This is a genomic window from Orientia tsutsugamushi, from assembly GCF_900327275.1.
GTDB classification, from domain to species: Bacteria; Pseudomonadota; Alphaproteobacteria; order Rickettsiales; family Rickettsiaceae; genus Orientia; species Orientia tsutsugamushi.
Map to the genome: position 1 here is coordinate 115,343 of NZ_LS398548.1, position 57,671 is coordinate 173,013.

The 57,671-nt window shown below is 30.8% G+C and carries 50 protein-coding genes and 18 pseudogenes (2 of these 68 running past the window's edge); 46 read left to right on the forward strand and 22 right to left on the reverse strand.

Annotation, left to right across the window (positions count from 1 at the left end):
• The 3 genes and pseudogenes from DK405_RS00575 to DK405_RS00585 all read left to right on the forward strand — a co-directional run.
• A pseudogene (locus DK405_RS00575) lies at positions 1–179 on the forward strand (TraE/TraK family type IV conjugative transfer system protein) (it extends 374 nt beyond the left edge of the window).
• Positions 176–394 (forward strand): hypothetical protein, encoded by a 219-nt coding sequence (locus tag DK405_RS00580; RefSeq protein WP_064612933.1) that lies wholly within the window; start codon positions 176–178, stop codon positions 392–394. Before DK405_RS00575 ends, DK405_RS00580 begins: the two are co-directional and overlap by 4 nt.
• Before the next feature lie 7 nt (positions 395–401).
• Positions 402–1,223, forward strand: a pseudogene (locus DK405_RS00585) (IS5 family transposase).
• A 715-nt stretch (positions 1,224–1,938) separates the two neighbouring features.
• Here DK405_RS00585 and DK405_RS00595 read toward each other — a convergent pair.
• The 3 genes from DK405_RS00595 to DK405_RS00600 all read right to left on the reverse strand — a co-directional run bounded on the left by DK405_RS00595 (position 1,939) and on the right by DK405_RS00600 (position 4,412).
• Positions 1,939–3,633, reverse strand: coding sequence for a tetratricopeptide repeat protein (locus tag DK405_RS00595; protein ID WP_064612727.1), 1,695 nt, complete (start codon positions 3,631–3,633; stop codon positions 1,939–1,941).
• A gap of 96 nt (positions 3,634–3,729) precedes the next feature.
• A complete protein-coding gene (locus DK405_RS12670; protein ID WP_155367724.1) occupies positions 3,730–3,873 on the reverse strand; it encodes a hypothetical protein in 144 nt (47 codons plus the stop codon).
• Positions 3,874–3,956: 83 nt separating this feature from the next.
• Positions 3,957–4,412 (reverse strand): conjugal transfer protein TraD, encoded by a 456-nt coding sequence (locus DK405_RS00600; RefSeq protein WP_045915087.1) that lies wholly within the window; start codon positions 4,410–4,412, stop codon positions 3,957–3,959.
• 297 nt (positions 4,413–4,709) lie between these two features.
• Here DK405_RS00600 and DK405_RS00605 point away from each other — a divergent pair.
• Positions 4,710–5,381, forward strand: a pseudogene (locus tag DK405_RS00605) (MobA/MobL family protein); the annotation flags it as partial.
• 550 nt (positions 5,382–5,931) lie between these two features.
• A pseudogene (locus DK405_RS00610) lies at positions 5,932–6,186 on the forward strand (conjugal transfer protein TraD); the annotation flags it as partial.
• 67 nt (positions 6,187–6,253) lie between these two features.
• Here DK405_RS00610 and DK405_RS00615 read toward each other — a convergent pair.
• The 5 genes and pseudogenes from DK405_RS00615 to DK405_RS00635 all read right to left on the reverse strand — a co-directional run bounded on the left by DK405_RS00615 (position 6,254) and on the right by DK405_RS00635 (position 10,131).
• Positions 6,254–7,228, reverse strand: coding sequence for an Rpn family recombination-promoting nuclease/putative transposase (locus DK405_RS00615; RefSeq protein ID WP_064612726.1), 975 nt, complete (start codon positions 7,226–7,228; stop codon positions 6,254–6,256).
• 121 nt (positions 7,229–7,349) lie between these two features.
• A pseudogene (locus DK405_RS00620) lies at positions 7,350–7,926 on the reverse strand (HD domain-containing protein).
• 100 nt (positions 7,927–8,026) lie between these two features.
• Positions 8,027–8,884, reverse strand: coding sequence for a sensor histidine kinase (locus DK405_RS13495; RefSeq protein WP_064612725.1), 858 nt, complete (start codon positions 8,882–8,884; stop codon positions 8,027–8,029).
• Positions 8,859–9,635, reverse strand: coding sequence for an ATP-binding protein (locus DK405_RS13500; RefSeq protein ID WP_064612724.1), 777 nt, complete (start codon positions 9,633–9,635; stop codon positions 8,859–8,861). The genes DK405_RS13495 and DK405_RS13500 overlap by 26 nt, the downstream gene beginning before the upstream one ends.
• 355 nt (positions 9,636–9,990) lie before the next feature.
• Positions 9,991–10,131, reverse strand: a complete 141-nt coding sequence (locus tag DK405_RS00635) for a hypothetical protein (protein WP_012461033.1) — start codon at positions 10,129–10,131, stop codon at positions 9,991–9,993.
• Between the two features lie 195 nt (positions 10,132–10,326).
• Here DK405_RS00635 and DK405_RS00640 point away from each other — a divergent pair, with 195 nt between their 5' ends.
• Together DK405_RS00640 and DK405_RS00645 are read left to right on the forward strand one after the other, a co-directional pair.
• Positions 10,327–12,195 carry a hypothetical protein gene (locus DK405_RS00640; RefSeq protein WP_045913037.1) on the forward strand — a complete coding sequence of 623 codons (1,869 nt, stop codon included), beginning with the start codon at positions 10,327–10,329 and terminating at the stop codon, positions 12,193–12,195.
• Between the two features lie 468 nt (positions 12,196–12,663).
• Positions 12,664–13,473: pseudogene (locus tag DK405_RS00645) on the forward strand (DNA adenine methylase).
• 3 nt (positions 13,474–13,476) lie between these two features.
• Here the strand turns inward: DK405_RS00645 and DK405_RS00650 are convergent.
• From DK405_RS00650 to DK405_RS00670, 5 genes and pseudogenes are all read right to left on the reverse strand, one after another.
• Positions 13,477–14,025, reverse strand: coding sequence for a hypothetical protein (locus DK405_RS00650; protein ID WP_045912774.1), 549 nt, complete (start codon positions 14,023–14,025; stop codon positions 13,477–13,479).
• Positions 14,026–14,127: 102 nt separating this feature from the next.
• Complete coding sequence (locus DK405_RS00655; RefSeq protein WP_109510532.1) at positions 14,128–14,772, reverse strand: ankyrin repeat domain-containing protein; 645 nt, start codon at positions 14,770–14,772, stop codon at positions 14,128–14,130.
• A gap of 11 nt (positions 14,773–14,783) precedes the next feature.
• Positions 14,784–15,359 (reverse strand): HD domain-containing protein, encoded by a 576-nt coding sequence (locus tag DK405_RS00660; protein WP_109510533.1) that lies wholly within the window; start codon positions 15,357–15,359, stop codon positions 14,784–14,786.
• Between the two features lie 235 nt (positions 15,360–15,594).
• A pseudogene (locus tag DK405_RS00665) lies at positions 15,595–17,031 on the reverse strand (replicative DNA helicase).
• Positions 17,032–17,039: 8 nt separating this feature from the next.
• Positions 17,040–18,752 carry a DnaA N-terminal domain-containing protein gene (locus DK405_RS00670; RefSeq protein WP_109510534.1) on the reverse strand — a complete coding sequence of 571 codons (1,713 nt, stop codon included), beginning with the start codon at positions 18,750–18,752 and terminating at the stop codon, positions 17,040–17,042.
• Positions 18,753–18,907: 155 nt separating this feature from the next.
• Here DK405_RS00670 and DK405_RS13505 point away from each other — a divergent pair.
• The 5 genes and pseudogenes from DK405_RS13505 to DK405_RS00695 all read left to right on the forward strand — a co-directional run.
• Positions 18,908–19,945, forward strand: a pseudogene (locus DK405_RS13505) (conjugal transfer protein TraN); the annotation flags it as partial.
• A 224-nt stretch (positions 19,946–20,169) separates the two neighbouring features.
• Entirely contained in the window at positions 20,170–21,138 is a 969-nt protein-coding gene (locus DK405_RS00680) for an IS110-like element ISOt5 family transposase (RefSeq protein ID WP_012460827.1), read from the forward strand.
• A gap of 304 nt (positions 21,139–21,442) precedes the next feature.
• Positions 21,443–22,339, forward strand: a complete 897-nt coding sequence (locus DK405_RS00685; RefSeq protein ID WP_064612577.1) for a tetratricopeptide repeat protein — start codon at positions 21,443–21,445, stop codon at positions 22,337–22,339.
• Between the two features lie 109 nt (positions 22,340–22,448).
• Positions 22,449–23,009: a Panacea domain-containing protein gene (locus tag DK405_RS00690; RefSeq protein WP_064612575.1), complete on the forward strand. Its 561-nt coding sequence runs from the start codon at positions 22,449–22,451 to the stop codon at positions 23,007–23,009.
• Positions 23,010–23,011: 2 nt separating this feature from the next.
• Positions 23,012–23,263, forward strand: coding sequence for a conjugal transfer protein TraF (locus DK405_RS00695; protein WP_231967535.1), 252 nt, complete (start codon positions 23,012–23,014; stop codon positions 23,261–23,263).
• Between the two features lie 5 nt (positions 23,264–23,268).
• On the opposite strand, the pseudogene DK405_RS00700 reads toward DK405_RS00695, so the two are convergent.
• Both DK405_RS00700 and DK405_RS00705 read right to left on the reverse strand, forming a co-directional pair.
• A pseudogene (locus DK405_RS00700) lies at positions 23,269–23,754 on the reverse strand (Rpn family recombination-promoting nuclease/putative transposase); the annotation flags it as partial.
• Positions 23,755–23,805: 51 nt separating this feature from the next.
• Positions 23,806–24,618 (reverse strand): annotated as a pseudogene (locus DK405_RS00705) (toprim domain-containing protein); the annotation flags it as partial.
• A gap of 58 nt (positions 24,619–24,676) precedes the next feature.
• Between DK405_RS00705 and DK405_RS00710 the strand changes: the two are divergent.
• A protein-coding gene (locus DK405_RS00710; RefSeq protein ID WP_109510535.1) for an IS5 family transposase occupies positions 24,677–25,500 on the forward strand; the annotation gives its coding sequence in 2 pieces (ribosomal slippage) (positions 24,677–25,064 and positions 25,064–25,500; 825 coding nt in all).
• A 20-nt stretch (positions 25,501–25,520) separates the two neighbouring features.
• Positions 25,521–25,727, forward strand: coding sequence for a hypothetical protein (locus tag DK405_RS13510; protein WP_064612569.1), 207 nt, complete (start codon positions 25,521–25,523; stop codon positions 25,725–25,727).
• Here DK405_RS13510 and DK405_RS13515 read toward each other — a convergent pair.
• Complete coding sequence (locus DK405_RS13515; protein ID WP_064612567.1) at positions 25,703–25,930, reverse strand: hypothetical protein; 228 nt, start codon at positions 25,928–25,930, stop codon at positions 25,703–25,705. The genes DK405_RS13510 and DK405_RS13515 overlap by 25 nt on opposite strands.
• The gene (locus DK405_RS12675) at positions 25,917–26,078 is read right to left on the reverse strand and encodes a hypothetical protein (protein ID WP_162562996.1); all 162 of its coding nucleotides are present in this window, start codon (positions 26,076–26,078) and stop codon (positions 25,917–25,919) included. Before DK405_RS12675 ends, DK405_RS13515 begins: the two co-directional genes overlap by 14 nt.
• Before the next feature lie 413 nt (positions 26,079–26,491).
• On the opposite strand from DK405_RS12675, the gene DK405_RS00725 reads away from it, so the two are divergent.
• Genes DK405_RS00725 through DK405_RS00735 form a run of 3 tightly spaced genes read left to right on the forward strand, consistent with a single transcriptional unit; the run spans position 26,492 to position 28,342 of the window.
• A complete protein-coding gene (locus tag DK405_RS00725) occupies positions 26,492–27,064 on the forward strand; it encodes an HD domain-containing protein (protein ID WP_064612564.1) in 573 nt (190 codons plus the stop codon).
• A gap of 37 nt (positions 27,065–27,101) precedes the next feature.
• Positions 27,102–27,746 carry an ankyrin repeat domain-containing protein gene (locus DK405_RS00730; RefSeq protein ID WP_064612562.1) on the forward strand — a complete coding sequence of 215 codons (645 nt, stop codon included), beginning with the start codon at positions 27,102–27,104 and terminating at the stop codon, positions 27,744–27,746.
• 47 nt (positions 27,747–27,793) lie between these two features.
• Positions 27,794–28,342, forward strand: a complete 549-nt coding sequence (locus DK405_RS00735) for a hypothetical protein (protein WP_109510536.1) — start codon at positions 27,794–27,796, stop codon at positions 28,340–28,342.
• Between the two features lie 3 nt (positions 28,343–28,345).
• Here DK405_RS00735 and DK405_RS00740 read toward each other — a convergent pair.
• Positions 28,346–29,078, reverse strand: a pseudogene (locus DK405_RS00740) (DNA adenine methylase).
• Positions 29,079–29,603: 525 nt separating this feature from the next.
• On the opposite strand from DK405_RS00740, the gene DK405_RS00745 reads away from it, so the two are divergent.
• The 6 genes from DK405_RS00745 to DK405_RS00765 all read left to right on the forward strand — a co-directional run bounded on the left by DK405_RS00745 (position 29,604) and on the right by DK405_RS00765 (position 34,026).
• On the forward strand, positions 29,604–30,320 hold the full coding sequence (locus DK405_RS00745; protein WP_064612944.1) for a hypothetical protein: 717 nt from the start codon (positions 29,604–29,606) through the stop codon (positions 30,318–30,320).
• 350 nt (positions 30,321–30,670) lie between these two features.
• Positions 30,671–31,399 carry a sensor histidine kinase gene (locus DK405_RS13520; protein WP_109510537.1) on the forward strand — a complete coding sequence of 243 codons (729 nt, stop codon included), beginning with the start codon at positions 30,671–30,673 and terminating at the stop codon, positions 31,397–31,399.
• A 21-nt stretch (positions 31,400–31,420) separates the two neighbouring features.
• On the forward strand, positions 31,421–31,717 hold the full coding sequence (locus tag DK405_RS13525) for a hypothetical protein (protein WP_231967537.1): 297 nt from the start codon (positions 31,421–31,423) through the stop codon (positions 31,715–31,717).
• A 180-nt stretch (positions 31,718–31,897) separates the two neighbouring features.
• Positions 31,898–32,278 (forward strand): ATP-binding protein, encoded by a 381-nt coding sequence (locus DK405_RS13530; RefSeq protein ID WP_231967538.1) that lies wholly within the window; start codon positions 31,898–31,900, stop codon positions 32,276–32,278.
• A 100-nt stretch (positions 32,279–32,378) separates the two neighbouring features.
• Positions 32,379–32,954, forward strand: coding sequence for an HD domain-containing protein (locus DK405_RS00760; RefSeq protein ID WP_109510538.1), 576 nt, complete (start codon positions 32,379–32,381; stop codon positions 32,952–32,954).
• Positions 32,955–33,075: 121 nt separating this feature from the next.
• Positions 33,076–34,026, forward strand: a complete 951-nt coding sequence (locus tag DK405_RS00765) for an Rpn family recombination-promoting nuclease/putative transposase (RefSeq protein WP_109510539.1) — start codon at positions 33,076–33,078, stop codon at positions 34,024–34,026.
• 67 nt (positions 34,027–34,093) lie between these two features.
• Here DK405_RS00765 and DK405_RS00770 read toward each other — a convergent pair whose 3' ends face one another.
• Complete coding sequence (locus DK405_RS00770) at positions 34,094–34,540, reverse strand: conjugal transfer protein TraD (protein WP_109510540.1); 447 nt, start codon at positions 34,538–34,540, stop codon at positions 34,094–34,096.
• A 304-nt stretch (positions 34,541–34,844) separates the two neighbouring features.
• Between DK405_RS00770 and DK405_RS15980 the strand changes: the two are divergent.
• From DK405_RS15980 to DK405_RS00785, 5 genes and pseudogenes are all read left to right on the forward strand, one after another.
• Positions 34,845–36,365: pseudogene (locus DK405_RS15980) on the forward strand (AAA family ATPase); the annotation flags it as partial.
• Positions 36,366–36,608: 243 nt separating this feature from the next.
• Positions 36,609–37,271, forward strand: a pseudogene (locus DK405_RS15985) (conjugal transfer protein TraA); the annotation flags it as partial.
• 118 nt (positions 37,272–37,389) lie between these two features.
• Entirely contained in the window at positions 37,390–38,901 is a 1,512-nt protein-coding gene (locus DK405_RS15555) for a toprim domain-containing protein (RefSeq protein ID WP_410522025.1), read from the forward strand.
• Positions 38,902–38,914: 13 nt separating this feature from the next.
• Positions 38,915–39,466 (forward strand): hypothetical protein, encoded by a 552-nt coding sequence (locus tag DK405_RS15560; RefSeq protein WP_064613227.1) that lies wholly within the window; start codon positions 38,915–38,917, stop codon positions 39,464–39,466.
• Positions 39,467–39,517: 51 nt separating this feature from the next.
• On the forward strand, positions 39,518–40,525 hold the full coding sequence (locus tag DK405_RS00785) for an Rpn family recombination-promoting nuclease/putative transposase (RefSeq protein ID WP_064613225.1): 1,008 nt from the start codon (positions 39,518–39,520) through the stop codon (positions 40,523–40,525).
• A gap of 9 nt (positions 40,526–40,534) precedes the next feature.
• On the opposite strand, the pseudogene DK405_RS00790 reads toward DK405_RS00785, so the two are convergent.
• Positions 40,535–40,825, reverse strand: a pseudogene (locus tag DK405_RS00790) (type IV secretion system DNA-binding domain-containing protein); the annotation flags it as partial.
• Between the two features lie 377 nt (positions 40,826–41,202).
• Positions 41,203–41,540, reverse strand: a pseudogene (locus DK405_RS15990) (IS982 family transposase); the annotation flags it as partial.
• Between the two features lie 418 nt (positions 41,541–41,958).
• On the opposite strand from DK405_RS15990, the gene DK405_RS00800 reads away from it, so the two are divergent.
• The 16 genes and pseudogenes from DK405_RS00800 to DK405_RS00875 all read left to right on the forward strand — a co-directional run bounded on the left by DK405_RS00800 (position 41,959) and on the right by DK405_RS00875 (position 54,764).
• Positions 41,959–42,264, forward strand: a complete 306-nt coding sequence (locus DK405_RS00800; protein WP_269459353.1) for an RNA-dependent RNA polymerase family protein — start codon at positions 41,959–41,961, stop codon at positions 42,262–42,264.
• A gap of 488 nt (positions 42,265–42,752) precedes the next feature.
• A complete protein-coding gene (locus DK405_RS00805) occupies positions 42,753–43,952 on the forward strand; it encodes a tyrosine-type recombinase/integrase (protein ID WP_081420677.1) in 1,200 nt (399 codons plus the stop codon).
• 120 nt (positions 43,953–44,072) lie between these two features.
• Positions 44,073–44,408, forward strand: a complete 336-nt coding sequence (locus DK405_RS00810) for a hypothetical protein (protein ID WP_012460929.1) — start codon at positions 44,073–44,075, stop codon at positions 44,406–44,408.
• Positions 44,408–44,961 (forward strand): annotated as a pseudogene (locus DK405_RS00815) (TraE/TraK family type IV conjugative transfer system protein). The gene DK405_RS00810 and the pseudogene DK405_RS00815 overlap by 1 nt, the downstream one beginning before the upstream one ends.
• Complete coding sequence (locus DK405_RS00820; protein WP_064613219.1) at positions 44,958–45,434, forward strand: hypothetical protein; 477 nt, start codon at positions 44,958–44,960, stop codon at positions 45,432–45,434. Before DK405_RS00815 ends, DK405_RS00820 begins: the two are co-directional and overlap by 4 nt.
• A gap of 144 nt (positions 45,435–45,578) precedes the next feature.
• Positions 45,579–45,912: pseudogene (locus tag DK405_RS00825) on the forward strand (hypothetical protein).
• A gap of 38 nt (positions 45,913–45,950) precedes the next feature.
• Positions 45,951–46,535, forward strand: coding sequence for a hypothetical protein (locus DK405_RS13540; RefSeq protein WP_064613217.1), 585 nt, complete (start codon positions 45,951–45,953; stop codon positions 46,533–46,535).
• A 190-nt stretch (positions 46,536–46,725) separates the two neighbouring features.
• Positions 46,726–47,277: a TraB/VirB10 family protein gene (locus DK405_RS00840; protein ID WP_109510543.1), complete on the forward strand. Its 552-nt coding sequence runs from the start codon at positions 46,726–46,728 to the stop codon at positions 47,275–47,277.
• Positions 47,277–47,606, forward strand: a complete 330-nt coding sequence (locus tag DK405_RS00845) for a conjugal transfer protein (RefSeq protein WP_109510544.1) — start codon at positions 47,277–47,279, stop codon at positions 47,604–47,606. Before DK405_RS00840 ends, DK405_RS00845 begins: the two co-directional genes overlap by 1 nt.
• Positions 47,587–50,080, forward strand: a pseudogene (locus DK405_RS00850) (TraC family protein). The gene DK405_RS00845 and the pseudogene DK405_RS00850 overlap by 20 nt, the downstream one beginning before the upstream one ends.
• Positions 50,077–50,736: a type-F conjugative transfer system protein TraW gene (traW, locus tag DK405_RS00855; RefSeq protein WP_109510545.1), complete on the forward strand. Its 660-nt coding sequence runs from the start codon at positions 50,077–50,079 to the stop codon at positions 50,734–50,736. Before DK405_RS00850 ends, traW begins: the two are co-directional and overlap by 4 nt.
• A gap of 90 nt (positions 50,737–50,826) precedes the next feature.
• Positions 50,827–51,000 carry a hypothetical protein gene (locus tag DK405_RS12965; RefSeq protein ID WP_174190469.1) on the forward strand — a complete coding sequence of 58 codons (174 nt, stop codon included), beginning with the start codon at positions 50,827–50,829 and terminating at the stop codon, positions 50,998–51,000.
• On the forward strand, positions 51,001–51,978 hold the full coding sequence (traU, locus tag DK405_RS00860) for a conjugal transfer pilus assembly protein TraU (RefSeq protein WP_174197559.1): 978 nt from the start codon (positions 51,001–51,003) through the stop codon (positions 51,976–51,978). It begins immediately after the preceding gene.
• A 22-nt stretch (positions 51,979–52,000) separates the two neighbouring features.
• Positions 52,001–52,384, forward strand: a complete 384-nt coding sequence (gene trbC, locus DK405_RS00865; protein WP_064612696.1) for a type-F conjugative transfer system pilin assembly protein TrbC — start codon at positions 52,001–52,003, stop codon at positions 52,382–52,384.
• Positions 52,381–54,075 carry a conjugal transfer protein TraN gene (traN, locus tag DK405_RS00870; RefSeq protein WP_109510546.1) on the forward strand — a complete coding sequence of 565 codons (1,695 nt, stop codon included), beginning with the start codon at positions 52,381–52,383 and terminating at the stop codon, positions 54,073–54,075. Before trbC ends, traN begins: the two co-directional genes overlap by 4 nt.
• Positions 54,076–54,233: 158 nt before the next feature.
• Complete coding sequence (locus DK405_RS00875; protein WP_109510547.1) at positions 54,234–54,764, forward strand: ankyrin repeat domain-containing protein; 531 nt, start codon at positions 54,234–54,236, stop codon at positions 54,762–54,764.
• Positions 54,765–54,801: 37 nt separating this feature from the next.
• Here the strand turns inward: DK405_RS00875 and DK405_RS00880 are convergent, their stop codons facing one another.
• Positions 54,802–55,770, reverse strand: a complete 969-nt coding sequence (locus tag DK405_RS00880) for an IS110-like element ISOt5 family transposase (RefSeq protein ID WP_012460827.1) — start codon at positions 55,768–55,770, stop codon at positions 54,802–54,804.
• A 149-nt stretch (positions 55,771–55,919) separates the two neighbouring features.
• On the opposite strand from DK405_RS00880, the gene DK405_RS00885 reads away from it, so the two are divergent.
• The gene (locus tag DK405_RS00885; RefSeq protein WP_162562997.1) at positions 55,920–56,810 is read left to right on the forward strand and encodes an ankyrin repeat domain-containing protein; all 891 of its coding nucleotides are present in this window, start codon (positions 55,920–55,922) and stop codon (positions 56,808–56,810) included.
• 212 nt (positions 56,811–57,022) lie between these two features.
• Positions 57,023–57,671, forward strand: the 5' portion of a protein-coding gene (locus DK405_RS00890; protein ID WP_410522048.1) for a conjugal transfer protein TraF. 50 nt of this gene lie beyond the right edge of the window; 649 of the gene's 699 nt are visible here — the first part of the coding sequence; the start codon lies at positions 57,023–57,025; the stop codon falls past the right edge of the window.

The following is a 57,671-nucleotide window of genomic DNA, read 5'->3' on the forward strand; positions in this document are numbered from 1 at the left end:
TTTTCCGAAGAATGTTGAAGTGATAAATGAATGGAGTATTAATTAGTGGCACGCTTCGTTATTGGTTTAGCGATAGTAAACATATAGCTGTCGATAAGACTTACTTTCTGACTTACAAGCGAACTCCTAATTACCTTTTATTGTTGACTGGTGTTAAAGAGAATGGAATAAAAAAATGAGTATTAGAGTTTTGAGATTTATGATAGGGCTTATTGCTTTGGTAAACGTTAATAATATATATGCAGTAGAATATGAGTTAGAAGCTGACAATTTACTAAAGCTTGAGATTTCTGATAGTGGGCAAACAAGAATTAATCTTAAAGATGAAAAAATTAATAGACTTCTTTCGAAACTAGAGAATGATGTAGAATGGTGTTATAAAAATCTAATTTGAAGTAATAATGAAATTAGATCAGATTAAAGAGTTAAAGGATGAAAAATTTCATCGATTAACAGGAGTAAGGAAGAGGACATTTTCAAAGATGGTGGATATTTTGAGGAAAGCTGATGGTCTTAAGAAATCAAAAGGTGGACGTAAAAATAAGCTCAATTTGGAGGAACAGTTGCTGATGGTGTTAGAATACCTTAGAGAATACCGTACTTATTTCCATATAGGTCAGAACTATGGAATTAGTGAAAGTTCAGCATATAAAGCTGTAAAATGGGTAGAAGACACCCTAGTTAAACACCAAAACTTTGCTCTTCCAGGCCGTAAAGCTTTAATGAAGAGTGATATGAATTATGAAGTAGTCTTGATTGATGCTACTGAGAGTCCTATAGAAAGACCTAAAAAAACAAAAATTCTATTATTCAGGAAAGAAGAAAAGGCATACACTAAAAACTCAAATAGTGGTAGATAAGAAAACGCGCAAGTAATATGTACAGATTTTTCTAACGGTAAAAAACATGACTTTAGATTATTTAAGAAATCCAAAATTCTTATCCATCCTAAGGTAAAAGTGATTACTGATACAGGATATCAAGGCATACAAAAAATTCACAATAATTCTGAATTACCAAAGAAAAAAAGCAAGAAAAATCCTTTAACTAAAAATGATAAAAAGAATAATCATAGGTTAGCAGGAGCAAGAGTTGTGAATGAAAACGTTATTGGTATACTAAAACGCTTCAAAATTATTGCTGACAAATATCGAAATAGACGTAAAAGATTCTCTCTTAGATTTAATTTGATCTCTGGCATTTATAATTTTGAACTACTTTAACCAGTTTCGAAATAGGTCTAATGAAAAAGTAATTAGTATGACATATTCTATAGGTTTTCTGAAAAAATGTGCTGAACATATAAGGAAAGAGCGAAAATTAGTTTTGAATCAGTATCAAAACGTTTTGTGATAGGAAAGAATACAGTGTTTGTATTGCATTAAAACATATTGCGTTAAAAAACAGAAACAGAGCTTTAACAAAAATCTTTATTGATAAACTAAAAGAAGACGTGAGACAAGATAGTAACGCATATCAATATGAAAGAGCTGAACGACTATGAGTAAGTAAGTTAGGTATACAAAAAGCTTAAAGAGATTAAATATTACATATAAGAAAAACTTTAAAACATCTAAAGTCAAAAAAGAAGAGAGATTAAAATTTCAGAATAAGATAAAACGATACAAAGACAAAGAAAAAATTATTTTCTTGATGGATAAGAGAGGTTTTGTTCATAGTACAATTAGAACTCACAGATATGTAGCAAAAGGCATGAGATGTTACTGATGTTATGATTCATCAGTCAAAGAGAACTAATGTTAAGCAGCACTAGTAGATAAATTTCTGCTAACTGTATCAATTTTTGACTGCAATGTTAATCCGCTATTTTAAACTAGACCTCTTTCGAAACTGGTTAAGGTAGTTCAAAATTATTGCTGATAAATATCGAAATAGACGTAAAAGATTCGGTCTTAGATTTAATTTGATCTCTGGCATTTATAATTTTGATACGTTAACCAGTTTCGAAAGAGGTCTATTATAGTAAGCCTCTGAAAAATCTGGTTGATACTTAATAGCCAAATCAAAATTCTCTATTGCCTCTTGATATTGTTCTAGTATACATAAAGCAGATCCTTTATTATTGTAAGAGCCTGCGTAATTTGTGCTGTATCGAATAGCTTGATCATAATTGTCAATTGCTTCTAGTAGCTTTCCAAGATTTTTCAAAGCATTTCCTTTAGCATGATAAGCTTCTACCAAATCTGGTTGATACTTAATAGCTATATCATAATTTTTAATCGCCTCTTGATGGTGCCCTAATTCATTCAAAGTAATTCCTTTATTAACATAAGCTTCTATCAAATCTGGTTTATACTTAATAGCTATATCATAATTTTCAATTGCCTCTTGATTGCGCCCTAATTCAGCTAAAGAAACTCCTTTATTATAATAAGCTTCTGCATAATTAAGTTTATACTTAATAGCTAAATCAAAATTTTCTATTGCTTTTTGATATTGTCCTGATTTACATAAACAAACTCCTTTATTAACATAAGCTTTTGAATAATTAGGTTTGTACTTAATAGCTAAATCAAAATTTTCTATTGCTTCTTGAAATTGTCCTAATTCATCTAAACAATTTCCTTTATTATAATAAGCTTCTGCATCATTAGGATTATACTTAATAGCTAAATCAAAATTTTCTATTGCTTTTTGATATTGTCCTGATTCACATAAACAAACTCCTTTATTAACATAAGCTTTTGAATAATTAGGTTTGTACTTAATAGCTAAATCAAAATTTTCTATTGTTTCTTGAAATTGTCCTAATTTATCTAAACAATTTCCTTTATTATAATAAGCTTCTGCATGATTAGGATTATACTTAATAGCTAAATCGTAGTTTTCTATTGCTTCTTGAAATTGTCCTAATTCAGCTAAAGAAACTCCTTTATTAACATAAGCATTTGCATAATCAGGTTTATACTTAATAGCTAAATCGTAGTTTTCTATTGCTTCTTGATGTTGTCCTAATTTACCTAAACAAACTCCTTTATTATAATAAGCATCTGCATAATCAGGTTTATACTTAATAGCTAAATCAAAATTTTCTATTGCTTCTTGAAATTGTCCTAATTCATCTAAACAATTTCCTTTATTATAATAAGCTTCTGCATCATTAGGATTATACTTAATAGCTAAATCAAAATTTTCTATTGCTTTTTGATATTGTCCTGATTCACATAAACAAACTCCTTTATTAACATAAGCTTTTGAATAATTAGGTTTGTACTTAATAGCTACATCATAATTTTTTATTGCCTCTTGATGGTGTCCAAGTTCGCATAAAGAAACTCCTCTATTAATATAAATACCTAGATTAGTTGAATCATATTGAATAGCTTGATCATAATTTTTAATTGCTTCTTGATATTGGCCTAATTTGTCTAAAGATATTCCTTTATGATAATAAGCTTCTGCATCATTTGGATTGTATCGAATAGCTGTATCATAATTCTTTATTGCCTCTTGATATTGTCCTAGTTCGTATAAAGAAATTCCTTTAGCATAATAAGCTTCTATACAATCTGGATTACACTTAATAGCTACATCATAATTTTTAATTGCTTTTTGATATTTTCCCAACTTAAGAAATGAATTTCCTTTATTACAAAATTTGTCTGCTAGCATATCTTTACCCTAAAATTAAATACTGTTATATGAGCAGATTATTTTGATGCAACAGATGTAACTGTATTAATAATACTGTCATATATTTCATATGATTTATAAAAATTCCCCTTTAAATTTTTGATTAGCTGTGATAATTGCTAAATCAAATGTGCTGTTACAAATTTTCTTTTTTACAGCCTTATTTTTAATACTATCAGAGATTTCATCAAAATTCTTTATTTTTTTTATTATTACCATCAGTTATGTTATTCTAAAATTCTTACTCTATATTTTCTATCAGTACTAATATTGCTAGCTGTGCATATAGTTTGAACTATTATCTAAGATACAAGCTCAAGTTTATACTGAACATTGAGAAGGCCATTCTTTAAGGCCTCAATATCCTTAACATGGCCGCACCATTCTTGACGAAAACTGTTCCATTTTAAGCCATGAAGGCGAATGTGGCGCTTAGTGTTTTCATCTGGTTCAGAGGTGAATTTTAAAATCACAGCCGCTTTATTTTGCTGTTCTTTATCAAAAATATCTTTACCTATTGTAGTCCAATGATCCTGAACATTTGGATGTTGTGTTAAAGTTTCTTTTAGTGAAACAATTGCACCAAATAAAGTATTTGCTGATAAGTGATCAAGCTTAGCTTTAGCAACTAATCCACCCATTTCGATAAGACGTCGAGTACGCATTTTACGTTCTTTAATTTTAAGGTTAACCTCATCCATGATTAGCCTAGCCTTTTTTTGTTGAAGAGTAATTTTTTGCTGCATAAGATTTGCCATGTTAGTAATTCAGAAAGATAAAAAAATCAGGCAAGAATATATCAAAATAAAATTCCAGTAAAGAAAAAAAACCGCGCCTACCAAACCAACATCAAATAATTATAGTCAAAAAAACGTGAATTCAAGGTTAGAAGCTTCATTGAAAAATAAGCTTACTACGCAATACGTAAACTTGAAAGTTTACTGTTAAAAAATGAGTACTCATTAACCGATTGAATGTTAAAAAAAAAGAAGTTTGTGCTAGCAAAATCAAAAAAACCATGCTAACTTAAAACTCAGGTGAGAATTGGTATTGAGATGGCGATACAGTTTACAAGGATTGAATTTTTAAGTAGAAGTACAGGAGGTGATAGTTGTCGTAAGGCAGCGTATAATGCAAGAACTATTGTTGAAAACGAGAAGACAGGTATAAAGTATAACTTCTCTCGTAAGAAAGATAATGTATATCATACAGTGCTGATACCGGATTATGTAAATCAAGACTTCAAGAATATTCAAACATTAATGAATGAGGTAGAACGAACAGAAACAAGAGAAAATAGTAAGTTGTTGAAGGATATAGTAATAGCATTGCCAGACGAGAAGGAGCTAAATTTAGAGCATAGAATAGAACTAACTCATCGAATAGTTGATGCAATGGAATGGGTGCAAAATGGTCTTGGAGTACAGATAGACATTCATAAGCCTCAAATAGGAGATAAAAACTGGCATACACATATATTGCTTACTATGAGAAGATTTAGAAAAGATGGAACTGGTTTAGGAGATAGAGCAGTAGATTTAAACCCAAAAATCATAACAGTTAATGGCAAAAAGGTTGTTATTAAAGATTCCGAGATGATTCATGAAAGAGTAAAAGAAATAATTAATGCATTTTTCGCTAAATTAGGCTTACCATATAGAGTTAAGGATACCAGCAAAGTGCCGGAAAAGCATATTGGACCTCCTAGAATTAGGAGTTTAATTAATAGGCATCTTTCGAAACTAGTTAAAGTAGTTCAAAATTATAACAAATTAAATCTAAGACCGAATCTTTTAGGTTTATTTCGATATTTATCAGCAATAATCTTGAACTACTTTAACCAGTTTCGAAAGAAGTCTAATAAAGGAATTGCTTTGAATGAATTGGGGCGACATCAAGAAGCAATTGAAAGTTGTAACCTGGCTATTAAATATGATTCTGATAATGTGTACGCATACCAGTTAGCAAATGAACTTGCACAAAAAATTAAAAAAAGCAATCTCCGCATCATAACTGATTAATTTTTAGAATCAAGGTACAGAGTTACATGTTCATAAGTTAAGAATGTTTTATTATTCTAGATTATAGACTATAGTCATTTACAATGAGGTTTGAGCATAAAAAAAGCGACAATAGTATCATAAGATTTACTAACAGGATATTTTATACGCAAACTTCATTGTAAATGACTATATATCAAAAAATATTCCTAAATATTAAGAGATATAGTCTTAAATCTTAGAGTTCAAAAAATAATGCTACTTTTTTTTGAACCAGCTATCTTTACATCCAAATGTTCAGAATCATTGGACTATAATCGGTAAAGATATTTTTGATAAAGAACAGCAAAATAAAGCTGCTGTGATTTTAAAATTTTCCTCTGAACCAGATGAAAACACTAAGCACTACATTCGCCTTCATAGCTTAAAATGGAATAGCTTTCGTCAAGAATGGTGCGGTCATGTTAAGGACATTGAGGCCTTAAAGAATGCCCTTCTCAATGTTCAGTATAGTATAGAACTTGTAGTGTGATATAAAGCATCTAATAGAAGTAGCATACAACACATCAAAAGTAAGATTTTGTGTTGTATATTTCTTATTATTTTACACTATTTTTTAAATTTAATACTTCTTGTATTGATAAATCCGTATATTCAGCAATTGTCTCAACTGATAATTCAGATTTCAATAATTTTATTGCAAAATCTTTTTTTGCTTCAGCTTTACCTTCAGCTTTACCTTTAGCCTCACCGAGCTTTATGCCTTCGGCTTTACCTTCAGCTTTGCCTTTAATCTCACCTAGCTTTATACCTTCAGCTTTACCTTCAGCTTTAGCGCGTTCGAGTTTATAATCTTCGACTGCTTTATTATCCCATATACGCTTTAACTCTTGTTCATAGGTTATTAGTTCATCTTCGCTCCAGTTAAACTGATCTAATGCCTCATACGCTCTTTTTATTATTAAATCTTCACCTATTATTTTATGATATCCATCTAATGTTGTTTCCTTTGCATGTTTAAAAAAATAGCACCACTTCTCTGTTATATTATTCAACTCTTCCACTCTATTTTTTTTAAATTTTGGTAATTCTATAAAGGTAAATGAAAAGTCCTTTAGATCATGCTCATATGTCTTTTTATCCAATATTACATGCCTTGATATATAGTCTTCTTTATTTGGAAACAATTTATAATCTGCTATAGCTATAAATATAACCTCCTTTAGGTCTGAGTATTTTCCTTCCTTCCCTCTATTTGGTTGCCTACCATATGCTTTTGCGGCATAATACTGAGCTCTTTTTTCAAATCCTTGTGTAGGATCTACTTGCATTTCTATTATATATTGCGCACCGTTTTTATCTTTACACAAAACATCTACTATTGATTCTTTTTTAGACGCTATGTCTGCATCTAATATCGTTCCTAAAAACTCTACTTCTATTATTTTTCTATTCCCTTCAAACAACAATATATCGTTCAGAAAATGTATTAGTATGTCCTTGTTTTTTTCTGATCCAAATATCTTTTTAAATGCTACATCATTCTTTGGATCTAAAAATCTTGATAAATGCATATATTTTTCATATTTTCTATTCTTTTTAAATTATACAATAAAATAACCTACATGAACATTCTCTTATTGAATTTTAATTTCTGCAATTCACTACATTAACCACCTATTAAACTTTAGTTTATTAGGTAGCATACAGCTTACAGTATTTATTTAGCTCTATAGCAATTTCTTGTAATTTAAGATATTCAGCAAGAGGTATAAATTCTTGCTGCGTTTCTAGTATGATTTCTTGTCTTTTTTCATAAGGTTTTATTGATACAGTCTGAATATTATGGAATCGGTCGAAAAGCTTAATTAATAATAGTTCTGTTTTATTTTGTCTATAAAATGTTTGAATCATTTCTCTAGAACTGATTTTTTTTATTATCCTTAATCCTGGTGAGATCTGAAACCTGTTCTGCAATATTATGACTAAATTCTTGACCTATTTTTTCTTTAGTTAGTGTTGTGTCTTCGATGGTATCATGTAGTATTGCTGTAATAATCGTATCTGTTTCAAAGCTGTAGTCTGATACCATATAAGCTACTTCTAATGGATGTGTGTAGTATAGTTCTCCTGTATCTCTCTTTTGCTGACCATGATATTTTTGGGCATAAAATATTGCTTTTTCAACTTTATCAAGATCAATTTCAGTATTAAATCTTACGTTGGTTTCAAACAGCTTATTTAGTAAGCTCTCGCTATAAAAGTTTATCATTTTTCATCTCTAAATAATCTTTAATAAATTATACAATAAATTAAACTTTTTATATACTTCAATCTTAGATAAAAACTGCGAAAGAAGCGAATTAATTTGATTAAAAAAGTTGTACTGGAATATTGCAAGTAATGGTTGTAAACTTGTCTTTTTCGCTTTCTATTTCCATTTCTCCATTAAGTTGATTGACAAGGTAATTTACAAACCATAATCCTGATTCAAGCATTAGCGGATAGTCTCGTACCAAGTCAAAATGAGCTAATTTAGCTTTTATATTCCCTAATTTTTCTTTTGAAATGCCGCTTCCTGTATCGTGTATTCTAAATTGTAGTATGTTATCGCTTTTTATATAATTTTTTACAGTAAACAAATGAACTGTAATTATAACCTTGCAGCTGTGATTAAATCTAATGACGCTCCCTATTAATTGACTTAATATAGCTTGTAAGTGATCACTATTTCCAATCACAATATCCTTCATTTTGTACTGAAAAATGTAATTGATTTTTATATCTTTCTCTTTTGCAATGTCTTCTAGTCGCCTAACGGCATCCTTTACTAGCTTTTGTATGCTAAATTTTTTTAAACATAAATTTTCATGCTCAATTTCGCTTCTAAGCGTGTAAACTACATCATTACAGTACTCTTGGAGATTTGCTGATCGATTTAATATTGTTTTCAGCTTATCTTTATTTTCCGAATCATTTAACATGATCTCGCTTGCAAGCCTTACAATTTCACTCGTTGCAATATTAAATCTATATTTAATCTCCTGTATTAAATCTGTACAATATTCTTTCAATGATTCAGCTACCTCGACCTGATACTTCGCTTTTCTTAGCTTTGTTATTATTTCCATATATTCATCGATATTCTCACTCTCTCCATTCACTAACGTAATTGGTATTGGAGGAATTTGTACCATCCATTTGTTAATTGTTTTCTTCTTTTCTTTCATAGCATTCTCCTAAAGAATAATTCAAACTAGTTATTGGCACTTCAAATGAAAAAGTTATGTAATTATTTTCCTCTTTTGCTCTTAGTCTTCCTTTTAGCTGATCTGTAAGATGTTTTATAAATGCTAATCCTTCTCCTAGTTCTTGATACATTACCAAATTCGTATTCTCTAGTTCAGCATTTATTCTTTCTAATTTTTCTTTAGAAGTGCTTAGTCCTATGTTTTGTACTGTAAATTGTAATATTTCTGAATACTGATTGAGGTTAATAGTAATCTTGCTATTTTTGCTGCTATTTATAATAGCACTACCAATTAACTGACTTATTACTGCTTTTATTCGAAAACTGTCTCCAATCAGAATCGGCTTTATGTCATTTTGAACATTTAGATTTATATTCTCATTCTCAAAATTTTTCCTCATTCTGATAACAGAATTATTTATTAGCAATTCTATGTTAAATGTTTCAATCCTTACATTCGTTGATGCTATATATTGTCTAAATAAAAAAATCATTCCATTTAGAGAAGCTATTATATTTACTTTTTTTCTGTCGTAGTTATTTACTATTAGCCTAAAATATTGTATCCACTCTATGCAATTTATGCTTACTTGCTCAGATTCCTCTAGCTGAAAGTATAGTTTTTGCATTTCACTATCTATCTGTTTTATTGTTGTGCTATTAATTCCCTCTGTGGATAATTTTTCGGTTAATTTATTGATTTTATTTTGACCTTCGTCTTCAATAGGCATAGAATTCTCCTGCTGTTTTAAGTGTTAAAATAGTTATGCTAGAGATTAAAAAATAAATTTCAGGTTTATACGCTTTTAATCTCTAACTAAATATTATCTAAATCTTGAATCTCAGATAATATCAGGTACACAGTATCATTTAGATTTTTATCAGTACATGACTTTTTGTCATAATTATGAAAAATTTTTCATCTTTTTTAAAGTAGATGCGAAATTGTCGCATTGTTATTTACATCTAAAAAAACAAAATATCCTTCAAAATTAGATATACAATTGATCCTGAGTTATAAAAAAAGACTTTGATAATTTAGTATATTAACTGAAAAAGTTCTGAACTTATCTTATTGCTCTTAATTTAAACATCAGGTTCGAGCACGTCTTTAAAACGACCCATAATATCACAAATATAAAAATCAAGTGCTGTATTAACTAAGTCAAAATCTTTTTTCTCTATCGAATTAAGATCTTCTTTTATTTCAAGCTGCCCTTGAGCCAATAGTAGTTGTTTGATAATTGCTTTTCTTTGTTCAGAATTAATGCAATGATAATTTTGAAATATAACAATTTCATTAAAAGTTATTGATTATTATTGATTAACAGTATATAGTTTTACTAGCGATTATTCATTTAATATGTAATAACTGATATTACAGTGTTAACTATTTAGATTATTAATTTTAAGGGTGAAGTTATGTATGAAGATATACCTGAAACGGATATAAATAAATTATATGATGAGTTTATCAATCATAGTTATGAAATAAATTTAGTACAACATTTTGAATCTATTAATAGATCATGTAATAATGATAATATAGACATAGGCATCGGGTGTGACGGTTATACAGCATTGCTTGGATATATACATCTTATTAAGTGTTATAAAGTTTTATTTGGTAATAACTGTATAAAACTTAAAGATATTACTTATCATCTTGAAGAAATATTGAAAAGCGCATTTTATATAACTCTTTTTGACAATACATATAATAATTTTAAAAGCTGGTGCTATAAAGCACGCAAAGATGATTTTAGACATTTTTTTGAAAATATATACAATGAAAATACATACCTTGAAAAACTATGCGATGATGGTTCTGATCTCTTTTTGAAAGAGCAAATTTCTTCAATGCTGATATATATTCAAAGGTTAGAAATGACCAAAAAAATGAATGATTTACTGTTTAGAGGAGAAACTTATATACCATGCATTACTAGGAATAAGGATGATAATATTCTACATTATAATATTATGAAATATTATCGCGATAATAATGAAGGCATTCACTATGGAATTTTATATAATGCAAGTACAAAGGTGGAGTATACACATTATCTTATCGCTAAATTGAACGGTATAAACGACTATGACGAACTTGTGAAAATAAATTGTACCATGGAGAATGGTGTAGCACGTTCTACAGGACTACACCATATAATTTCTGGCTCAATATATGATGCAATGAAACAAAAAATGTTTTATAAGTTAGCTAATGAAGAAGTAATACTATCAGACCCTAAACCAGCAAATAAAAAAGCAGTACGTGGAACGAGGTATGGTAATTGCACAACACAAACTGTTAGAGAAGTATTGAGAGATAATCTTCCAGATCAAATGTTCAGAGAGTTATATGATTTTATTACTTTAGTTCCATATTCCAGTAAATTAGAGATGTTAGAAAGAGTTATAGGTAAGTCATCAAATATAGAATATTGCACTGAATTTCCTATTTTAGAACCACTTACTGCAGATGAAGTCAAAGAAAAATTTCGTTGCGTATTTCAACGTAAGGTAAATGATATTTTAGAAATTGAACCTACGACTTTAATTGATAACTTAGAATTAATTAAAGTTGACAATCTAAATACTAATATCGCATTAGCATTATGCAGTGAAGGACGAGAATTTTTAGCAGAATCTAAAGCTAGATATTTGATCAATGCAGGCGTTATAAAACCAAATTCTAAAAAATCTCAAGCAATGGTAGATAAAGACTTATCATGTTGGCTTAGAGTATCACATTTTATTGAAGAATACAGTTTCTATACTATGGGATATAATCTTATTGCTAAAAAATGTTTGCTTATGGATGTACTTATAAACGAGTCGCTGTTAGATACAACACCTAAAGATGGAAATAACAAATCTAATACTAAAACAAATTGGGACTCTATAAATGCAGAAGATAAAAAATATATAGTACAGAAACTATTTTCTAGTACCATGAAAGATTCTGACTTTTATTTAACTAAAGAAATACTTTTAGTTATTAAGGAAGTATTACTTCAATCTGTTGAACATACTCTGAAAGATGATTTCTTAGATAATTCTCCATTACCTTTAGATATTAAAGATGAAATTGTTAATTCCTGCCGCAAATCTTGTCTTCAAAATCATAAAATAGATTTACCTGTCAGGGCTCAAATAGCTGGAGATAATTACTCTTCGAAAAACGCATTGAAGAATTTAAAGTTGGACATAGAAACTGAGATAATACCGAAAGGGCATGTTGCAAAAATAAAGCATGAGTTAGAGTTGGAACTTCGACAAAAATATTAAGAAATTGCTTTTGAAAGTTTATATTTAGGTACAAAATTTAAGCTATATGGAGTGGAGAATTTTTTTTGTTTATTGTTATTCTTATAACTAATAATCATAGCATTACTTTTGCTATTTGAAGTAGTAATTAAAGTGTAGCTAGAGATTCATTTGTACCTTTACTAACAGATTCTGAAGTTTTAATGAAATAACCTCTAGCTAAATATTATCTAAATCTTGAATCTCAGATAATATCAGGTATACAATATCATTTAGATTTTTAGCAGTACATGACTTTTTGTCATAATTATGAAAAATTTTTTCATCTTTTTTAAAGTGAATGCGAAATTATCACATTGTATCTCTAGCTACAAAAATATCATTCAAAAAAGATTTATAAAGAAAGTTCTGTAGCAGTTATTATTACTGGCTTTAAGGCTTATTTTCTGCTATAATTCATAGCAGAGATTTAATTAATCAAAAATTCTTGTGTCAATAGCAATTTCTAATGAACTAAAGCCTTTTCTCCATTGAGTTGGAGGCAAAAGGAGAATTGTTAATAAATTAATAGAGCATCTTCCTTCAGGGCCATACTATAATTACTATGAACCATTCCTTGGAGGTGGGGCTTTATTTTTTCAAGTTAGGCATCTTTTTAAACAATGTTTTTTGTCTGACATCAATCTTGATTTAATTACTAGCTATAATGCTGTTAAAAATAATCCTAATGAGGTCAATAGATTACTGAGTTTATATCACAAACATCATTCGAAGGATTATTATTATAAAGTTAAAAACAAATATAGTAATAATCCGAATGAAATTACCGCAAAATTTATATATCTTAATAAATATTCTTTTAGAGGAATTTATAGAGTCTACAAAAATGGACAATCTGCTCAAACATTTTCTGGTGAATGCTACATTAAACTCCATATTGCATCTAGAATAAACCAATGCAGCCGCCTTCTACATGGTGTATCAATTTATGCTACAGATTTTTCATTTATAGAGCCTCAACAAAATGATTTTGTTTATTTTGATCCTCCTTATCATAAATCTGGAGAACGGTTCTATACTAGACTTCCATTTGATGAAAAAGATCAAATTAGATTACGGGATTTTGTCAAAGAATTAACAAATAAAGGTGTTAAGATTATGATCTCAAATAATAATACTGCCTTTATTAGAGACTTATACAAAGATTTTAATATCAATACCGTTACAGTCGTATACTCAATCAATGAACAACGCAATCCTGTTAATGAACTAATCATTACTAACTATAAAACTTGCTAGTTATTAAATGTGAACCCGCAATCCAAATCGTATATGAATAGGAAGTGGTCTATAGTTAGCAATTGTGCTACATTCAATGTCTAAATATGTATCTCTTGATAAGTTTATTGTTGTACCAACTCCGTCTAAATATGTATCTCTTGATAAGTTTATTGTTGTACCAACTCCTAAGTCTATACCAGTACCGCTATCACCATTGAAAACTGATACTAGGCCACCTGTAACAAAAATTGATGCTTTGTTACCTTCAATTATATTATAATAATAATTTCCTTGAACAAAGTTATCTCTACAGTTGTGATGACACATAAATCCTAATCTTACATCCATTCTGTGCCGATCTAATCTATAACCAACTCCAGCTTCTAATGTGTCGTAGTTAGTAGCAATACCAGTTGAAAATTTTATATAGAATTGTGAAGTATCAATACTATCTTTGAAAGCATTGAAGTTTACATTATTATTCGCTGTACATATCGATGGTGAAGATAATACAACGAATGCTAACATAACTGCATAACACGGTTGTAAAGGTGATTTCAAAATACTCATAGCAGTTCTATCTAATTACAATATTTTTATGAAGCTTAATATTAATTGTATTCTGCGTCAACTTTCTTTATTAGCATTAACATATTAGCTATCTGTTAAAACCTAATACCATGGGACTGATTGTTCCGTTAGAAAGTTGAATACATCTGCATTACCGCTTTTAGCAGCGTAATCTATAGGAGTCATGCCGTTATCATCTTTTGCATCAATATCAGCACCATAATCAATCAAAAGCTGTATAACATCTATGATTTCATTACGAACAGCGATATGTAGTAGTGTTTCTCCTTCATCATATTTTTTATTAATACCAGTAGAATTATGTTTTAGCATAATTGCTAAAGGTTCTATACATCTGCATTCAACAGCATCAGATAAAGGTGTATTACCTTGATTATTTTCGATATTTACATCAGCATTATATTTTAGCAGTAATGCTATATGATCATTGCAATAGATAGGATATTTTTCGAAAAATTCATAATATACTTGAATTGTGTCAACAACAAGATGTAAAGCAGTGTGCCCATCATTATCTTGTGCGTTTACGTTAGCTCCATTGCTTAGTAAAATCTCGGCAATAGGTAGATTCTTATATTTTAAAGCCACAGATAAAGCAGTAGTGCCATCTTTATATTTTGAATTGACAAGTGTACTATCCTTATTAATAAGCTGCTTCACTTTTTTAATATCACCATCTTGAATAGCGCTATGTAAGGTATACTTAGTCTTAGATTTTAATATCATATATTTAATCCTTAGCTAGCATGAAGTTTACAATATTCACTTAAGCGTTCTCCAATCTCTGGTAGTTTAAGGTATTCAGCAAGAGCTATAAATTCTTGCTGAGTTTCAAATATTATTTCTTGCCTTTTGTGAGGATGTTTGATGAATATAGTTGTAATATTATGGAATCTATCAAAAAGCTTGATCAGTAATAGTTCTGTTTTATTTTGGCTGCGTAATATTTGTATCATTTCCATAGCACTGATTTTCTTATTATCCCTAACTCTGGTAAGGTCTGAAACCTGTTCTGCAATATTAGCACCAAATTCGTACCTTATTCTTTCTTTAGTTAGTTTTGTGTCTTCAAGTGTATCATGTAGTATTGCAGTAATAATTGTATCTGTTTCAAAGCTGTAGTCTGATACCATGTAGGCTACTTCTAATGGATGTGTGTAGTATAGTTCTCCAGTATCTCTCTTTTGCTGGCCATGATATTTTTTAGCATATTTTATTGCTCTTTCAACTTTATCAAGATCAATGTTGGTGTTAAATCTTATGTTGGTTCTGAACAGCTTATTTATTAAGCTCTCACTATAAAAATCTATCATTTTCCACCTCTAAATAGTTATTAATAAATTATACCATAATTTAAACTTTTTGTATACTCCAATCCCAGATAAAAACTGGAAAAGAAGCAAATTAAATTATAATTTTTTTGAATTCAGTTATCACGATGCCAAAAACCAATCTTGAGTTGCATATCTCTGGTGTTAATGAGTAAAATTTTGCTGTAATTTTTTTTTGGACAAGCATTTTTTCATCTTATGCATAATCTAGCGTTTATTAACATTGCTGAGAGTTTTTAACAATATTGCCAAATTTAGAATACCTAATATTATAGTGCAACTTCACTGTACCAACTGGCTCATTACGGTGTTTAGCAACAATTATTTCAGCAGTGTTATAACATTTATTTTGTCTAGCTTTCCATTCTGTGTATTCTGGAGTACCTCGATCTGGTTCTGATCTAGACAAGTAATATTCGTCACGATATATAAGCATTACAATATCGGCGTCCTGTTCAATTGAGCCTGATTCTCTTAGATCTGAAAGAATAGGCTTTTTATCTGACCTTTGTTCTACAGCTCTAGACAATTGAGATAACGCAATGATTGAAATATTGAGCTCTTTAGCAAGAGCTTTTAAGCTCTGAGTAATTTCAGAAATCTCCTGTACTCGATTATACTGACTTCCTCTGGAATCAATTTTTATTAGCTGTAAATAATCAATAAATAATATTGCTAAATTATGAGTACGTTTAAGTCTACGAGCTCGAGATCTAATTGCAGATATCGAGATTGCTGGAGCATCATCTATAAAAAAATTCCACTTTTGTATTTCGTCTTGTACAGTCTTTAACTTATCAACATCTTGTTCACCTATTTTACCGTTAAATAATGCAGAGCTATTAATTTCTGATTCTATAGAAAGAATTCGAGTAGAGATTTGCTGAGATGACATTTCTAAAGAAAAGAATCCAACTGATGGCACTACATTATCTTTAGTATTTTTTTTAGTAAGAAAATATTTACAAGCATTTATTGCTAAGTTAACTCCTAAAGCAGTTTTACCCATTGATGGCCTGCCAGCTAATATTATTAGGTCAGAATTTTTAAATCCTCCAAGCTTTGAATCAAGGTCAAGTAGTCCACTACTAATACCGTTAATAGAGTTTTTATTTTTAATAGCAGATGAAATTGATGTCCATGATTCTTCAATTGAAGTTTGTAATTTTGTAAATCCTTTACTTAAAGTTCATCTTGAACCTAGATCATATAATTGAGATTCAGCAGTTTCGATCTGACTTATAGCTAAATCTGCTAAAGTAGAAGAATATGCATTTGTTACTATTTTTTCTCCAATTTCAATTAAATAACGCCGCAGCGCGAGATCATATACTATTTTGCCGTATTCATTAACATTAACTATACTTAATGCTAAAGTTGTAAGTTTAGCTAGATAATCTACTCCACCTATTTCCTCAAATGCGAGTTCATTGCCTAGCATATTTTTGAGCGAAATTACAGTAGCACTAATTCCTTTACTAATAATGAGATTAATTGACTTGTATATTTTACCATGTAATGGTTCATAAAAATGTTCCGGCAGTAAAAATTCGTTAATGTTATATAGCGCACGATTGTTAATCAGAATTGCCCCAAGTATCATTTGCTCTGCCTGAATATTACTTGGAGCAATCTTTGCAAGATCTTTTTCCATATCACCCTTTAAATTTTATTAAAATTACTAAACTTAACTAACTCAAAAGAAAATCCTTGAGCTTTAAAAGAGGACTCAAGATCTTTCAGATAGTTCTCTCTGATGTAACTGTCTTCAAATTCTGTTTTTTCTTTAATGAATATTTTTTTGTTAACACTATCTTCATTTATAACTTCTAATTTGCTAAACCATGACTTATCGATAGCTTGACCATAACTTTTAATCAAAGATTCTCGTACTTTGTACCAAATCGAGTTGGAGCCTAGCTCTTTACTAAGTTCTGAAAGGTAATCTTCGTCACTTATTTGTTGCTGTAAAATTGTTGTTTTTTGATACTCCGTTGTGCTATTTGTAACTTGTTTTGATTCATCAAATGGTATAACTTGTAACAGCTCAATATCGTTGCCATGTACAGCTCGTATCTCCTGTAATATCTTGAATTTAATATGATCTGACAGTGTAATATTCTTAATCAACTTGATGTAATATTTGTTTTTAACCGCTGCTACAAAATCACAAGATGTTAAAATTTGATAAGCCATATCTGCTTCAAAGACTCCAGCTATTTTACGCTTCAACTGAGCCTTCATACTACGATCTGTACCAGATTCAATGTTTGCTAGATACTGTTCTTTAAATCTTCCTACATCATTAAAAAAATTTCCACTATTAGCCTGATCAGTAGTTAGTAATTCATTTGCTAAGGCTTTTGCCATATAGTTTAGCACTGCTATCTTATTTACAAAATGACGGTTTGGATATTTATTTGATAACTTCAACAGTAATTGATTTATGAAGTATATGTTGAAGCTTCTACTAGACATACGTTGTAGTATAATTGCATCTTCTGGTGTTAGTGGATAATAATCTGCTAGTCTTTTTCTTTTGGGATAGCATTCATTCTTTTCAACCTCTGAATTCTTAGTAATAGCTGGAGTTGCTAACTCACTATTTTGCTCATAATCCTTGTTTGATGGCTTGTCATTACTAACATCACTAAGCTCATAGAAATTCAAATTCTGTTGTTGCTGTTGATTTTCTTTTTCATTTTCTACTAACTCAATTTCTATAAAATCATCAGATTCCGTATATTTAAACTTCAAATTTTGCTGTTGATCTTCATTTTTATTTTGATCATTCTCTATTAACTTATCTTCAGTAGATCTAGATCTATTATTATTTTTTTTATTATTATTATATCTATATATGTAGCTGCAATTTTTTGCAGGTTCACCTGCAAATTCTTGCAAATTGATGTGAAAATTTTTTTGTTGCAGAAGGACAATTTTTTCTTCTTTTTTTTCTTTTTCAGTGAAACGCTGAAAATTTTTTAGAAGTTTTACACAAAGAACATTACGTACCTTGAGATTGCCTTTAATTATTGTTCTATTTTCAACTTTAATAAAACCTGCATTTCTTAATTCAACCAAACATTGTCTAACTCTGCGGTAACGAAGGTTTAACTCTTTTTCAAAAAAGTAATAACTTTCCTGTAATTCATCTATATCTTTGTTGTAATAGATATGTAGTCTATATACTATAAATGATAAAAGCTGTTTAGATGTTTTGCTTAAAGCTTTAGCATTATCTCCAATCAGATCTTTCCATTCTGCTGGAACAAAATTTCCAATAAAACGATAAAAGACAGTTGCATTATTGCTACTGTTATTATTAGCAATTTTGCAATTATTGCTTGCAAAATTACGCAAATTTTGCGCCATTTCTAACCTCCAAAAATGTCAGGTATAGCAGGTGATTTAGGCAATTTTTGCTATCAAAAACCACATTTTTTTAGCACAAATGTAGCAATTTTATAGCTATACTCGAAATTTAACACTCTGAAAGGCTTATAATAACTTAAGTAGTTTTAAACTATATATCTATAGAGCATATTGGTACATATTTTACACAAGCTTTCATAAATGAAAAATATATACTTCACTATGACTACAGAGATAAGACTCAAGAACTAAGGGAAGTAGCAGAATATTGGCAAGTTTTAAACCCTGAACTTGAGCAATTAACAGAAAGTAACGAATGCTATGAGGTCAATAGAATCAACTATGATGGTGGTGATAGAGTATTTTTTGACAAGTTTAAAGTCAATCGTCCATATTGGAAACAAAAGATTGTTTTTTCATGTACTAGCGATCCAAAAGATGGTTGCAAACACCTTAAAATTCAAAATTGCGAATTAAAAAACAGCACTTGCCAAAAATCAGTAGCAAATATTTGTTTACTATGGCAGCACGATTATAGCTGTTCAACTGAGAAGCAAACAATGCTACACTCATCGTTGCGTAATAACTCGATCTTTTGTTTAGGAGGTAATTGCAACACTCCGACTATTATACCAAACAGGGATATAGCTAAAGTAGCTCATCTAGCGATGCTAAATCAGATGAGCAAGGACATTAAAACAAATCCCGTTTCTGTATTTTCAGGAAAACATCGCAAATGCAAAAAAGATGTATTTAGTTTTTTGAATTGCTGCTCTTCAATGACTGGCTGGGGGCGTGATATAGGCTTATCATAATGCAAATCTAAGGAACAAGAATTAGCTCTATATAGAAAAAAAGGTTACTGCTACTATATTGGGACCTACTGTTCTTCAAGAATTCCGATATTAGGTATTTGCTTAGCTAGAAAGTCTACTTATTGCTGCTTTCAGTCAAAACTTGCAAGAATTTTTCAGGAAGAAGCAAGAAAACAGCTAAAAATAGACTTTGGTACACCTGAATGTCTAAATTGTAGAGGCCTTACTGTTAAGGAATTACAAAAAGTTGATTTCACTAAAATCAATATGGATGAACTATTTGGCGATATACTCACTAAGGCTCAAAACAGCATGAACAAAGACATTATTGCAGGAATCAAAGATAAAGTTCATCGTATGCAACAAAGCCGTCATTAAATACTATAGCTAGTTCCTTGTATGATAAAAATAAGTGAAATTGCAATAAAATAAAAGATTATAGCAATAGCACAAAAGAAAGCTAGTATACAGTAGCGTTCCTAAGGCTAATAGCCTGTTCTATAGATAAGTAACTAGCTTTTTTAATTAAAAACCGGACGGTATTCTTAGGCAAAAAGCCTGTATTTACAAGGTTGGTTTTGAGATATTTAACATAAAATTTGGTGATTATGAATAGTATAATTGTAGGAATTGACGTTTCTAAAGAGACATTTGATGCAGCTGTGTTAATTAATAATAAAGTTCAAACAAGAAAATTTAATAATAATTCTGAAGGGTTTAACAAATTAGTAACATGGTTAAAAAGCAGAGGAACTGGACATGTTTGTATGGAAGCAACAGGTATCTACTGGAAAAATTTAGCTAAATATCTGTACGATTATGGTTATAAAGTAAGCGTAGTAAATCCTGCCCGTATTAAAGGTTTTGCAATGAGTAAACTTAGTCGTACAAAAACAGATAAAGCAGACAGTGTATTAATAGCAGATTTTTGCAAAGCAATGAAACCGGAAGCATGGTATCCACAGCCTCTTTATATTCAAGAACTACAGCAGCTAGTTAATCGCCTGAATGTTTTAATTAAGCATAAAACACAAGAAACAAATAGATTAGAAGGAGCTTCTAAAGCAATTGCTAATAATATTCAAATGCATATTGAATTTCTTGAAACACAAATTAAAGAAATTGAACAACTAATCAATGACCATATTAAAAATAACAAAGATCTTCATAATAAGGCTATGTTACTTGAGTCAATACCAGGCATAGGAGCAAAAACACAGGCTGTAGTTCTTGCTTTTTTAGCAGATATTGAGAAATTTAGTTCTGCTAAACAAGTTGTAGCTTTTGTAGGTCTTAATCCTAAGCATCGTCAATCTGGCAGTTCCGTGCGGGGTGCTAGTAGAATCTCTAGAACTGGTAATTCAGATCTACGTAAGTCTTTTTATATGCCTGCTATGTCTGCCTTAAGACATAATTGTATTATCAAGCAATTTTCTCAACGTTTGTCTGATACTGGCAAACCCAAAATGCTTATCCTTATTGCCGCTATGCGTAAGTTATTACATATCATTTATGGTGTTTTAAAGCATAATTCTCCTTTTAATCCTAATGTTTTAATCAATCAGAAATAATAATCTTATAAAAACTTACATCTTTTTTATAAAATTATTATTTCTTTTCTTGATTCTTATCACGGTATCTATTGACTTTATATCAATGCTTTTACCTATAGAAAATCACACGTATTTAATGCAACATAATTTGTTATAACTGGTTGTAATAATAAAAAAATAAAGAATATTAATAGAATTTCTGATAGTATTATTGATGAGACTGAAAAAAATATAAAAGAAAGAATAATTACAATACCTCTAATTCAGTAATTATTTGGTGTTCAGTAGCTAATCAAAAATTTAAAGGGTAATTAATAATCATATGAAATATATGAAATATATAACAGCTGTTTTATTATTAACACTGTTAAATACAACAGTTGCAGCAAAACGAAACAATAATCAACCTGTACAACAGAAATTAATTCATGATAAAGCTATATTAGCAGCAAAACATTTTAATGTTGGAATTTTATTTCTTGAGTTAAACAAATATCAAGAAGCAATGAAAAATTTTGATTTAGCTATTAAGTATAAACCTGATTATGCAAAAGCTTATGTTAATAAAGGATTTTGTTTAGGTAAATTAGAACGATATAAAGAAGCAATAAAAAATTATAATTTAGCTATTAAGTACAAACATAATTTGGCAGAAGCTTATCTTAATAAAGGATTTTGTTTAGATAAATTAGGACAATTTCAGAAAGCAATAAAAAATTATGATTTAGCTATTAAGTATAAACCTGATTATGCAAAAGCTTATGTTAATAAAGGATTTTGTTTAGATAAATTAGGACAATTTCAGAAAGCAATAAAAAATTATGATTTAGCTATTAGGTATAAACCAGATTTGGCAGATGCTTATTATAATAAAGGATTTTGTTTAGGTAAATTAGGACAATTTCAAGAAGCAATAGAAAATTATGATTTAGCTATTAAATATAAACCTAATGATGCAGATGCTTATTATAATAAAGGATTTTGTTTAGGTAAATTAGGACAATTTCAAGAAGCAATAGAAAATTATGATTTAGCTATTAAATATAAACCTAATGATGCAGATGCTTATTGTAATAAAGGAGTTTGTTTATATGAATTAGGACAATATCAAAAAGCAATAGAAAGTTGTAATCTAGCTATTAAATATGACCCTAATAATGGAACGTTATACCAGTTAATAAATATACTTAGACAAGAAATTGCAGGTATTAAAAAGTAATCTTGATTTTTAAATGATATCTGTAATAAGCAGGTATTATAAGGCATTATCATGATTTATTTGTGATACAAATTGTTATAAAATAGTCATAAGATATAATAATAAAATCATGACTATACAACAAAATGGTGAGTTATTGAGTTGTTTTGATGTTGCTAGCTATTTTCTTGTATTGGTTAATAGAGAGGCAGGAGATATAATAACTCAATTGAAACTGCAAAAATTAGTGTATTTTACCCAAGGAGTGCATCTAGCTTTATTTGATAAGCATCTTTTTAAAGAAGATATTGAAGCTTGGGAAAATGGACCTGTAGTACGGCATTTACATTCGATATTTGGCGGCTTTGAAGCTAATGCAATTCCTGCTCCAGGAGAAATAGATTTCAGTATTTATACTAATCAACAAAAAGAGTTAATTTATAAAATATATTCTTCTTATGGTGAACATACAGCATCTTATTTACGTGACTTAACACATTTGCATTCTATTTGGCAACAAGCCATTATACGCCCTAGCCATGTGATTACTAAAGAAGAAATGAGAAAATTTTTTAAAAATCATATAAAAAATATTGAAGATTATCTTTTACCTGTTTCAAAAAAAGATACTGCAGAAATAGTAAATGCTGAAGATCAATGGTGGATGAACTATGATAGTGGAGTTCCTTAGGATTGAGATCAATGAATGCAATACACTTATCGGTAATAATAGTGCTATTTGGTTACTTGTCGATGGAATTAGCTACTGCTAACTCTTTGCCAACATGGTTTTTATGGTACAATGATAAACATGGTCATGAGCTTGATGAATCTAGTTCTAAGTTGATAAATTTGGCCCATGATCATAGAATCGAGGAATTAAAGGAGCAATTTAATCAAGCTCAGCGTATAGCGCTTGACAATCCAACGCTCGAAAATGTATAGTCATTTTCATCATTCGACATACTTTGCAAATCGACTAATTGATAGTCGGAGGTCATTAATTGCTTAGCTATCATTGAATCTGTAAATAAATCCCACAAATTCCTAGGTGCGTTGTAGACCTCTTTGTCGTTGTAGATCACTAAATTATACACTAATGGCAATTTAGTTTTTTCTTTCTTATGCCTTTCGCACAATAACAATGTGTATCTCCATAACCGCAGAGCTGTCCAATAATCAACGGTTGATTGAGCTTCAATTAATATATAAATAAAAGCATTGCCATGTTTTTTGGTTGCAACTTTATAGACGATATCGCTGTATTCTTTCTTTAACGATTCTTCTATATAACTCTCTTGCTCTACTTTTATTTGTGATAAATCTATTAAACTCTTGAAATCCGTTGGTAAATAATACTCCAGAAATTCTTGTGCAGCCACTGGATCGCTCATAATTGTCTTTGCCAATGAATCATGCTTTAATTTTTTTGTCATATTTTTTCACTCTATAGTTTTTTAAATAAAAAATGCTGTGTCATACTCTGCCTAGTGTTTCAGACATAATCTTTGTTGTATATTAGTTTGTATTGATTCAATTTTTTCATTAAGTTTTCTTATTTCAGGGCTGATAATATTTCTAACAGCATATAATCCTTGAGTTTTTAATACATTATTGAAGTCATTTTTGATTGTGCAGGCTACTGCTTCCTTATCCTCTAGAACTTTTTCAGCTTTTTCAGTATTTACGTCATTTTTAACTGCTAGAATGATCTTTTCTTTTGGGCCAGGATTATAGTTTTGCAAATTTTCGGCTTCAATTGCACATAAGATTTTGCCTTCGACTCCAGCTTGCCTAATGGTTAACGCTGTTTCAATATCTTTTGTAATAATTGTTACAGGTGAATATTTTGAATTTTGTTGAGCAATTTCAGCAAATGAGCCACTAATTGTACCAACAGATTTTTCTGGAATATCAGCTTTATTACATGTTTTTGAATTCAGAGCTAATATCTTAGCTCCAGTAATTTCACCTTTATCATTTTTAACAAAAATAGTGAGTGCAGGCCAGGATTTTTGAGTCTCTTCATCAAAAACCATATTTGCCCTTAAATTAGAATTGTTAAAGATTTTTGAACTATAAATTTCTGTATGGTTTTCTGAATATTTATTCACAACTATCGCTTCCAGTTTTGCCTCCTCTTTTTGTTTTGAGTAGTATAGAGATGATGATTTATTATACAATTCTTTAACATTCGTAATATTATTTTGTTTTTCTATACTACTATTTTCTGTTTGAGTAAGTTTAGTTGCTTCAACTGCTTTAGTAAGTTTAGTAATTTCAGGTTCTATAATAGACTTCTTTCGAAACTAGAGAATGATGTAGAATGGTGTTATAAAAATCTAATTTGAAGTAATAATGAAATTAGATCAGATTAAAGAGTTAAAGGATGAAAAATTTCGTCGATTAACAGGAGTAAGGAAGAGGACATTTTCAAAGATGGTGGATATTTTGAGGAAAGCTGATGGTCTTAAGAAATTAAAAGGTGGACGTAAAAATAAGCTCAATTTGGAGGAACAGTTGCTGATGGTGTTAGAATACCTTAGAGAATACCGTACTTATTTCCATATAGGTCAAAACTATGGAATTAGTGAAAGTTCAGCATATAAAGCTGTAAAATGGGTAGAAGACACCCTAGTTAAACACCCAAACTTTGCTCTTCCAGGTCGTAAAGCTATAATGAAGAGTGATATGAATTATGAAGTAGTCTTGATTGATGCTACTGAGACTCCTATAGAAAGACCTAAAAAAAACAAAAATTCTATTATTCAGGAAAGAAGAAAAGGCATACACTAAAAACTCAAATAGTGGTAGATAAGAAAACGCGCCAAGTAATATGTACAGATTTTTCTAACGGTAAAAAACATGACTTTAGATTATTTAAGAAATCCAAAATTCTTATCCATCCTAAGGTAAAAGTGATTACTGATACAGGATATCAAGGCATACAAAAAATTCACAATAATTCTGAATTACCAAAGAAAAAAAGCAAGAAAAATCCTTTAACTAGAAATGATAAAAAGAATAATCTTAGACTGACAGGAAAAAGAGTTGTGAGTGAAAACGTTATTGGTATGCTAAAACGGTTCAAAATTATTGCTGACAAATATCGAAATAGACGTAAAAGATTCTCTCTTAGATTTAATTTGATCTCTGGCATTTATAATTTTGAACTACCTTAACCAGTTTCAAAAGAGGTCTAATGTCTCTAATTGACTTGTCTCCACAAGTTTGTAGCAGATTATTAAAATCACCATTTTCTGGTGGTTTGACTATACAAGTTATCGCTCCCTTCATTTCTAACGTTTTTGCAGCTTTAATTACAGTATTAACAGTATTATTAGTTATAGAATTTTTGCTATCATTATCTGCTGCAATGATGAATTATTCACCAGGAAATGGTGAATAATTTGTCAAATTCGAAATTCCGGCACTAGCAATGATATTACCTTTAATACCTGCTTGCTGCAAGCTCAATGCTGTTTCAGCGCCTTCTGATATAATTGTTATATTAGGGTCATTCGCATTTCGTTTTGTGATTGTTATGAACGATCCACTGATTTTACCGAAAGATCTTCTGTTAATTGAAATATTCGCCTTATCTCCTGCCAAATTTTAGATATACGGCCTGTACTCCGGTAATTTTTCCTTTTGAATTTCTTGCAAATGCTGTAAATGCTGGATAATTTTCTCTAGTTTGAGTATCAAACAGTATACTGGCCTTTAAACGCCAGATTAGGATAAGGTGAAATATGAGCAAGTTATTGATAAAATATGGTTTAGTGAATTAGAAATTGCAAATGAAGATAATGTTAATAAAAAGATATTTATTAAGGCTCTAACAAGCTTTGCGAATAGCTATATCAAATCAAATTATAAGCCCATTCTAGAGCGTGCTTTTGAAGCTCAAGGGTTTTCGTTTGAATTAGTTCAGTGTAAGTAAACTTAAGGGTAATATGAATGAAAAAATGCTTGTCCAAAAAAAAATTACAGCAAAATTTTACTCATTAACACCAGAGATATGCAACTCAAGATTGGTTTTTGGCATCGTGATAACTGAATTCAAAAAATTTATAATTTAATTTGCTTCTTTTCCAGTTTTTATCTGGGATTGGAGTATACAAAAAGTTTAAATTATGGTATAATTTATTAATAACCATTTAGAGGTGGACAATGATAGATTTTTATAGTGAGAGCTTAATAAATAAGCTGTTCAGAACCAACATAAGATTTAACACCAAAATTGATCTTGATAAAGTTGAAAGAGCAATACTTTACGCTAAAGAATATCATGGCCAGCAAAAGAGAGATACAGAACTCTACTACACACATCCATTGAAAGTAGCGTACATGGTATCAGACTACAGCTTTGAAACAAATACAATTATTACTGCAATACTACATGATACACTTGAAGACACAAAACTAACTAAAGAAAGAATAAGGTACGAATTTGGTGCTAATATTGCAGAACAAGTTTCAGACCTTACCAGAGTTAGGGATAATAAGAAAATCAGTGCTATGGAAATGATACAAATATTACGCAGCCAAAATAAAACAGAACTATTACTGATCAAGCTTTTTGATAGATTCCATAATATTACAACTATATTCATCAAACCTCCTCACAAAAGGCAAGAAATAATATTTGAAACTCAGCAAGAATTTATAGCTCTTGCTGAATACCTTAAACTACCAGAGATTGGAAAACGCTTAAGCGAATATTGTAAACTTCATGCTAGTTAAAATGTAGTAAATAATTGAGAATGAAAGAATTAAATATATGATATTAAAATCTAAGACTAAGTATACCTTACATAGCGCTATTCAAGATGGTGACATTAAAAAAGTGAAGCAGCTTATTAATAAGGATATTACACTTGTCAATTCAAAATATAAAAACGGTACTACTGCTTTATCTGTAGCTTTAAAATATAAGAATCTACCTATTGCCGAGATTTTACTAAGCAATGGAGCTAACGTAAACGCACAAGATAATGATGGGCACACTGCTTTACATCTTGTTGTTGAAACAATTCAAGTATATTATGAATTTTTCGAAAAATATCCTATCTATTGCAATGATCATATAGCATTACTGCTAAAATATAATGCTGATGTAAATATCGAAAATAATCAAGGTAATACACCTTTATCTGATGCTGTTGAATGCAGATGTATAGAACCTTTAGCAATTATGCTAAAACATAATTCTACTGGTATTAATAAAAAATATGATGAAGGAGAAACACTACTACATATTGCTGTTCGTAATAAAATCATAGATATTATACAGCTTTTGATTGATTATGGAGCAGATATTGATGCAAAAGATGATAACGGCATGACTACTATAGATTATGCTGCTAAAAGCGGTAATGCAGATGTATTCAACTTTCTAACGGAACAATGGGTCCCATGGTATTAGGTTTCAACAGATAGCTAATATGTTAATGCTAATAAAGAGAAGTTAATATGAATGTTTTGAAATCACTTTTACAACCGTGTTATGCTGTTATATTAGCATTCGTTGTATTATCTTCACCATCGATATGTACAGCGAATAATAATGTAAACTTCAATGCTTTCAAAGATAGTATTGATACTTCACAATTCTATATAAAATTTTCAACTGGTATTGCTACTAACTACGACACATTAGAAGCTGGAATTGGTTATAGATTAGATCGGCACAGAATGGATGTAAGATTAGGATTTATGTGTCATCACAACTGTAGAGATAACTTTGTTCAAGGAAATTATTATTACAATATAATTGAAGGTAACAAAGCATCAATTTTTGTTACAGGTGGCCTAGTATCAGCTTTCAATAGTGATAGCGGTACTGGTATAGACTTGGGAGTTGGTACAACAATAAACTTATCAAGAGATACATATTTAGACGGAGTTGGTACAACAATAAATTTATCAAGAGATACATATTTAGACATTGAATGTAGCACAATGGCTAACTATAGACCACTTCCTATTCATATACGATTTGGATTGCGGGTTCACATTTAATAACTAGCAAGTTTTATAGTTAGTAATGATTAGCTCATTAACGAGATTGCGTTGTTCATTGATTGAGTATGTAACTCCAATATGAGTAATGAAGAAGTCTTTGTATAAGTCTCTAATAAAGGCAGTGTTATTATTTGAAAGCATAATTTTAACACCTTTATTGTTTAGTTCATAAACAAAATCTCGTAGTCTAATTTGCTCTTTTTCATCAAATGGAACTCTAGTGTAAAATCGTTCTCCTGATTGGTGGTAAGGCGGATCAAGATAAACGAAGTCACCTTTTTTAGGTTCTATAAACGAAAAATCCATAGCGCAAATTGATACACCAGCAAGAAGGTTACTACATTTATTTATTCTAGAGCAAATATGAAGCTTTAAGATATATAAATTTTGCAGTGATATCATTAGGATCATTACTATAATAATTGTCTCTTATTTTATAGTAGTAGTTTTCAGAATGGTTTTTGTGATATAGATTTAGTAATCTATTTACCTCATTTGGATTCTTTTTTACAGCGTGATAACTAGTAATTAAGTCGAGATTAATATCAGACAAAAAACATTGTTTAAACAGATGCCTAACTTGAAAAAATAAAGCCCCACCTCCAAGGAATGGTTCATAGTAATTATAGTGTGGCCCTGAAGGAAGATGCTCTATTAATTTATTAACAATTCTCCTTTTGCCTCCAACTCAATGGAGAAAAGGCTTTGGTTCATTAGAAATTGCTATTGACACAAGAATTTTTGATTAATTAAATCTCTACTATGAATTATAGCAGAAAATAAGCCTTAAAGCCAGTAATAATAACTGCTACAGAACTTTCTTTATAAATCTTTTTTGAATGATATTTTTGTAGCTAGAGATACAATGTGATAATTTCGCATTCACTTTAAAAAAGATGAAAAATTTTTCATAATTATGACAAAAAATCATGTACTGATAAAAATCTAAATGATATTGTATACCTGATATTATCTGAGATTCAAGATTTAGATAATATTTAGCTAGAGGTTATTTCATTAAAACTTCAGAATCTGTTAGTAAAGGTACAAATGAATCTCTAGCTATACTTTAATTACTACTTCAAATAGCAAAAGTAATGCTATGATTATTAGTTATAAGAATAACAATAACCAAAAAAAATCTAAAAATACGATTTGCTAATGGCCTAATTATTTTAGGCTATCTCAATTTATAACTCAAGATTAATAATAAATATATAATTGTTAAATATTATGCGGGGTTTTAAAGAGTAAAAGTATGCATATACAAGTCTTAAGCGCGGCAAAACACTTGCTCTATCGAATGTTTAACCTACGCAAACAAAATAAAGCAACACAAATTTTTTCAGTTTCACAGGAAAAATGGTTTGCTTTTTTTAATGACTTGCACAGTCATACAGAACAAAAAAATTTAATACAACTTCTAATAACTCATCTTATAAAGATAAAATCTAATTTAAAAATAGATCAGCAAAAAAAGTGTTTAACTGGATATTTAACTGATCCAAATTACACCTTAACCAGAAAGGAACAAAAATATATTTTAAAATTAACAAATGAAAATGATTTTATTTGGAATAAGAAAGGTCAAAACTTTCTTGATTTTTGTATGTATAAAATTATACGAATGCATTCCATAGCACTTGAAATACCAATCAAAAAATGTTCTAGCAATATGCTAATAAATAAAGGGATCAAACCCTTTCAGGAATTTATTACACCAGAACATTTTAAGAATATAATTTATCTTGAACAAAAACTACTATACCGCACACTTAAGTATTATCATTGCATTAATTCTGAACAGAGAAAAGCAATTATCAAACAACTACTATTGGCTCAAGGGCAGCTTGAAATAAAAGAAGATCTTAATTCGATAGAAAAAAAAGATTTTGACTTAGTTAATACAGCACTTGATTTTTATATTTGTGATATTATGGGTCGTTTTAAAGACGTGCTCGAACCTGATGTTTAAATTAAGAGCAATAAGATAAGTTCAGAACTTTTTCAGTTAATATACTAAATTATCAAAGTCTTTTTTTATAACTCAGAATCAATTGTATATCTCATTTTGAAAGGTATTTTGTTTTTTTAGATGTAAATAACAATGCGACAATTTCGCATCTACTTTAAAAAAGATGAAAAATTTTTCATAATTATGACAAAAAGTCATGTACTGATAAAAATCTAAATGATACTGTATACCTGATATTATCTGAGATTCAAGATTTAGATAATATTCGGCTAGAGATTAAATACGCTAAACCTGAAATTTACTTTTTAAATCTCTAGCTGCTATATAAACTAATACAGCAGGAGAATTCTATGCCTATTGAAGACGAAGGTCAAAATAAAATCAATAAATTAACCGAAAAATTATCCACAGAGGGAATTAATAGCACAACAATAAAACAGATAGATAGTGAAATGCAAAAACTATACTTTCAGCTAGAGGAATCTGAGCAAGTAAGCATAAATTGCATAGAGTGGATACAATATTTTAGGCTAATAGTAAATAACTACGACAGAAAAAAAGTAAATATAATAGCTTCTCTAAATGGAATGATTTTTTTATTTAGACAATACATAGCATCAACAAATATAAGGATTGAAACATTTAATATAGAACCGCTAATAAATAATACCGTTATCAGAATGAGGAAAAATTTTGAGAATGAGAATATAAATCTAAATGTTCAAAATGACATAAAGCCGATTCTGATTGGAGACAGTTTCAGAATAAAAGCAGTAATAAGCCAGTTAATTGGTAGTGCGGTTATAAATAGTAGCAAGAATAGCAAGATTATTGTCAACGTCAATCAGAATTCAGAAATATTACAATTTATAGTACAAAACATAGAACTAAGCACTTCTAAAGAAAAATTAGAAAAAATAAATGCTGAACTAGAGAATACGAATTTGGTAATGTATCAAGAACTAGGAGAAGGATTGGCATTTATAAAACATCTTACACATCAGATGAAAGGAAATCTACGAGTTAAAGAGCAAAATAATTATGTAACTTTTTCATTTGATGTACCAACAATAGTTTGAATTATTCTTTAGGAGAATGCTATGAAAGAAAAGAAGAAAACAATTAACAAATGGATGGTACAAATTCCTCCAATACCAATTACGTTGGTGAATGGAGAGAGTGAGAATATCGATGAATATATGGAAATAATAACAAAGCTAAGAAAAGCGAAGTATCAGGTCGAGGCAGCTGAATCATTGAAAGAATATTGTACAGATTTAATACAGGAGATTAAATATAGATTTAATATTGCAACGAGTGAAATTGTAAGGCTTGCAAGCGAGATCATGTTAAATGATTCAGAAAATAAAGATAAGCTGAAAACAATATTAAATTGATCAGCAAATCTCCAAGGGTACTGTAATGATGTAGTTTACACGCTTAGAAGCGAAATTGAGAATGAAAATTTATGTTTAAAAAAATTTAGCATACAAAAGCTAGTAAAAAATGCCGTCAGGAGACTAGAAGACATTGCAAAAGAGAAAGATATAAAAATCAATTACAATTTTCAGTACAAAATGAAGGATATTGTGATTGGAAATAGTGATCACTTACAAGCTATATTAAGTCAATTAATAGGAAGCGTCATTAGATTTAATCACAGCTGCCAGGTTATAATTACAGTTCATTTGTTTACTGTAAAAAATTATATAAAAAGCGATAACATACTACAATTTAGAATACACGATACAGGAAGCGGTATTTCAAAAGAAAAATTAGGGAATATAAAAGCTAAATTAGCTGATTTTGAGTTGGTAAGAGACTATCCGCTAATGCTTGAATCAGGATTATGGTTTGTAAATTACCTTATTAATCAACTTAATGGAGAAATGGAAATAGAAAGCGAAAAAGACAAGTTTACAACCATTACTTGCAATATTCCAGTACAACTTTTTTAATCAAATTAATTCGCTTCTTTTTCAGTTTTTATCTGAGACTGAAGTATATAAAAAGTTTAATTTATTGTATAATTTATTAAAGATTATTTAGAGATGAAAAATGATAGACTTTTATAGCGAAAGCTTACTAAATAAGCTGTTTGAAACCAACGTAAGATTTAATACTGAAATTGATCTTGATAAAGTTGAAAAAGCAATATTTTATGCCCAAAAATATCATGGTCAGCAAAAGAGAGATACAGGAGAACTATACTACACACATCCATTAGAAGTAGCTTATATGGTATCAGACTACAGCTTTGAAACAGATACGATTATTACAGCAATACTACATGATACCATCGAAGACACAACACTAACTAAAGAAAAAATAGGTCAAGAATTTGGTCATAATATTGCAGAACAGGTTTCAGATCTCACCAGGATTAAGGATAATAAAAAAATTAGTTCTAGAGAAATGATTCAAACATTTTATAGACAAAATAAAACAGAACTATTATTAATTAAGCTTTTCGACCGATTCCATAATATTCAGACTGTATCAATAAAACCTTATGAAAAAAGACAAGAAATCATACTAGAAACGCAGCAAGAATTTATACCTCTTGCTGAATATCTTAAATTACCAGAAATTGCTATAGAGCTAAATAAATACTGTAAGCTGTATGCTACCTAATAAACTAAAGTTTAATAGGTGGTTAATGTAGTGAATTGCAGAAATTAAAATTCAATAAGAGAATGTTCATGTAGGTTATTTTATTGTATAATTTAAAAAGAATAGAAAATATGAAAAATATATGCATTTATCAAGATTTTTAGATCCAAAGAATGATGTAGCATTTAAAAAGATATTTGGATCAGAAAAAAACAAGGACATACTAATACATTTTCTGAACGATATATTGTTGTTTGAAGGGAATAGAAAAATAATAGAAGTAGAGTTTTTAGGAACGATATTAGATGCAGACATAGCGTCTAAAAAAGAATCAATAGTAGATGTTTTGTGTAAAGATAAAAACGGTGCGCAATATATAATAGAAATGCAAGTAGATCCTACACAAGGATTTGAAAAAAGAGCTCAGTATTATGCCGCAAAAGCATATGGTAGGCAACCAAATAGAGGGAAGGAAGGAAAATACTCAGACCTAAAGGAGGTTATATTTATAGCTATAGCAGATTATAAATTGTTTCCAAATAAAGAAGACTATATATCAAGGCATGTAATATTGGATAAAAAGACATATGAGCATGATCTAAAGGACTTTTCATTTACCTTTATAGAATTACCAAAATTTAAAAAAAATAGAGTGGAAGAGTTAAATGATATAACAGAGAAGTGGTGCTATTTTTTTAAACATGCAAAAGAAACAACATTAGATGGATATAATAAAATAATAGGTGAAGATTTAATAATAAAAAGAGCGTATGAGGCATTAGATCAGTTTAATTGGAGTGAAGACGAACTAATAACCTATGAACAAGAGTTAAAGCGTATATGGGATAATAAAGCAGTAGAAGATTATAAACTCGAACGCGCTAAAGCTGAAGGTAAAGCTGAAGGTAAAGCTGAAGGTAAAGCTGAAGGTAAAGCTGAAGGTAAAGCTGAAGGAATAAAGCTCGGTGAAGCTAAAGCAAAAAAAGATTTTGCAATAAAATTATTGAAATCTGAATTATCAGTTGAGACAATTGCTGAATATACGGATTTATCAATACAAGAAGTATTAAATTTAAAAAATAGTGTAAAATAATAATGAATATACAACACAAAATCTTACTTTTGATGTGTTGTATGCTACTTCTATTAGATGCTTTATATCACACTACAAGTTCTATACTATACTGAACATTGAGAAGGCCATTCTTTAAGGCCTCAATGTCCTTAACATGACCGCACCATTCTTGACGAAAACTGTTCCATTTTAAGCCATGAAGGCGAATGTGGCGCTTAGTGTTTTCGTCTGGTTCGGAGGAGGTAAATTTTAAAATCACGGCAGCTTTATTTTGCTGTTCTTTATCAAAAATATCTTTACCTATTGTAGTCCAATGATCCTGAACATTTGGATGTTGTGTTAAAGTTTCTTTTAGTGAAACAATTGCACCAAATAAAGTATTTGTTGATAAGTGATCAAGCTTAGCTTTAGCAACTAATCCACCCATTTCGATAAGACGTCGAGTACGCATTTTACGTTCTTTAATTTTGAGGTTAACCTCATCCATGATTAGCTTAGCCTTTTTTTGTTGAAGAGTAATTTTTTGCTGCATAAGATTTGCTGTGTTAGTAATTCAAAAAGATAAAAAAATCAGGCAAGAATATATCAAAATAAAATCTCAGTAAAGAAAAAAACCGTACCTACCAAACCAACATCAAATAATTATAGTCAAAAAAACTTGAATTCAGGTTAGAAGCTTCATTAAAGAATAAGCTTACGCAATACGTAAACTTGAAAGTTTACTGCTAAAAAATGAGTACTCATTAACCGATTGAATGTTAAAAAAAAAGAAGTTTATGCTAGCAAAATCAAAAAAACCATGCTAACTTAAAACTCAGGTGAGAATTGGTATTGAGATGGCTATACAGTTTGCAAGGATTGAATTTTTACGTAGAAGTGAAGGAGGTGATAGTTGTCGTAAGGCAGCATATAATGCAAGAACTATTGTTAAAAATAAGCAGACAGGTATAAGGTATAACTTCTCTCGTAAGAAAGATAACGTATATCATACAGTGCTGATACCGGATTATGTAAATCAAAAATTCAAGAATATTCAAACATTAATGAATGAGGTGGAACGAACAGAAAAAAAAGGAAATAGTAAGTTGTTGAAGGATATAGTAATAGCATTGCCAGACGAGGAGGAGCTAAATTTAGAGCATAGAATAGAACTAACTCATCAAATAGTTGATGAAATGGAATGGGTGCAAAAAGGTATTGGAGTACAGATAGACATTCATAAGCCTCAAATAGGAGATAAAAACTGGCATGCACATATATTGCTCACTATGAGAAGATTTAGAAAAGATGGAACTGGTTTAGGAGATAGAGCAGTAGATTTAAACCCAAAAATCATAACAGTTAATGGCAAAAAGGTTGTTATTAAAGATCACAAGATGATTCATGAAATAGCAAAAGAAGAAACTAATGCATATTTCGCTGAATTAGGCTTGCCATATAGAGTTGACGAGACAAGCGAAGTACCTGGAAAGCATATTGGACCTCGTAGAATTAGGAATTTAATTAATGAAGTATTAAATGAAAATGAGTTACGTAAAGAGGCTCATTTGAAGATTATTAATGATGCTGACGTAATAACAGATTCTATAACACATTACAAATCTATTTTTACTAAGCAGGATGTTGAAAAAGCAGTAAAAGATATACCAGATCCAACAGCAAGAGAACAGTTAGTTCAGCAAGTGCTTAGTTCAAATAGAATACTAGAGTTATACCATGATGATGGTGAAAGTAGCAAATATTTTACGACAATTGAGGTTCGAAATGAGGAGACGAGAATAATCAGAATAGCTAATAAAATCAATAATCAGGTTTATTACAACGATATTTACAATCTTAAAAGTGATATCGAAGGTCTAGCAAATGTTAGTGAGGAACAGAAACAAGCGCTAAGGCATATTTTGCTTAGCACTAGTGGAGTTAGAGTCTTGAGAGGAAGAGCTGGTACAGGAAAATCTTATGTTTTAGCAAAAGCGCATAAGCTCGCAACAAATCGTGGACAAAAAGTTATTGGTCTTGCTCCTACTCATAAGGCAGTATCAGAGCTGAGGAGCAAAGGTTATACAGAGGTCTATACAGTAAAAGGATTTTTATATAATCGAAAAAAAATTTTTATGCAAGACAGCTTAATAGTAGTAGATGAAGCTGGAATGGTAGGTACTAAAGCTTATGCAGAGCTGTTTAGAGTAGTTAGAAACAATAATTGTCAACTGATACTTGCTGGAGATGAAAAACAGCTAGCTTCAATAGAAAGAGGCGGAATGTTTGAGATTCTGAGTAATATTTTTGGTTCACATGTTTTAGTAAATATTCGAAGACAAAGTGAAAACTGGAGCAGAGAAGCAGCAATGGAGTTTGCTGAGAGTAATATTTTAAGCGGTATAACCTTACTGAGGCAAAATAACTGCGTTAGGTTTGATAATACGTTGCAGGACTCAATGAGTAAGTTAATATACAACTGGAGTCTAAGCAAATTTAAACCACATGAAAAATTGGTAATTACAGTACGTAATAAAGATGTCGACATTCTTAATTCAAGTATTAGATCTTTGTTAAAAGCAAATGGTACGCTACAAGGCACAGAATATAGGCGTTCAATATTGGAGAAAGAACGGACAAAGACAACTGTTTTTAGTAAAGTTTTTAGTAAAGTTGAAAACTGGTTTAAGTCTATAATCAATGATATCAATGATAGATCTCATGTGAATGAAGAATATTATCATTTTACCGTTAAACCAGAGCAAGAAGCTAAAGTAGAAAAAGTCCAGCAAGAGAATAGCATAAAGCAATATCCATTCAAAGATATTTCTACTCCATTGTTTATGCAAATCAAAGAACAAAGACAGTATGATTATGATGTAACCATTCTGTCAGCAGAAGGAAAAACGATATCAAGTTTTCAGGAAGCTGGCATTGATAGCAGAATGGTATATAGCTCAAATGTAAATAATTTAAAGTATTATCAGCCATTTCAAGGAGAAAAGATTCTTATAGCTGCAAATAATGATAAACAAAATAAAGAATATGTAAGCACTATAAACGAGGCTGTAAAAGTACTGACAAGCAAAGGAGCAATTACTAGCATCGTAATTCATTCAGAAGGTGAAGATTTTAACGACATGCTAAAAAATAAAGGAGCCGTAGCTGTTAAGGAGCTTATGATACCTGAAATCATGAAGTTAATTAATACTCAGAACGTAAAAACAGAGTCTGAACAAGTGGTGAAAACTAACATAGCTCCAAAAATTGGAGTTAGACGGTAGTGCTGAAGATTTGAAATTGAATGTAAGCTATTCATTCACAGGGCGAATTACAAAATGAGCTATACATAACAGCTCACAGTGATGTTTGTAATTTGCATTATGCACTGCTAAGATAATAATGACTATATATGTTCTTCATAATAATGGTGTAGGAATAGAAAGTTCTAACATAAGCATGATAGGGAATGCAGAGCAAGTACGGCTGTACTACAATGTGCAAGCTACAAAAAATGTTGCTAACCTAATAGAGCAGCTTAGCACAGCTAAGACAGACTCTATCAATTCAAAAGAGGAGAATAATGATGTTCAAGCAAATGAAGTAAGGCAATATCAATCTGCTCAAAACTATAGAAAAAACGATTATTATTCAAATAGCGAGGAAGACCTACAAAAATTGAGGGATGCAATAGCTTATAGAGCTGACACTATAGCTCGTGATATTCTTGGAGATCCAAATCAGCGCCTATCTAGACACGGACGATTACGTTGGGGAGACACTGGCAAAATACAAGTAACCACCGAGGACAAGTACGCTGGAAAATGGTATGACTTTAGTACAGGACAAAAGGGTGATTTATTATCCCTGGCTCAAAGAGAAAGAGGATACAGCTTTTTTGAGGCAAAGGAATATTTGAAAAGTATGGTTGGAATGTCTAATATTAGTCAACGGTATCAGAGACCGCCTAAGACTGACGATTCTCAACAATACACTCAACAATCTGAAAGTGTTAAAATCGCAAAAGTTCAAAACTTGTATGAACTATCAAGTAAGATACATGGTTATGATATAGATAAGAACCCACATGCAGAAGTAGTAAAAAAGTATCTTGAAAATCGTGGTATTACTTTTGACAAAAGCACTGCAAGTTCAGACTTAAAAGCAAGTATACTGTTTGATACTCAAACGAGAGAAAATTATCCAGCATTTACAGCATTTGCAAGAAATTCAAAAGGAGAAATTACCGGAGTACAGGCCGTATATCTAAATTCGGCAGGAGATAAGGCGAATATTTCAATTAACAGAAGATCTTTCGGTAAAATCAGAGGATCGTTCATAACAATCGCAAAGCGAAATGCGAATGACCCTAATATAACAATTATAGCAGAAGGCGCTGAAACAGCATTGAGCTTGCAGCAATCAGGCATTAAAGGTAATATCATTGCTAGTGCAGGAATTTCGAATTTGAGAAATTATTCACCATTTCCTGGTGAAAAAATCATCATTGCAGCAGATAATGATAGCAAAAATCCTATAACTAATAATACTGTAATTAAAGCTGCAAAAACGTTAGAAATGAAGGGAGCGATAACTTGTATAGTCAAACCACCAGAAAATGGTGATTTTAATAATCTGTTGCAAAGTTGTGGAGAGCAGTCAATTAGAGACATTATAGAACCTGAAATTACTAAACTGACTAAGGCAGTTGAAACAACCAAACTTACTCAAACAGAAAATAATAGTATAGCAAAACAAAATGATATTACGAATGTTAAAGAATTGTATAATAAATCGTCATCTCTATACTACTTTAAACAAGAAGAGGAAGCTAAGGTGGAAGCAATAGTAGTTAATAAATATTCAGAAAACCATACAGGAATTTATAGTTCAAAAATCTTTAATAATTCATAATTTAAGGGCAAATATGGTTTTTGATGAAGAGACTCAAAAATCCTGGCCTGCACTCACTATTTTTGTTAAAAATGACAAAGATGAAATTACTGGAGCTAAGATATTAGCTCTGAATTCAAAAACATGTAATAAAGCTGATGTAGCTGAAAAATCTGTTGGTACAATTAGTGGGTCATTTGCTGAAATTGCTCAACAGAATTCAAAATACTCACCTGTAACAATCATTACAAAGGATATTGAAACAGCGTTAACCATTCAACAAGCTGGAGTTGAAGGAAAAATCTTATGTGCAATTGAAGCCGAAAATTTGCAAAACTATAATCCTAGCCCAAAAGAAAAGATCATTCTAGCAGTTAAAAATGACGTAAATACTGAAAAAGCTGAAAAAGTTCTGGAGGATAAGGAAGCAGTAGTCTGTACAGTCAAAAATGACTTCAATAATGTATTAAAAACTCAAGGATTATATGCTGTTAGAAATATTATCAGCCCTGAAATAAGAAAACTTAATGAAAAAATTGAATCAATACAAACTAATATACAACCAGGATTATGTCCGAAACACTAGGCAGAGTATGACACAGCATTTTTTATTTAAAAAACTATAGAGTGAAAAAATATGACAAAACAATTAAAGCATGATTCATTGGCAAAGACAATCATGAGTGATCCAGTGGCTGCACAAGAATTTCTAGAGTATTATTTACCAATGAATTTCAAGAGTTTAATAGATTTATCACAAATAAAAGTAGAGCAAGAGAGTTATATAGAAGAATCGTTAAAGAAAAAATACAGTGATATCGTCTATAGAGTTGCCACCAAAAAACATGGCAATGCTTTTATTTATATATTAATTGAAGCTCAATCAACCGTCGATTATTGGACAGCTCTGCGGTTATGGAGATACACATTGTTATTGTGCGAAAGGCATAAGAAAGAAAAAACTAAATTACCATTAGTGTATAATTTAGTGATCTACAACGGCAAAGAAGTCTACAACGCACCTAGGAATTTGTGGGATTTATTTACAGATTCAATGATAGCTAAGCAATTAATGACTTCTGACTATCAATTAGTTGATTTGCAAAGTATGTCGAATGATGAAATTGTTAGGAAAAAGCATATCGGAATGCTCGAATATATGCTAAAGCACATTCATCAACGAGATATGTTAAAGCTTTGGGAAGAGTTTCTAATAAAGTTCAAACATGTTTTAATACTTGACAAAGAAAAAGGCTATATTTACCTACGATCATTTTTATGGTATACTGATACTAAATTACTAGAGAGCCAGCAACCAGAATTAGAGCAGGTTCTGGCTAAGTATTTATCTGAAGAAGAAAAAAGTAATATTATGAGAACTATTGCTGCAAAATATATTGATGAAGGTATAGAGATTGGTGAAACTAAAGGCATAGCTAAAGGTATAGAGATTGGTGAGACTAAAGGCAGAGCTGAAGGCAGAGCTGAAGGCAGAGCTGAAGGTATAGAGATTGGTGAAGTAAAGGCTAAACAAGAGCTTGCAAGGAACTTATTAAAAGCTGGCTTTTCAGTTGAATTTATTTCTGAAAATACCGGATTGTCAAAAGAAGAAGTGATTAATTTAAAAAATAACATAGAGTATTAATTTTTCGAATTAATACTCTACTAACTTAAGTTTTTTGAGCAATTTATATTCACAAACAAAAGCTGTATTTAAATTTTGTAGCTGCATAGTTAGTTTTGTGATAGGAAAGTTACCAGCAAGCTTTACATAACAAGTTAGGTCTGGTAGGTTCATAATTTCAGATGGCATAACTAAAAGCTTTTTACGCTCAACATTATTCATATTTACTCCATCTCGCATAGTATTTGATCCATATGACAAGTTCTCTTGAGTTTCAATAATTTCTTGCTCACCTAGTGTTAATGCTGATTTATAAGCTGTAACCTGATCACTTTATAGTCTAAGTATGATTTTTATTTAATAGCAAATACTTTTGTAAAAATAAAAAATATTTTTAAGCGACGTTATCAACTGAAGGTTACTCTGAGCTTATCAACTATAAATTCAAGTTGTTGGATTAAAAATTAGCACTTCAACTAGCCAAATATTAGACATAAATTTCGTTATATTTTCGCAATTAACATCAAGATATTATTGTCATATTGACAAAGAATATTAATACATCTACAGTTAAATTCATGTATCAACTCGAACGAGAACAAACTACATGGCAGATTTTATAAAGCGTATAAAGCTCATAATAACTCTTAATCTAACTTATTTCTTCTTGTTAGTTAAATCATCTTAAACATGAAAGGTATGTAATATATACCAGTCTCATCTCCTTTGAGATAATGCATTAATACAGCTAGTTGCAGCAACATTCTAGGCAACAGTTATATTATTCTACTATAACTTGGTAAACAAAAGTATTCTTTATACTTATAACTCAAGTAATATAGATAATAATTTTTACAATCCTTGCATGAAGATACATAAAAATATATCGCTATTGTTAATAACTCAGCTAAGGACAACTTCCTACCTCTGTTCATTTGATTATACTACTTAGTATTAATCTCTTTCTCTCCTACTCTTGATATATCTTGCAAAAATTGTCTATTAAATAGTATACTGTTATAATACATTTTTTCATGTTGGGTTATTCCTTGTTTATTTAAATTTTTTTTATAACTCAACATTCTCCCTTTGTATACCTTTTATTCTCAACATTTCATATTTCCACTTATCCTAATCTAGCGTTTATAATAACTTAAGTAGTTTTACACTGAATGTATCAAGACATTATGAATCAAAAATAGCTAGTACATATACTGACAATAATATAGCTAAACTACTATAAAACAGTCATAATAGTTTAGCTATTACTATGATGTAAACACTATTTTTAAAAAGTATATAATATAACTGTTTTATAGTGGCTTAACTATATAAGCTGTCACAGTATAAGCTTGAAAAAGTGTAATAGAATTGTTAGAAGTTATCAGATACGTATCGTAAAAGCAACAAAGGAAGGTAGATGAAGCAAAGTTAAAGCTTAGCAACGGCTACTGATTTACTCTTTTAGTGGTAAAGCTCTTGCTGTTAGAAGAGTGATTGAAATTCTAAGTAAAAGGACTGCAGGAATAGATAAAGAAATCTTGAATACCTTTGATATTAAATCTCAGGCAATAATTAACTTGAGGCAACATGTGTATAATCCATATCCTCTTAGTAAGAAAAGACCACTTGGTATACCTACTGTGAAAGATAGAACTATGCAAGCTATTTACAAGCTAGTATTAAAACCAGTTGCAGAAACAACAGTAGATAAACATTCGTATTGGTTTAGAACAGAAAAATCAGCTAGTCATAGCTAAACAATTATAACTGTTTTATAGTGGCTTAGCTATATAGTAGCAAGCGTTATAGTTAAAACATTGCCTAATAATAAAGCTGCAAAGATATATCAAATATAAAGAAGAAAAAGTGTTAATTTTTATTAACTTCTACACTTTATATAACCTACTATTAACTTATGTTAACTTTTATTAATATTTATAATTAATCTTCAACTTTAACTATAAATATATTTGGAATATTTGTCAATATAACAAAAAAATTAAGGCGAAAGGTAGAAAATAGGTAGAAAAAAATTCAGGAAATTGGGGGCCAATTTTCAACCTAAAGGTTAAGATGATGGATGAAAAATATATACCAACCTAAGATTGATAAAGCGGTTTGGAAGTCAGGTATGTTATAAATAAATTAGTATAAAAATTTTATTCAAATAAAGAGAATAATATAGATACCTTGTCTAGGTAATTGTAATATAAATTAATATAACAATTCAATATGTGGAGTAATTATGGAATCAATAATATTAACATTAAAGTTAACAGATAAGTTAATAAGAAAAATAAAAATTCCGACTGAAAGAACATCAACCATCAAGGATAAAATTGAACCAGGACTTCAACTAAGAATATCACCGTCAGGAAGAAAAACATGGTCTTTTGAAAAAAAATTTAGAAAAGAAGGGATAAAAATGACGATAGGGGTATTTCCAGATTTATCTATTAAAGAAGCTAGAAAAAAAGCAAGAGAATTAAAGAGATTAATGGCGAAAGGAATAGATCCAAGAGAAGAAAAACGTCAACAACAGATAGCAGAAGATGAGAAACGTCTAAAAGCAAGACAAGATATTACATTCAAAGAGCTGTGTTATAAGTATATTGAAGAGTATGCCAAAATATATACTATATACTGGCAGAAAGATACTGCAAGAATATATAATTATGCGAAACCGTTATTTTTAAAAAAGATAAGTGATATTAAAAGTAATGATATTGAACAAATATTCAATGATATCAGCAAAGATGGAAAATATGCGACAGCAAATCAATTTCTAATAACCTTAAGCAGTATATTTAATAAGGCAATAAAATTGGAATTAATAGACAGAAATCCTACACTAAAAATAGATAAACATAAAATGCAAGCAAGAGAAAGACGTCTAAGTTACGATGAAATGAGTAAATTTTTACACGTATTATGTGAAGAAGCAACTCCATTGATAAGAGATTTTGCATTACTAGCGTTATATACTGGAGCTAGAAAAACTAATGTGTTGGAGATGGAATGGGACAATATAGATTTTGTAAGAAAAATATGGCATATACCAAAAACTAAGAATGGAAAGGCGCAAAATATACCATTAACAGATGAGATAATAGAAATATTGCAAGCAAGGAAATTAACATCTAAAAGTAAATGGGTGCTATCAACTGATAAAAGCCAAAGCGGGCACTTGGAATATCCTTATAGAGGATGGTATAAGACTTGTAAAAAGGCAGGCATAAAAAATTTAAGGATACACGATCTAAGAAGGACGTTTGCAAGTTGTATGGCAGATGAAGGCGCAGGTCAGTATATAATTAGCGCAGCATTGAATCATAGTGACATAAAATCAACGAGTATTTATACCAAAGTTAGTTTAGAGCCAGTAAGGCAATATATGTCTAAGGTAACACAAATGATAAGCGACTGTTCAAAAATTGATATTTGAAATAAATACTGAAATAACATGAAACTTAGCATGAGAAGAAATGCATATATGAAAACTAATTATCACAGGTAAAATCTGCGTTTGAAGATATTTAGTTAATTTAAACATTATAGTAGCAGAATGAGAAATCTCATGCTAAAATTGAGGCTGAAGGTTATTATGCAAAATCAAAAATTATGTTGGGCATTATCGAGGCCGTTGAAGTATATGGGTTTGAGCATTGATGAATGGGGAGTAGTGCTAGCTGGAGTAGCTCCAGGAATTGTACTACTAAACAGCAGGCATGCTAAATTAGGCCTAGCATTTATGGTTGGAGGAATTGCTCTATGTTATTGCTTTAAGAAATTTAAGAAGGTATCGGAGAATTTTTTGCTAAAAAGTTTTTTAGTAGCTAAAGGTTTATTGCCAGCTCCATTAGGATATTCAAGACTGTTGGGCAAAAAAGTTGGCAAATAATGAATCATCTCTTTAAGCAAAATGCTATACAAGAGCTGGTTAAATATAATAAATGCTTACTTTCAGTAACTATATTGCTAGCTGCAGCTAATATAATTGCGATAATGGCTGCAATTACCAAAGAAGAAAAGTGGTTGTTAATTCCAGCAATGGAGCCTGATCGTAAAATGACGATTTCATCAAAAAATTACCATGAAACCTATTTAAAGGAATGGGCAATTTATGTGATGAAATTCTTATTTGCTACTTCTCCAAATGAGGTAGAAAGACAAATAGCAGACATGAAAGTGGTATTCAGTAATACTGAATCTTTAAATAAATTTTTTCATGATCATTTGCAATTTGTTAAAGGCTCAAATGTGTCTTCAGTCTTTTTTTCTAAAGAAGGTTGAAGTGATAAATGAATGGAGTATTAATTAGTAGAACGCTTCGTTATTGGTTTAGCGATAGTAAACATATAGCTGTCGATAAGACTTACCTTTTGACTTACAAGCGAACTCCTAATTACCTTTTATTGTTGACTGGTGTTAAAGAGAATGGAATAAAAAAATGAGTATTAGAATTTTGAGATTTATCATAGGGTTTATTGCTTTGGTAAACGTTAATAATATATATGCAGTAGAATATGAGTTAGAAGCTGACAATTTACTAAAGCTTGAGATTTCTGATAGTGGGCCAACAAGAATTAATCTTAAAGATGAAAAAATTAATGATATTCTTATGTACCCTCAAAACACAGTTGAAGGTATAGTTCATGAGTCTGGATGTTTGTTTATTGCTCCACGAGCAGAAGAAAACAAAGTTTATTTAATGGTAATAGGAAAATATAAAACAATTCAAGATTTAATGTTAACTTTTACTCCAAAAACTCCAAGCCCTATAATGCTTGTTAATGCTGCTACAAAAATAGAGGAAAAGGATAATTCAAAACAAAACAATAACAATTTGTTCAGTAATGACCTTAATACAAAAGAATTAACAGCAAAACCTTCTAAAAAACAAAGTAGAAATACTAAGGAAAAATAAAACTGGCTTAAAATGCTAGTTTTTACTTCAAAGACTTGAAGTTCTGGTAGGGTATCTGAAACTCGCTTCAAAGTAAAATTTCATTCAATGTGGAATTCACTAGCACTAGGAGAATAATGCAAAATTTACTAATAAGCAATAACAATGTTCATATATCAAAAATCTCGACTAAATATGCTAAACCCTACATTTAGAATACAGTGGAATAATGTAGTTGTAGGGCTGTTAATTATTATAATTACTGCTTGTGTTTTTTCTTTTGAGCCAGCATTAGCTGATACTCTTGAAGGACAGCTTAATAAAATAGACGGACTTTTTAGTGGAAAGCTAAAAACAATAGGTATATCAAGCGCAACTATTTTATCATCGATTTGGGCTGTAGCACGAGGGAATATAAAGCTTGCAGGAGTAATGGTAGCAATTGGTGTTATTTTAGGCTTTTACCTAGTGAATTGCCAGTGGTATGAAAATTAATTGATAAGGTAGAAACATTAACATTCAAAAAGCGGAGGAATAGTGGAACAGGACAATTCAGACAATAATAATACAAAAGAAGAAGATTTAGAGCTAAATGATAAACCAAAGGCTGAATCTGGTGTTAGGTCTAATAGCAAGTTATCAGAATTAACAAATATCATTCGTAGAAAGCCAGTAATTGCCTTAACTTTTATAAGCATCACAATAATGGTTGTTTCATTTTTTTTATCTGAAAGTGGTAAAACGAAAGAATCTATAATTTTTATTGAAAATCGTGAGTCAAGAGAAGCGATTTCTGGAATAGAACAAGCTGTAGATTTGAGAGCGAAATGGACAGAGGAAATACTTAATGAAGTCAAAACATTAAAAGATAGATTTGAAAATGTAACAGAAAGCAGATATTTAGAAATTACAGCCCAAATTAATAATTTTAACCAAAAACTTGAGATATTGGAGAATCAGCCTAAGCAGAGTCTATATAATAATGATAGTGATGAATTTAGTTCTGATCTTAATCATCATATTTTAAATTCACCACATGATAACAAAACAGAGCAAGCTCCTGTAGTAGTAAAGCCTTATGTAAATCTTAGGAGAGCTGAATCTGAGCAAAAAAAATGTTGAGAACTATGTTACTAGCGGTAGTTCTGCTAGAGCTGTCCTACTTATTGAAGTCGTTGTAGGCACAGGAACAAACAGCTCTTCATCACCAGAACCAATTGTTCTGCAGTTGCTTGATACAGCAATTCTTTATGATAAATATAAAACTGATCAAATCAAAAAGGCAATTTTAATTGGATCCTATAACTGAGAGATGTCCTCAGAGAGAGCTAAATGTCGCATCGAAACTCTTTCAGTAGTCAATAACCAAGGAGATATTATTGAGAAAAAGGTGGAAGGATGGTTGATAGGCGAAGACGGACGTTCTGGAATTAAAGGAATCGTGGTGGATAAATCGTCTAACATAGCAGGCATGGCTGCATTAAATGGAGTATTTAGCAGTATAGCTAAATTTCTTCAGACTAAGGCTATTAAACCTGATATGACACCAACTTTAAACCTAGTAGCTGGAGGTCAACAACAAGAGTTTCAGATTGGAGATGCACTTCAGTCTGGAGCTTACTCTGGAGCTAGCAATGCTTTTGATAAGCTGGCTGATTTTGCTATAAAGCGAGCTGATTCCATGAGCCCAGTCATTGTTGTTGCCTCAGGTAGAGTCATAGATGTTGTATTTAAAAAAGGTTTTGACTTATGCGAGCACAAGAAGAAGCCACATAATTCAACTTATTCACCATCAACTGGCAATGAAAAAGTTAATTTGCATAATAAATTCGATCAATCACAAAAGTTAGAGGAGCATTTATAATGAAGTTTTTATTATTGCTATTGGGCTGTATGAGCCTAACCAGCTTCTTTTTCGAAAGTAATTTTGATTGTAAAATTCCTAAAGGGCTAAAATGTAAGTCTTTATACGAAATAAAGAATATGGTTGCTCAAGGCGCTTTTGATATTGATAATCTTGAGAAAGTTGAAACATCAAAAATTAAATCAAAAAGACGTTGTATTCTATGCTACAGGCAAGCTAAAGCAGTTCAAGGCGTAGATGTTGTTAACAAGTCTCCGAAAAAACCAAAAAAATATCTTATTAATTTATTTAAATCAAAACAGAGTCAAGGTGAACGCAAGCATACATAAGGATTTTGATCGAGAAAGATTTTCTAAACACTTTGTCTATGAATCGTATGATGATGAGACTCAGCTATTCTTTAATCGTGGTTCAATAGGCTTTGTATTGCTTGCATGCCCATTGGCTGAAGCTAGTGTTTCGGCTCAAAATGAAATTGCTGAATTTCTGAAAAGCGATGAAAATTTACCTGCTGAAAGTAGCCTGCAAGTCTTGATGATTGGTAGTAATAATATAGAGAATTTTTTAAGCAACTGGCAGTCATATCGTAAAGGATAGATATTTATTGAGTTAGCAAATAAAAGAACAGAGTTTTTGCGTGATCAAGCTCAAAAAGTAGGTTCTATAAAGGATGTAGTATTGTTGATTTCAGTAACTATACCTAATTTAAATGCAAATATAGATGATATGATTCGCAGACGAGATGCTTTGAAAGATACGTTCAGGTCAATTGGATTAAGCACTGAAAATGTGAATGCACAGCAATTATTAAAGTTTCTGAGAGTAATATTTGGCTGGCCTGAAGAAGAACATTCAAATATTAACCAGTATGAAATATTGTCTGAACAAATTCTAAGTGGAGATTTCTCGTTATTTGAGAATGATGATTGTGTAAATGTAAATGATGATCAAATATTTATCAGTCTAGAAGCAAGAAATAGGCCTGCAGAGTGGAAATTATCTGCTATGGATCTGTTTTTAGGTAATGAAATGCGTCGTGATGAATATATAAAATCAAATTTCCTGATTCATTTTGGTCTGCAAATTTTACCAAATCAAGCTATGGAAAGAACTGCTGCTATAACCAAAAGAGAGGCACTAGAAAGAAATATTAATGCAGGAATGGGCAAATTTTTTTCATGACATACAACAAGAAACTGCTGATTTAGCTGATGTAGTAGCTGCTCTACAGAGTGGTGATAGAGTTGTTAATATTCACTTCAACGTTATTATGTTTGATAAAACAAAAAAGGCTAAGCAATCTGCATCGGCCTTTTGTTCGATGTTAAGACGCAGTGGATGGTATTTTGTACCATGCAAATATGATCATGTAGCCGTGTTACTAGCTGCGCTACCAATGCAGTTAGTTGAGCAAGGCCCAAAAGGTATATTGGGTCAAAATAAAACATCAGGAGTTGGAGTAGCTCTTTCTAGCTTAGGTAGAGGCATAAAAACTGTTTCTGTAGAGAGCAAAGTATTATTGCCAATAATCGGTGAATGGAAAGGTGATTTAAGTTCTCCAGGTATGTTGCTAGCTGGAAGACGAGGTCAAATAATGTACTGGTCTCCTTTTGGTGGAGCTTTATTACCTGCATTAAATAAGAATGCAGCAGCTCCAAATGAGAACTTTAACCTTTGTATAGCTGGAGTTCCAGGCTCTGGAAAATCTGTTTTCATGCAAGAATTAATGCTATCTGTTCTAGGAGTTGGTGGTAAAGTTTTTGTTCTTGATTACGGAAGATCGTTTAAGCGTACATGCTTGATTCTAGGTGGTAGATACATAGAATTCGACATGAAAAATCCTGTATCAATTAATCCATTTTCAGAGGTGCCAGAGGATGACAGCGCAAAGTCTATAGAAGCTAGATCGGATTTTTTATCTAACTTTCCATCCATTTTAGCTACTATGGCTGCTCCACAGTATGGAACAAGCGATTTACAACAACCAATGCTACAGAGGGCTTTGATATCAGTCTGGCAAAAAAAGGGAGCTAAAGCTGAAATCACGGATATTGCAGACTGGTTATCAAATAGAGAAGAATCATATGCTAAAGAGCTTGGAAATATGCTCTTTCCTTTTACTAAAGATGGTCAACATGGAAGATTTTTTAGCGGTAAGGCGCAATTATCTCTAAACTCTGATATTGTGGTAATTGAAACTGATCATCTACGCTCTGTACCAGAGCTATTAGCTGTGATTGTACAGATTATGATTGTTCATATTAATCAAACAATGGTTAAGGGAGATAGAAGTAGACCATTTTTAATTATGATAGATGAAGCTTGGAAGCTATTAGCTGGAAAGCGTTCAGGAGAGTTTATTGAAGAAGCAGGTCGAATAGCTCGAAAATATAATGGATCGATTGCTTTAGCAACTCAGCAACTCACGGATTACTTTCGTCAAGAGGGTTCTGCGTCTGAAAAGGCGTTTGAGAACTCATCGCATAAGATAATTTTGAAGCAAAATTCTGAATCGTTTAAGGCAATGAGAGCTAACCATAAGCTTGCAGGGTTTGTTGATGAGGATTGGAAGCTGAATTTACTGCAATCTGTACATTCAAATCCTCCGTATTATAGTGAAATAGCTATTTATAGCCCTAATGTTTCAGGTGTTATAGGCAGATTAATGATTGATCCGTTTACTCTGCTGTTAACTTCAACGAATGCTAGAGATTATCAAGCAATAGAAGATCACATGGCTAAAGGGATGAATGTCAGTGAGGCAATTAATTATGTGATAAGAGAACGGAAAATAATTCCATGAAGCACGGAGCAGTAATTAGTATAGGTACATTCTTTGCTTTATTTGCCGTTGCTTATCAAGTAAGCGATATAAGAGCCAATTTATTAAATGCTGATATAGGTGTTGAGATTAAGGATTATGGGACTAGAGGGCATGTTTTTCCAATCATTGAGGAATCATTACTGGAGGTGATTATGGCTAAACTTAATGCTGCATCAAAAAGTGGTTTGTTGAATCAAATGCAGCTGGAATTTCAGGAAAAAGTTAGGCAAAAAATCATGAGACCAGTTCCAGTAAAAAATTTGAGTAAAGCTACTGAAAATAAAACGCGAATATATGATTCTACCTATGTTCAAAAGGATGACATTAAGACAAAAAATGGTATAATAATAGTAAGGAGAGGAACTAAAATAAATCCTTTAGAGATAATAAATTGGGGTGAACCACTAATATTAATTGATGGAGATGATGAAGATCAGGTCGCTTGGGCAAAATCAAGACCAGGAAAGATAGTGTTAGTTAATGGAAATCCTATTGAACTTAGCAATCTATTAGGCCGGCACGTATTCTTCGATCAATTGGGTTTTTTGAGTATGAAGTTTAAAATACAAGCTGTGCCAGCCATAATAGAGCAAGAAAACACTGTGCTTAAAATTAGCGAAGTAAGCACCTATTAAAAGCATATAACGCACGTTGGAAGTTACATAATATGCTGTAAGCAGTATAACTCAATATACTATTAGATTCAACTTAAAAGAAGGTTTTATATGAAAAGTTGGAAATTACAGCAATTAGAACAAGATCTAGTTAAAATAGTTAATAATACGCTACGAGGTGAAATACAAGAGATAGTAAATCCAGGTGGTGAAACTTTATATTTAATTCCAGGAAATAGATATCCAAAACTTCTTCGTAAAATTTCATCAATGCAAGCAAAGTGAGTGAAGGAACTGGTAATTTTGTTAGCGATAGTAATGTCTATAACAGCTAATAACTGTTATGCAGCTGCTGGGTGTGTTGGAAGATTTGTAAATCCTATAACAGATGTATGTTGGAAGTGCTTGTTTCCAATTACTATAGCTGGATTTAAGGTAGTAAGCAGTTCAATGCCTGATACTAATGCTTCTGGTAGACTTATATGTCTTTGTCCTAAGCCAGGGATTCCAGTGCCTATACCTGGTATTCCGGTAGGATTTTGGGAGCCAGTACGCCTTGTAGACGTTACAAAGTCACCAATGTGTATGGTAAGTCTTGGAGGTTTGTCATTTGGAACTGCTACTCAAAAAGGCATGAAAGATGAGGCTGAAGGAAGTGCTTTTTACCACATTCATTGGTATGTCTATCCCGTGATTTACTGGCTGGAAATTTTGCTTGATTTTATTTGTCTGGAAATGGCTGCAGTCGATATAGCATATTTAACAGAGTTTGATCCATTATGGAGTGACGATGCAAAATCTGCGATTTTAAATCCAGAAACGTTGTTGTTTCAAAATGTAGCTGCTTATCAAGCATGTATAGCTGATTGCATCAGTTGTAGCGCTGGTTTATTAGCAAGCGATTATGCTTTTTGGTGTGCTGGATGTCAAGGAATGCTTTACCCTTTCACTGGAACAGCTGCAGCGCATAATGGTGGAGTTGGAACATCTGTATTAATGGTAAGTAAGTTTATGGCTAAAATGCATAGGCAACTGATGTTATGGGGATATTATGGTTATAAAGGCCTATGTGGTAAGTATCCAATGCCTATTATCAAGAAAAGTCAGTATCGACTACAAATGACTTATCCAATTCCAGAAACAAAATCCTGCAAGAGCATAGGTCAAACAGAAGCTATATGGCAAGCTGGTAGAGAATTTCCAGTTAATGGTGAAGATTTTGGTTACTTGATTTGGCGAAAAAGAGATTGTTGTTTGCTTTGATTTATAAAGCTTGGAGAGGAATATGGTTATACGAGTAATGATGTTGATGGTTTTATTATTTGTTAATAATGCTAATGCTTTTTTTTTGGACAAGCAAAAAACTTTTATTTTTGTCTCATTTTCAATGAGTGATGAGGCTTTAAAAAGCTATTTTGCTGAGTCTCAAAAGGTCGGAGCTCAATTAGTTATGCGTGGGTTAATTAATAACTCATTTACACAAACAAAGAATAAAACTATGGAGCTTGATATTAGCTTCGATATAGATCCTAGCTTGTTTGAGAAATATAAGGTTGATGTTGTACCAGTGATAGTAATAGATGATGAAAAAAGAGGATTAACCAAGAAATTAACTGGCCATATTCCTTTAGCAACAGCATTAGAAATTATGAATGAGAATACTCCATGAAGCAACTTATAGTACTAGTTTTGATAATATTGAACATCAATTGTTGTTTAGCTTCAATGCAAAGCAGTTATAATGAAGCTAGCAACTATAATGTAAATCTTGGAAATTCTTCAAATACACAAGAATTATTTCATCAAGGTAGTAATGTTAATTATCCTAATAATGATGAGGATTTAACCTACCATGGCCGTAATCAGCTTGGTACAGAAAGTGGAGCAATGTTATTTCAAGCTGAAAACAGTAAAAACAATGCCTTAACTCAACATAATATCAACGATCAAAATTATATGATAGCTAATTCAATGAGAATTGAATCTGATCCTTTAAGTGCCCTTGATAGCAGTAATTTCGTAACTCAGACAAGTACAACTAATACTGAAATCATTCAAAGTTGTACTGAAGGCAGTAAGTTCAATATTGAACTTATTCGAGAATTAAACGTTGAGTGCAAATTAGAGAATGTATGGCTTCCATGGCAAAGCCGGCAAATGGAATTTGCAACAGAAGAAATAAAGGAGAATCATAGTAATTGGCTTAATAGTCGTAGCGATGTCTATGATGATGAATTAGATGCGCAAATATACTGCCTAGCAGATGATCCCGAAGCAATTGTAAAACAAATGAAATGGGCTATTGCTAATAGGCTTGGTGCATCTATACACAATATTGGTAGAAATTTTTTATTAGAAGTAAATGAAAAAATATGTATACTTCACTATGACTACAGAGATAAGACTCAAGAACTAAGGGAAGTAGCAGAATATTGGAAAGTTTTAAACCCTGAACTTGAGCAATTAACAGAAAGTAACGAATGCTATGAGGTCAATAGAATCAACTATGATGGTGGTGATAGAGTATTTTTTGACAAGTTTAAAGTCAATCGTCCATATTGGAAACAAAAGATTGTTTTTTCTTGTACTAGCGATCCAAAAGATGGTTGCAAACACCTTAAAATTCAAAATTGCGAATTAAAAAACAGCACTTGCCAAAAATCAGTAGCAAATATTTGTTTACTATGGCAGCACGATTACAGCTGTTCAACTGAGAAGCAAACAATGCTACACTCATCATTGCGTAATAACTCAATCTTTTGTTTAGGAGGCAATTGCAATACTCCAACTATTATACCAAACAGGGATATAGCTAAAGTAGCTCATCTAGCTATGCTAAATCAGATGAGCAAAGACATTAAAACAAATCCCGTTTCTGTATTTTCAGGTAAACATCGCAAATGCAAAAAAGATGTATTTAGTTTTTTGAATTGCTGCTCTTCAATGACTGGCTGGGGGCGTGATATAGGCTTATCGCAATGCAAATCTAAGGAACAAGAATTAGCTCTATATAGAAAAAAAGGTTACTGCTACTATATTGGAACATACTGTTCTTCAAGAATTCCGATATTAGGTATTTGCTTAGCTAGAAAGTCTACTTATTGCTGCTTTCAGTCGAAACTTGCTAGAATTTTTCAGGAAGAAGCAAGAAAACAGCTAAAAATAGACTTTGGAACACCTGAATGTCCAAAGTGTAGAGGCCTTACTGTTAAGGAATTACAAAAAGTTGATTTCACTAAAATCAATATGGATGAACTATTTGGTGATATACTCACTAAGGCTCAAAACAGCATGAACAAAGACATTATTGCAGGAATCAAAGATAAAGTTCATCGTATACAACAAATACAACATTATTGAGGTACTTATTGAACTTGCAGAGTAGTAGATACAATAATTACTAATTGTATTAGTAATTATTGTATTGTATATTACTTTATATTAATTTTTTTTAATGTATAATAATAAAATACATAAAATGTGTATGATTATTGTATATTAAATATGGTGAAAAACTAATGAATAATAATGATTTATTGCTTGAATTCCGTTATGCCTCCGCAGTGGGTAATGTAGAAAGGGTAAAGCAGATTCTAGCACAATATAATGCTGGTGACATTATCAATGCATTATATGGTATTGGGTTTGGTTTACATACGGCTATTAGAAATGATGATATAAATCTAGTGAGGCTTATGTTAGATAGTGGAGCTGATCCAAATGAGCAAAGTGTTTATGGTGCCACCCCTTTACATGTTGCTATCTGGTATAACCGTGTAGATATGATATATCTTTTATTGGATAAAAATGCTAATATTAATGCACAAAATAGGGATGGTAGGACTCCTCTACATGTCGCTGCTTGCGATGGTATGAATGATAGTATGAATGATATAATAATGCAGATTCTGCCTAATAGTGTAGCTAATATTAATTTACAAGATAATTATGGTCAAACTCTTTTACACTTTGCTGCTCGAAGTGGCAGCAAAGATCTAGTAGAGTTTTTGTGTAATAGATACCGTGATAAGAATCAAGAAAAGAAATAATAATTTTATAAAAAAGATGTAAGTTTTTATAAGATTATTATTTCTGATTGATTAAAACATTAGGATTAAAAGGAGAATTATGCTTTAAAACACCATAAATGATATGTAATAACTTACGCATAGCGGCAATAAGGATAAGCATTTTGGGTTTGCCAGTATCAGACAAACGTTGAGAAAATTGCTTGATAATACAATTATGTCTTAAGGCAGACATAGCAGGCATATAAAAAGACTTACGTAGATCTGAATTACCAGTTCTAGAGATTCTACTAGCACCCCGCACGGAACTGCCAGATTGACGATGCTTAGGATTAAGACCTACAAAAGCTACAACTTGTTTAGCAGAACTAAATTTCTCAATATCTGCTAAAAAAGCAAGAACTACAGCCTGTGTTTTTGCTCCTATGCCTGGTATTGACTCAAGTAACATAGCCTTATTATGAAGATCTTTGTTATTTTTAATATGGTCATTGATTAGTTGTTCAATTTCTTTAATTTGTGTTTCAAGAAATTCAATATGCATTTGAATATTATTAGCAATTGCTTTAGAAGCTCCTTCTAATCTATTTGTTTCTTGTGTTTTATGCTTAATTAAAACATTCAGGCGATTAACTAGCTGCTGTAGTTCTTGAATATAAAGAGGCTGTGGATACCATGCTTCCGGTTTCATTGCTTTGCAAAAATCTGCTATTAATACACTGTCTGCTTTATCTGTTTTTGTACGACTAAGTTTACTCATTGCAAAACCTTTAATACGGGCAGGATTTACTACGCTTACTTTATAACCATAATCGTACAGATATTTAGCTAAATTTTTCCAGTAGATACCTGTTGCTTCCATACAAACATGTCCAGTTCCTCTGCTTTTTAACCATGTTACTAATTTGTTAAACCCTTCAGAATTATTATTAAATTTTCTTGTTTGAACTTTATTATTAATTAACACAGCTGCATCAAATGTCTCTTTAGAAACGTCAATTCCTACAATTATACTATTCATAATCACCAAATTTTATGTTAAATATCTCAAAACCAACCTTGTAAATACAGGCTTTTTGCCTAAGAATACCGTCCGGTTTTTAATTAAAAAAGCTAGTTACTTATCTATAGAACAGGCTATTAGCCTTAGGAACGCTACTGTATACTAGCTTTCTTTTGTGCTATTGCTATAATCTTTTATTTTATTGCAATTTCACTTATTTTTATCATACAAGGAATGCTAATATTCATATAAAAGATAAGAGTGGGAAATTTCCAATACATTTAGCTGCTGGAAATGGCTTCAAAGATGTAGTACAGTTTTTGTTAGATTTAGATATATATACATATCCTAATATGATAAATTCACAAGATAATGATGGTCAAACTCTTTTACATTTAATTGCTAAGTATAGCTTTGAAAAATTTCCTACTAATCTTCTTAGTACTGTTCTTTCTTACGAGCGTCATTTAGATGATTATGACAAGCGATTTATAGATACAGCAGATATGCTGTTGAATAGAGGAGTAGATACAAACATACAAAATAATGATGGTCAAACTGCTTTACATTTGGCTATTTTATATCATCCTAAAGATTTACATGTAAGATATGAAGAATACCTAAGAAAGAATAGTAATGTAGCTATTTCATATCGCTCAACAGAGTTAATAAAGAGTTTGTCAAGTAATAATGTTAATTTTAATTTGAAAAATAAAGACGGTTATACAGTTTTAGATTTAGCTTTAGCTATTGAACATGATCAGCATAAAATCGCAGAGCACTTGCAAGAGAAAAGGCTATTATGGAGGGAAGGGCAAATAAAGGTCGCAAATAACTCGCTGGTAATAATAGCGGAAAATAAGGAGCAGATATTAAAATTAAAACCCGATTCAGCAAAAACCGATGCTGATAAATTTTTGGAAAAGTGGCGTGAGTTACCTATCAACATAACTGAGCAGATATTAGACACATTGGATGATGATGATTTTGGAGCATTTCAACAGCTTAACGAAGAACGTAGTAAAGTACCGTTGGGAGAGGACAGTATTCATGAAATGATTTAAGATTTGACGACATCTATTTTTAGTTGCTTTGTTTTGATTTGTTATGTTCTTAGATTTGTAGTAACTAGTATTATCGCAAATAAGATAATAACTATTATGGGTTATAGTTGAAGCATTTTAGCAGTCTTTGATTGCATCATGCTTCTCTTCTTTGACTAAACTTCATTTTAGATAGATATAAAAATAATGCAATAATGAATCCATTAGCAATAATGCTAATTATAGGGCTACTTAATTACTTATCGGTAGAATTAGCTACTGCTAACTCTTTGCCTACAGGGTTTTTATGGTACAATGATAAACATGGTCATGAGCTTGATGAATCTACTTCTAAGTTGATGAGGAGCGCTCATGATCATAGAATCGAGGAATTAAAGGAGCAATTTAATCGAGCTCAGCGTATAGCGCTTGATAATCCAACGCTCGAAAATGTAATTACAGCCCAAAGATTGCAGAAGCAAATCATGGAGAAGGCGCATAAGTTTGCTACTATGTGGCAATTAGCTACTCTACTTGATTATCAACTGATTAATGCTCATGAGCCATCTAATAGCTTACATAGAAAACTGTATCAAGAAAAATCAGGACAAGAAAACGACTCAAAACTTAAAAACATTGCTAAAAACTGTGAATTAATTTTACAAGTTAAAGAAGATTGCTTGCTCTGTAATGCCTTTATGCCTATTGTTCAGAGCTTTGCTAATAAATATGCATTTCAGTTGCTAGCTGTCAGTAAGAATAATGAGTTGCTGAATAAACTAAACCCTAAGCATATTGTACCTGTGTTATACCTAGTAGCTAGCGATGGTAAAAAAATATATTCAGTAGCTAGAGGCATAATTTCTGAAGATAAAATTATCG

What these genes read in the sequence shown, in the direction of transcription:
- DK405_RS15555 (WP_410522025.1), top strand. Translation starts at nt 37,390, where the DNA reads ATGACTATATATGTTCTTCATAATAATGGTGTAGGAATAGAAAGTTCT.
- DK405_RS00660 (WP_109510533.1), bottom strand. Translation starts at nt 15,359, where the DNA reads ATGATAGATTTTTATAGTGAGAGCTTAATAAATAAGCTGTTCAGAACC.
- DK405_RS00615 (WP_064612726.1), bottom strand. Translation starts at nt 7,228, where the DNA reads ATGCATTTATCAAGATTTTTAGATCCAAAGAATGATGTAGCATTTAAA.
- DK405_RS15560 (WP_064613227.1), top strand. Translation starts at nt 38,915, where the DNA reads ATGGTTTTTGATGAAGAGACTCAAAAATCCTGGCCTGCACTCACTATT.
- DK405_RS13510 (WP_064612569.1), top strand. Translation starts at nt 25,521, where the DNA reads ATGTCTCTAATTGACTTGTCTCCACAAGTTTGTAGCAGATTATTAAAA.
- DK405_RS00760 (WP_109510538.1), top strand. Translation starts at nt 32,379, where the DNA reads ATGATAGACTTTTATAGCGAAAGCTTACTAAATAAGCTGTTTGAAACC.
- DK405_RS00820 (WP_064613219.1), top strand. Translation starts at nt 44,958, where the DNA reads ATGAGTATTAGAATTTTGAGATTTATCATAGGGTTTATTGCTTTGGTA.
- DK405_RS12670 (WP_155367724.1), bottom strand. Translation starts at nt 3,873, where the DNA reads ATGGTAATAATAAAAAAAATAAAGAATTTTGATGAAATCTCTGATAGT.
- DK405_RS12965 (WP_174190469.1), top strand. Translation starts at nt 50,827, where the DNA reads ATGAAAAGTTGGAAATTACAGCAATTAGAACAAGATCTAGTTAAAATA.
- trbC (WP_064612696.1), top strand. Translation starts at nt 52,001, where the DNA reads ATGGTTATACGAGTAATGATGTTGATGGTTTTATTATTTGTTAATAAT.
- DK405_RS00600 (WP_045915087.1), bottom strand. Translation starts at nt 4,412, where the DNA reads ATGGCAAATCTTATGCAGCAAAAAATTACTCTTCAACAAAAAAAGGCT.
- DK405_RS13500 (WP_064612724.1), bottom strand. Translation starts at nt 9,635, where the DNA reads ATGCCTATTGAAGACGAAGGTCAAAATAAAATCAATAAATTAACCGAA.
- DK405_RS00595 (WP_064612727.1), bottom strand. Translation starts at nt 3,633, where the DNA reads ATGCTAGCAGACAAATTTTGTAATAAAGGAAATTCATTTCTTAAGTTG.
- DK405_RS00805 (WP_081420677.1), top strand. Translation starts at nt 42,753, where the DNA reads ATGGAATCAATAATATTAACATTAAAGTTAACAGATAAGTTAATAAGA.
- DK405_RS00845 (WP_109510544.1), top strand. Translation starts at nt 47,277, where the DNA reads ATGAAGTTTTTATTATTGCTATTGGGCTGTATGAGCCTAACCAGCTTC.
- DK405_RS00745 (WP_064612944.1), top strand. Translation starts at nt 29,604, where the DNA reads ATGCATATACAAGTCTTAAGCGCGGCAAAACACTTGCTCTATCGAATG.
- DK405_RS13495 (WP_064612725.1), bottom strand. Translation starts at nt 8,884, where the DNA reads ATGAAAGAAAAGAAGAAAACAATTAACAAATGGATGGTACAAATTCCT.
- DK405_RS00640 (WP_045913037.1), top strand. Translation starts at nt 10,327, where the DNA reads ATGTATGAAGATATACCTGAAACGGATATAAATAAATTATATGATGAG.
- DK405_RS00690 (WP_064612575.1), top strand. Translation starts at nt 22,449, where the DNA reads ATGACTATACAACAAAATGGTGAGTTATTGAGTTGTTTTGATGTTGCT.
- DK405_RS00650 (WP_045912774.1), bottom strand. Translation starts at nt 14,025, where the DNA reads ATGAGTATTTTGAAATCACCTTTACAACCGTGTTATGCAGTTATGTTA.
- DK405_RS00670 (WP_109510534.1), bottom strand. Translation starts at nt 18,752, where the DNA reads ATGGCGCAAAATTTGCGTAATTTTGCAAGCAATAATTGCAAAATTGCT.
- DK405_RS13525 (WP_231967537.1), top strand. Translation starts at nt 31,421, where the DNA reads ATGAAAGAAAAGAAGAAAACAATTAACAAATGGATGGTACAAATTCCT.
- DK405_RS13520 (WP_109510537.1), top strand. Translation starts at nt 30,671, where the DNA reads ATGCCTATTGAAGACGAAGGTCAAAATAAAATCAATAAATTAACCGAA.
- DK405_RS00735 (WP_109510536.1), top strand. Translation starts at nt 27,794, where the DNA reads ATGAATGTTTTGAAATCACTTTTACAACCGTGTTATGCTGTTATATTA.
- DK405_RS00725 (WP_064612564.1), top strand. Translation starts at nt 26,492, where the DNA reads ATGATAGATTTTTATAGTGAGAGCTTAATAAATAAGCTGTTCAGAACC.
- DK405_RS00810 (WP_012460929.1), top strand. Translation starts at nt 44,073, where the DNA reads ATGAGAAATCTCATGCTAAAATTGAGGCTGAAGGTTATTATGCAAAAT.
- DK405_RS00730 (WP_064612562.1), top strand. Translation starts at nt 27,102, where the DNA reads ATGATATTAAAATCTAAGACTAAGTATACCTTACATAGCGCTATTCAA.
- DK405_RS00875 (WP_109510547.1), top strand. Translation starts at nt 54,234, where the DNA reads ATGAATAATAATGATTTATTGCTTGAATTCCGTTATGCCTCCGCAGTG.
- DK405_RS00765 (WP_109510539.1), top strand. Translation starts at nt 33,076, where the DNA reads ATGCATTTATCAAGATTTTTAGATCCAAAGAATGATGTAGCATTTAAA.
- DK405_RS13530 (WP_231967538.1), top strand. Translation starts at nt 31,898, where the DNA reads ATGAAGGATATTGTGATTGGAAATAGTGATCACTTACAAGCTATATTA.
- DK405_RS00685 (WP_064612577.1), top strand. Translation starts at nt 21,443, where the DNA reads ATGAAATATATGAAATATATAACAGCTGTTTTATTATTAACACTGTTA.
- traN (WP_109510546.1), top strand. Translation starts at nt 52,381, where the DNA reads ATGAAGCAACTTATAGTACTAGTTTTGATAATATTGAACATCAATTGT.
- DK405_RS00840 (WP_109510543.1), top strand. Translation starts at nt 46,726, where the DNA reads ATGTCCTCAGAGAGAGCTAAATGTCGCATCGAAACTCTTTCAGTAGTC.
- DK405_RS00580 (WP_064612933.1), top strand. Translation starts at nt 176, where the DNA reads ATGAGTATTAGAGTTTTGAGATTTATGATAGGGCTTATTGCTTTGGTA.
- DK405_RS00785 (WP_064613225.1), top strand. Translation starts at nt 39,518, where the DNA reads ATGACAAAACAATTAAAGCATGATTCATTGGCAAAGACAATCATGAGT.
- DK405_RS00770 (WP_109510540.1), bottom strand. Translation starts at nt 34,540, where the DNA reads ATGCAGCAAAAAATTACTCTTCAACAAAAAAAGGCTAAGCTAATCATG.
- DK405_RS00655 (WP_109510532.1), bottom strand. Translation starts at nt 14,772, where the DNA reads ATGATATTAAAATCTAAGACTAAGTATACCTTACATAGCGCTATTCAA.
- traW (WP_109510545.1), top strand. Translation starts at nt 50,077, where the DNA reads ATGAAGCACGGAGCAGTAATTAGTATAGGTACATTCTTTGCTTTATTT.